Here is a 57671-nt window from a genome sequence, read left to right as displayed (position 1 = left end):
TTACTCGATGCAGTTGTCTTTTACCAACAATACAACTGGAAGAGAGCAGGAAATTCTGACAGATCTTCTGGAGAGGGATGATGTGGCAGGCGTCATAATGGAGCCTGTTAAGAGCGCCCTTCCTAATCCCAATATGGAACTATACAGGAAACTTCAGGATAAGGGCATGAAGATTCTTTTCCTAAACAGCTTTTATCCGGAACTGCCATTTCCACATGTTTCTATAAATGATGAAGAATGTGCTTACAGAGCAGTAAAGGCCCTTGTTGAGGCAGGCCACAAGAGTATTGGTTGTGTTCTTAAGCTTGACGATGGACAGGGAAGAGAGAGATACCGCGGATATCTGAGGGCTATGAACGAATGCGGTTTGTCTTTTACCTATGATCATGTGAACTGGATTGACACCATAGATATCAAGGACGGTAAAAGAGCTCTATCAAGAGTAAAAGAAAGACTATCCGGCTGCACCGCAGTCTTTTGCTACAACGATCTGGTGGCGGGGATGTTAATGCAGATGCTGATAGATAGCGGCATGAAGCTTCCGAGGGATATGTCGGTAATTGGTATGGATGATTCTGATATGGCCAAGATAGGCATTGGAGGCATCACCATTTCTTCGATTCCACATCCCAAGGCAAGACTTGGGGAGAAGGCAGCCCAGAATATGATAAGGCTTATACACAGCACTGGTAATTTTACCAATGCAACGTATGAGTTTGCGGAAAATGTGATCCTTAGAGGATCTGTGACAGCAGTCAAGTAAGCAATCGACTTTACATAATAAATATAACTACATAGAAAAAGGAGAAAAGGTATGGGAGACGTAAAAAGCTTAATTGCAGAGGGAAAAACACTTCTTGGTATTGAATTTGGTTCAACAAGAATAAAGGCAGTGCTTACAGATTATGAGTACAATCCAATCGCTTCAGGTTCACATTCCTGGGAGAACAGGCTGGATAATGGAATCTGGACATATACACTTGATGATATCTGGACAGGACTTCAGGACTGCTACAAGAAACTGGCTGATGATGTTGAAAAGCAGTATGGTGAGAAACTTGTTAAGATTGGTGCCATGGGCTTTTCAGCTATGATGCACGGCTATATGGCATTTGACAAGGATGGGGAGCTTCTTGTTCCATTCAGAACCTGGAGAAATACAATCACAGAGAAGGCTTCAGACGAGCTTACAGAGCTCTTTGGATATCACATTCCACAGAGATGGTCAATTGCACACCTCTATCAGGCAATCTTAAACGGTGAGGAGCACATTTCAAAGATTGATTTCTTTACAACACTTGCAGGCTACATTCACTGGCAGCTTACAGGAGAGAAGGTCCTTGGTGTAGGCGATGCTTCAGGTATGTTCCCAATTGATTCAAAGACTTGTGACTACAACCAGAAGATGCTTGACCAGTTCGATGAGCTTATTGCAGGCAAGAACCTTGGATGGAAGATAAGAGATGTTCTTCCTAAGTCTCTTCCAGCAGGCGCAGCTGCAGGCACACTTTCTGCAGAGGGTGCAAAAAAGCTTGATCCTACAGGAACACTTCAGGCTGGAATCCCAGTATGTCCTCCAGAGGGCGATGCTGGAACTGGTATGGTTGCAACAAATTCTGTTGGCGTTAGAACAGGTAATATTTCAGCTGGAACATCAGTATTTTCAATGGTTGTTCTGGAGCACAGCCTTTCAAAGGCTTATCCTGAGCTTGACCTTGTAACAACTCCAAGCGGAGAAGAGGTTGCTATGGTGCACTGCAACAACTGTACTTCAGACCTTAATGCCTGGGTTGGACTTTTCAGAGAGTTTGCCGGTACTATTGGTCAGGATATTGATGACGATACACTTTATGGAACACTTTATAGAAAGGCTATGGAAGGCGACGCAGACTGCGGCGGACTTCTTGCATATAATTACTTCTCTGGCGAGAGCATCACAGGCTTTAACGAAGGAAGACCTCTTTTTGTAAGAAGACCTGATGATAAGTTTAATCTTGCAAACTTCATGAGAACACACCTTTACACCGCGCTTGGTGCTCTCAAGGCAGGTAACGACATTCTTATGAAGGAAGAAAATGTTAAGGCTGACTTCTTCTTTGGCCAGGGCGGATTCTTCAAGATCAGAGGCGTTGGTGACAGAGTAATGGCAGCAGCCCTCAATACTCCTATCAAGCTCATGGAAACAGCAGGAGAAGGCGGCCCATGGGGACAGGCTATCCTTGCAGGCTTCATGCTCCAGAAGGCAGAGGGCGAGACTCTTGAGAAGTTCCTGAATGAAAAGGTATTTAAGTCTGGCAAGGTTGAAACCTTTGAGCCTGTTGCAGAAGACGCCAAGGGATTTGATGAGTTCATGAAGGATTACAATGCAGGCCTTGCAGTTGAGAGAGCTGCTGTTGATAATCTCAAGTAATCATCAAGGTAGATCAAAAACCTAAAATAAAGTCAATGATGCGTATCTGTGCCATTGATAACAAGTGGCACAGATATGAGATAAGGAAGATGAAGATATGTTAGAAGAACTTAAGAAAAAAGTATATGAAGCGAATATTCTTTTACCCAAGTATGGTCTTGTAACCTTCACATGGGGAAATGTCAGTGCAATTGATAGAGAGAGCGGTCTTTTTGTAATAAAGCCAAGTGGCGTTGATTACGAGACAATGACTCCTGATGACATGGTTGTTATGGATCTTAATGGCAACAAGGTTGAAGGAAAGCTCAATCCATCCTCAGATACACCTACACATGTTGAAATCTACAAGGCATTTAAGGAGGTTGGCGGTGTTGTCCACACACATTCTTCTTATGCTACGAGCTGGGCACAGGCTGGCAGGAGCATTCCATGCTATGGCACAACCCATGCAGATTATTTCTATGGCGAGATTCCTTGCGTAAGATGTCTTACCAAGGAGGAGATAGAGGATGCCTACGAGGAGAACACTGGACACCTTATCGTTAATGAGTTTGAGCGTATGGGAAAAGATCCAGTGGCTGTACCAGCAGTTCTTTGCAAGAACCACGGAGTATTTAGCTGGGGTAAGGATGCACATGAGGCTGTTCACAATGCGGTTGTTACAGAAGAAGTTGCCAAGATGGCTTACAGATGCGAGGTTATAAACCCAAGAGTTATGCCTGCACCACAGGAACTTCAGGACAAACATTACTATAGAAAACATGGCGCTAATGCTTATTATGGACAGAAGTAAGATTCAAAATTGTCTTAGAATATTTAGCAATTAATAGAGAACTTTAGGCATTAATTAACATAGACCGTATTTTTTTATTATGGTACATTTTATATGCAGTTAATTAGAAATGCGTAATTATAACTTCGTGCAGCCTTTGGTTGCAGATAGAAAAAGTGGAGGAATTATGACAAACAAAGAATTGCAGAAGATTGCAAACGAAGTCCGTAAGGGCATTGTCACAGCGGTTCACGCAGCAGGTGCTGGTCACCCAGGCGGATCACTGTCAGCAGCAGATATTTTCACATATCTGTATTTTGAGGAGATGAATGTTGATCCACAGGATCCCAAGAATCCTGATCGTGATCGCTTCGTTCTTTCTAAGGGACATACAGCACCAGGCCTTTACTCTGTAATGGCACAGAAGGGATACTTCCCAGTAGAGGAGCTTACAACACTTCGTAAGCTTGGAAGCAGACTTCAGGGACATCCTAGTATGCAGTATCTTCCAGGCCTTGACATGAGTAGCGGATCTCTCGGACAGGGAATTTCAGTTGCATGTGGTATGGCTCTTTCTGCAAAGCTTAACAATAAAGACTACAGAACCTACACACTTCTTGGTGATGGTGAGATTGAGGAAGGACAGGTTTGGGAGGCAGCTATGTTCGCTGGATTCCGTAAGCTTGATAACCTCGTTGTTATTGTTGATAACAACGGCCTTCAGATTGACGGACCTGTTGATCAGGTTTGCTCACCATATCCTATCGACAAGAAGTTTGAGGCATTTAATTTCCATGTGATCAATGTTGATGCTCATGACTTTGACGCTCTCAGAGCTGCCTTCAAGGAAGCAAGAGAGACCAAGGGTCAGCCTACTGCAATCATTGCTCATAGCTTGAAGGGTAAGGGCGTATCCTTCATGGAGGGCCAGGTTTCATGGCACGGTGTAGCACCTAATGATGAAGAGTATGCAAAGGCTATGGACGATCTTAACAAGATCGGCGCAGCTTTAGAGGCTTGAGGAGGTAAACATGAGCGAAGTTAAGAAGATTGCTACTAGAGATAGCTACGGAAAAGAACTTATAGAGCTTGCAAAGGTTAATGACAAGGTTGTTGTCCTTGATGCTGACCTTGCAGCAGCAACAAGAACTGGCTGGTTCAAAAAGGAATTCCCAGACCGTCACATCGATTGCGGTATCGCAGAGTGTAACATGATGGGCATCGCAGCTGGTCTTGCAACAACAGGCATGATCCCATTCGTAAGCACATTTGCTATGTTTGCTACAGGACGTGCATTTGAGCAGGTACGTAACTCAATCGGTTATCCACACCTCAACGTTAAGATTGGTGGAACACATGCAGGAATCACAGTAGGTGAGGACGGAGCTTCTCATCAGTGTAATGAAGACCTTGCACTTATGCGTACAATTCCTGGAATGGTTGTTATGTGTCCTGCAGATGACATCGAGGCAAGAGCCTGCGTAAGAGCAGCAGCTGAGCACGAAGGCCCTGTATACATCCGTTTTGGACGTGCAGCTTGCCCAGTAGTTAACGACAGACCTGATTATAAGTTTGAACTTGGAAAAGGTACTGTACTTAGAGAGGGTACAGATGTTAGTATTATAGCAACTGGTATCGGAGTAGGTTCTGCTCTTGAGGCTGCTGAGAAGCTTGCAGCTGACGGTATCAGCGCAGAAGTTGTTAACATCTGCACTATCAAGCCTATCGACAGAGAGCTTGTTGTAGCAACAGCCAAGAAGACTGGCAAGGTTGTTACAGTAGAAGAGCATTCTGTAATTGGCGGTCTCGGAAGCGCTGTATGTGATGTTCTCGCAGAGGAATGTCCTACAGTAGTCAAGAAGATCGGTATGCAGGACAGATTTGGTGAATCCGGATCTGCAGCAGCACTTGTTAAGAAGTATGGCCTTGATGGTGATGGTGTTTATGCATCAGTAAAGGAATTTTTGAAATAATGATGAATAATATTCTAAGTCCTTCAATTTTATCAGCTGACTTTAGTATTCTTGGACAGCAGATAAGAGAAGCAGATGAGGCTGGAGCCGAGTATATTCATATCGATGTAATGGATGGCATTTTTGTGCCATCCATTTCCTATGGTATGCCGGTAATCAAGAGTATCAGAAAAACAACAGATAAGGTTTTTGACGTGCACATCATGATTACAGATCCTATCAGATATATTGAGGATTTTGTAAAGTCGGGTGCAGATATCATAACCTTCCATCTGGAGGCAACAGACGATGCCATGGCTGTTATCAACAAGATCCATGACTGTGGCATCAAGGCTGGAATATCAATAAAGCCGGGTACACCTGTAAAAGAGCTTGTTCCATATCTTGATAAGGTGGATATGATCCTTGTTATGACAGTTGAGCCTGGATTTGGTGGCCAGTCTTTTATCCCTGAGAGTATTGGTAGAGTTAAAAAAGTCAGAGAGATGCTGGATGAGAGAGGTCTTTTGACAGATATTGAGGTTGATGGTGGTATCTATCCCGAGAATGCGGAAAACGTGATGGATGCTGGCGCCAACGTCATTGTATCTGGCTCAGGCGTCTTTAAAGGTGATGTTGCAGCAAACGTTAAAAAGTTTATAAACATATTCCAGAATCGTTGACTGGGATTTTTTAATGGAATATACTTGTCGTAAGAGATGGGGGCTCATGTGGGATACACATGAGCTTTTCTGTTTCTTTTTTACCAGATGATAATTGTTTGAGTGCCCAGGAAGGATGAACATGAGAAAAAGAATTCCCGTACTAGTTGCAGGTTTTGTTTTGATTGCCATGATGGCAGCATGTGGTAAGGAAAAAACGGAAGAGTTTTCAATTGAATATGGATCGGCAGCAGTAACAGATATATCACAACCTGATGTTGTTGCGATTGAAGCACCCGAGGAAGCTTTGTCTGGGGAAAAAGACATTGATAAGCTTACTGTCTGCTTTGTGCCATCACATGACCCGGGAGAAACCATTAAATCTACAGAACCGCTTAAGGGCCTACTTATCAACGAACTTTCCAAAGAAGGCTATAACTTGAAAAGTGTGGAAATTACAGTTGGTTCATCTTATGAGTCAGTTGGTGAAGCGCTGACTGCAGGCACTGTGGATGTGGGCTTTGTTCCTGCCGGGACTTATGTTATGTATGATGAAGGGTGCGACGTTATTCTCACGGCTACAAGAGATGGCCTTTCACTGGACAGCGAGGATCCAAGGGATTGGAATGAGAATAAGCCGACAGAGAGAACTACAAATCAGTGTACTTATTACAGGGGGCTGGTGATCGCAGGACCTTCAAGTGGTGGAAGAAAGATTGCTGAAAAAGTCAACGAAGGACAGGAGATAGCCTGGGAAGATCTGGATGCTCTTAAATGGAGCATAATGGATTCGTCTTCCCCTGCCGGTTTTGTTTATCCTTCACTTTGGATACAGCAGAATTTCAATATGCATATCACAGATGTGACCTATGCAGAAGTTTCAGATAATTATGATACAGCTTTTTCCAAGCTCGCCGCAGGCAAAATAGATATTCTTGTGACCTATGCAGATGCAAGGCTTGATCAGGAAGAAAAGTGGACTGATTCCTACGGAAGGACAGATAGCATATGGGATGAGACAGATGTTATCGGAGTGACTGCAGGAATCTATAACGATACTGTCTGCGTCAGCAAGACATCTCCCATAATGACAGATGATCTTAAAGAGGCCATAACAGAGGCACTTATCAATATCGGAAATACTGAAGAGGGAAAAGAAGCAGTATATATCTACAATCACAAGGGATATACCAGGGCAAGTACAGAAGACTACGACTCTGAGAGAGCTGCCCAGAAGATGATGATGTCTATGAATTAACAATTCTCTGTACATAACGGATGGATTATTATAATATATCAGAGGGGAAGATATCGGTAGGGATATCTTCCTTTATTCGTTTTTTAGTTAGGAGCAAAGAAATGCGTATTATTTTTACTTCAGATACCCACGGACATGTTTTTCCAGTTAATTATGCCAAGAACAGTCCGGAGAATTCAGGACTGTTCTGTCTTGCATCCCAGATAAAAAAAGATGCTGATACCCTGGTACTTGATGGCGGTGATTCACTTCAGGGAACACCACTGATGTCATATTACCTTGAGCACAGGGATGAATACGATTTTCATCCTATGGCTGAAGGCTTTAATGAAATGGGCCTTGACTACTACACTCTTGGCAATCATGATTTTAATTTTGGCTATGAAGCTATAGCTGATTACGTTTCTTATATGAAGGCTACTCTCATAAGTGCCAACGTAGAGGATCTTGGTGGAAAACTCGGTATAAAGAAAAATGTTATCCACACCATGCCAGATGGCACAAAAGTTGGTATCACGGCTGCAGTTACGGGTTATGTAAACGTGTGGGAACAGCCTGAACACCTCACTCTTTTGAAGGTTACAGATCCAGTAGAGGCTTTAAAAGAGCAGTATGAACAGCTCAAGGATAAGTGTGATCTTACAGTTGCTATTTACCACGGCGGATTTGAAGAGGACCTTAAGACAGGAGCTCTTTTGTCCCAGACTACAGAGAATCAGGCCTGCAAGATAGCAAGGGAGACAGGCTTTGATATCCTCCTTACAGGTCATCAGCATATTGCAGTTCCAAGCGTTGTAATAGAAGGCACTCATGGAGTTCAGCCACCTTCCAATGCCCTTAAATACTGCCTGTTAAATGTTGACAGGAAGGCTGATGGCTTTGATATCGCTTCAGAGCTTGTTACACTTGATGCGCCAGATGAGAGATGCCAGAAAATCCTTGATGCTCACAGTTTTATGGATGAACTCACAGGCAAGATTCAGGTCTGGCTTGATGAACCAATAGGATGTCTGGAAAAAAAAATTGAACCCGAGGGAAAGCTGGATGCTGCCCTCAATGGGAGTAAAGTCGCAGCAATCTTCAACCAGGTGCAGCTAGACTACACAGGTGCTGACTTTTCCTGTACTAGTCTTGCCAATGACCCACTGGGGCTCAAGAAAGAGATTACCGTAAGAGACGTTCTTGGAATCTATCAGTTTGCCAATACAGTTGAGGTAAAAGAGGTAACAAAGGCGGTCCTTAAGGCAGCACTTGAGAGAAGCGCAGAGTATTTTGATTATGATAAAGAGACAGGCGAAGTTACTGTATCAAAGAAGTTTCTCCAGCCCAAGATTGAGCATTATAACTACGATTACTACGCTGGGCTCGAATATGAATTTGACCTTACAAGACCTGTTGGAGACAGAGTTGTGAAGCTTAGAAAGCTTGATGGAACTGAGCTCTCAGATACTGAAACTTATACTCTTGCAACCAGTAACTACAGAGCAACAGGTACTGGCGGATACGAATGCATAGGTAATTGCAAGGTTGCCAGAAGCTACTCAGATGAAATGCCAGATTTATTGATAAACTTTATCCGCAAGAATACTCCAGTTCCAGAAATACATAATTCATTATTTAAGTGTATTCATTAATTGACTTTTACAGGCACAAAAGGCATACTAATATAGAGTAATTATCGATAAAAGAAGGACGAATATGTATAAGAGATTAGAAAGAAACGACCAGTGCTGGTGTGGAAGTGGCAAGAAGTACAAAAGTTGCCACGCTGCTTTTGATGACAAGCTAATTCATTATGAACATGAAGGTTTCATCATTCCTGACAGAAGTCTTTTCAAAACTGAGAAGGATATCGAGGGAATCAAGAAAAGTGCAGTTATCAATATGGCTGTTCTTGACGAAGTAGGCGATAAGATCCGTGCCGGTATGTCTACACAGGAAATAGACGACATTGTCAATGACGTGACCAAGAAGATGGGAGGCATCCCAGCGGACTTAGGTTATGAAGGATTCCCAAAGAGCGTTTGCACATCTATAAATGAGCAGGTTTGCCATGGAATTCCTTCCAAGGATATTATTCTGAAAGATGGAGATATCATCAATGTAGACTGTTCTACAATTCTTGATGGCTATTTTTCTGATTCATCACGAATGTTTATGATCGGTGATGTTTCTCCAGAGAAAAAGAGACTTGTTGAGGTTACCAAGGAGTGCATGGAAGCTGGTATCAAGGCAGTTATTCCTTGGACACCAATTGGCGATATGGGACATGCGGTTCATCAGCATGCTCTTAAAAATGGATATACTGTGGTCAAGGAAATCGGCGGCCATGGCTGTGGCAATGAGTTCCACGAGGAGCCTTATGTCAGCCATGTCAGCAGACCTGGAACAGGAATGCTCATGGTTCCTGGAATGGTATTTACAATTGAGCCTATGGTCAACATGGGTAGAGATGAGATCTTTATCGATGAAGAAAATGACTGGACAGTATATACAGCAGATATGAAGCCGTCAGCTCAGTGGGAAGTTGAACTTCTTGTTACTGAGAATGGACCAGAGCTTTTGTGCTGGTAATAGAATAGATATTATTAGATTTGAAAGGGTATATAGAAATGCAGAATAAGGGTAAATATTACATTACTACTGCGATTGCTTATACATCAGGTAAGCCACACATCGGAAACAGTTATGAGATCGTGCTTGCAGATGCAATCGCAAGATATAAGAGAAGAGATGGATTCGATGTTCACTTCCAGACAGGATCAGATGAACACGGACAGAAGATTGAGACCAGAGCTATTGAGGCAGGATGTGCTTCTCCCAAGGAGTTTGTAGACCAGGTTTCAGATACTATCAAGGGACTTTGGAACCTTATGGATACATCCTATGACAGATTCATCCGTACAACAGATGATGACCATGTCAAGCAGGTTCAGAAGATATTCAAGAGATTCTATAATCAGGGTGATATCTACAAGGGATCTTACAAGGGAATGTACTGTACAGAGTGTGAGGCTTTCTATACAGAGTCTCAGCTCAAGGATGGCAAGTGCCCTGAGTGCGGAGGCCCTGTTCACCCAGCAGAGGAAGAAGCATATTTCTTTAAGATGAGCAAATATGCAGACAAGCTTATTGATTATATCAACACACATCCAGAATTCATCCAGCCTGTATCCAGAAAGAATGAGATGATGAACAACTTCCTTCTTCCAGGACTTCAGGATCTGTGTGTATCAAGAACATCCTTTAAATGGGGTATTCCTGTAGACTTTGATGACAAGCACGTAGTATATGTATGGCTTGATGCGCTTACAAACTATATCACAGGTATTGGATATGATGCAGACGGCAACAGCACTGAGGATTATAAGAAGTGGTGGCCAGCTGATCTTCACCTTATCGGTAAGGACATCATCCGTTTCCATACTATTTACTGGCCAATCTTCTTGATGGCACTTGGAGAGCCACTTCCTAAGCAGATCTTTGGACATCCATGGCTTCTTCAGGGCGGCGAGAAGATGAGTAAGTCAAAGGGCAACGTTATCTATGCTGATGATCTCGTAAGCCTCTTTGGCGTAGATCCTGTAAGATATTTCGTTCTTCATGAGATGCCATTTGAAAATGATGGTGTTATCACATGGGAGCTTTTAGTTGAGCGTTTTAACTCAGATCTTGCCAACACGCTTGGTAACCTTGTTAACAGAACTATTGCTATGAGTAACAAGTATCTTGGCGGCGTAGTAGCTGACAAGGGCGTAGCAGAGGATGTTGATGCAGACCTTAAGGCTGTTGTAACAGGCTGCTACGACAAGGTTGAGAAAAAGATGGATGAGCTTCGTGTCGCTGATGCTCTTACAGAAATCTTTACTCTCTTTAAGAGATGCAACAAGTATATAGATGAGACTGAGCCATGGGTACTTGGCAAGGATGATAGCAAGAAGGATAGACTTTCAACAGTTCTTTATAACCTTGTAGAGTCTATTTCTATCGGTGCAGCTCTTCTTGATCCATTTATGCCTGAGACAGCTCAGAAGATCAGAGAGCAGCTTAATGCTGGAGAAAGAGATTTCGATACACTTGGAAACTTCGGTGCTCTTGCAAATGATACAAAGGTTACAGAAGCACCAGAGATGCTCTTTGCTCGTAAAGATCTTAAGGATGTTCTTGAAAAGGCTGCTGAGATCACCAAGAAGCAGAAGGCTGAATTCGAAGAGTCACAGAGAAAAGCTGCAGAGAACCTTGCTAAGGCAGGCCTTGCTCCAGCACCAGCTCCAAAGGCAGAGAACACTTCAGATGAGGATCAGGCTCCTATCGATATCGAGCCTAAGGCTGAAATTGAGTATGATCAGTTTGGGGCTATGCAGTTCCAGGTTGGCGAGATCATTGCATGTGAGGCTGTTGAGAAGTCCAAAAAGCTTCTTTGCTCACAGGTTAAGATTGGAAGCCAGGTTAAACAGATTGTTTCAGGTATCAGGAAGTATTATTCTCCAGAAGAAATGGTTGGTAAGAAGGTAATGGTCCTTGTAAACCTTAAGCCTGCCAAGCTTGCTGGAGTATTATCAGAGGGAATGCTTCTTTGTGCTGAGGATGCAGAGGGTAATCTTGCACTTATGACTCCTGAGAAGCCAATGCCATCAGGCGCAGAGATCTGCTGATAATAAATGGATCAAAGTCCAGAAATCTCATGCTTGCATGAAAGATTTCTGGACCTTGAGACATAAACACACATGAGGAAAAAGCACGATAGTGCGGTTTCCGAATGTGTGCATGAATTGCGAGAACGAAGTGGAGCAATTCATGTTATTATATATATAGGTATTGCAACTAAAAACTTTATGGGGAGGAACTTCAAATGGTTCGCAAAGAGGAACTGACTTACAAATCAAGAGACAGACAATCGACCATTCATGCGATTAAGTGGATTCCTGAGGAAAAGCCTGTAGCACTGCTACAGATCATTCATGGAATGCAGGAGTACATTGATCGTTATGATGAGTTTGCTCGTTTCCTCGCTGAGAAGGGCATTCTTGTTATGGGTAATGATCACCTTGGCCATGGTGGTTCTGTTTCAGGCAACGGCACCTACGGCTTTTTCTGCAAGGAGGACCCAGCAACTGTACTGGTCCGTGATGCTCACAGACTTAAGAAAATGGTACAGGAAGAGTATCCTGGTGTTCCAGTATTTATTCTGGGACATAGCTTTGGATCATTCGTAGCAAGAGAGTATATAACTCGCTACGGCACAGGTATACAGGGTGCTATTATCCAGGGCACAGCATTTATGCCAACAGGAACAGTTAACTCATTATCTTCACTTGTTAACTTCATGCAGGTTATCATGGGAACCAAGTATCGTTCAACCATGATCAACAACATGGCGTTCAAGGGCTACCTCAAGAAGATTCCTAACCCTAGAACCAAGTTTGACTGGCTTTCACACAATGAGGAAAGCATAGACAAATATATTGCTAATCCTATGGACAACTTTGTTTTCACACTTAACGGATTTGGCACAATGGCTGAGCTCCTTAGAAGAGTACAGGATGTGGGCAAGATGGATGATATTCCTAAAAATCTCCCTATCCTGATCACAGCAGGAAAAGAAGATCCAGTAGGCAACTACGGTGAAGCTCCTGCCAAGCTCTTTGATATCTACAAGAAACAGCTTCAGATCCAGAATGTTGAGCTCAAGCTTTATGATGGAATGAGACATGAGCTTCAACAGGAGATTGGAAGAGAGCAGGTATTTGAGGACCAGTATCAGTGGCTCAAGAAAGTGATCGACAGTGTCGCAAATAGTTGATACATCAAAAATAATGGTAAGAAGTGCTTACCATTCTGATTGGGACGGGGCAATGAAGCTTGCATGGAACACCTTCACAAGATTCGATGCCCCGGATTATTCCCGAGAGGGAATTACCAATTTTCACAAATTTGTTAATGATGAAACATTACGAAAGATGTTTATAGCAGGGCACTACCAGTTGTTTGTGGCTATGGACGGCGATGAATGCGTAGGTATGCTTTCAATAAGAGAAAAAAGTCATATTTCCTTATTGTTCGTGCATGAAAACTACCACAAGCATGGCATAGGAAGTGCTCTGATAAAGTACGTTTCCAGATATGGAATCGAAGAAGAGGGGATAAACAGACTTACTGTAAATGCTTCGCCATATGCTGTAGGTTTTTATCATAAGAGGGGATTTAAAGATCTAGGACCGGAGACTGTTGCCGATGGCATCAGGTTTACTCCGATGGAACTAAAGTTACGCTAAAAAGGAATGGTTTTGTTGTATGGGAAAGTTATTTGATATTGATAGTCCACTTATGCATGCTTTGTCCAAGATTGCAGATATAATGTGGCTGAACATTTTGACGCTGATTTTTGCAATTCCGCTTATTGTTGAGCAGATCATGACAGTAGGTTCTTACCTGATCCTTCTTCTAGATGAAGATCCTTCATTGCAGGCTTTGTCACTTACACCTTTCAATGTTGTACTGTGGGCATGGATATTTGGAATAGTTTGTTCTATACCAGTAGGACCTGCTCTTACAGCAATGCACTATGTGCTTCTTAAGATTGTAAGAGATGAGGATAGTTACGTTACTAAGTCATTTTTCAAATCTTTTAAGGAGAACTTCAAGCAGGGAGCTATTTTACAGGTAATCCAGTGGATTGCTGGTGGAATCCTGCTTTTGGATTTTATTATCATGTATGCTCAGGGCAATTCACCTGTATACCTTTATGTGGTTATGGCAATTTCCCTAATTTTGTACATGATCTCACTGTATATATACCCTCTTTTATCAAAGTTCGTAAATACAGTACCTGGAACACTTAGAAATGCCGCACTCATGTCCATTATGGCATTTCCTAAGACTATACTTATGACAATTGCCAGTGCGATCCCGCTGGTGATCATATTCTTCTTTGTCCAGAAGGCAGTACCTCTTATGATCCTGTTTGGTGTTGCAGGACCTGGATTCTTACATGCACTTTTGTACAATGGAACATTTAAGCGTTTTGAGCCCAAGGTTGAAGAGATGTCTGAGGAAGAAGAACTTGCAGCAGCTATCAGAAAGATAGATGCGGATGAAACAGAGGCTTCAGAAGAAAAAGAAGAAGCAGAGGAAGCAAAGGAACAGTAATAGGGATCACAACAAAGAGGTATCCTATGAAAAAGGCGTATCTTCAGTGGCTTATTCCTATACTTGTGTTGTACCTTATGGTGGGTATTACCTGCCTTGTTTTTGGCGAATATTTTAAGAACGAGATCATAGAAACAGAATTATCTTACATGGCAGATCACTATAGAAAGAGTATAAGTGAGACTGACATAGTTATGAAAACAGTCGTAGATTACAATGATGCTACGGCTGTTTATTTTAATGATATAAATTACACAGAGGAAAAAGATAATATTATAAGATACCTCTCATATATTGCAAAAGATGAGGTGATAAGCATGGTTGTGGTATGTGATTCCAAGGGGAATGGCTACAACAACAGAGGAGAAAATATATCTTTTGCAGGAGAAAAGTTTTTTGAAGAGGTAGTAAACGTATATTCAAACGGTGGAAAAGGCATCTTGCCGGTATTAAAGTCCGGGGTATTCCGGGAAGGCAGTATTGCAGTAGTTAACCGTGTGGCGTTTGCGGACGGTGTTAAAGGATATCTTATTTCGTGTGTTGATCCTAATAAGATTACGAACGAGATGTTCAAGTATGAAGCCTACTATGACAGAGTTGCGCTTGTTTCTCTAAATGGTAGGATCTTAGCTGGAAAAGATACAGGAACAGATTTTTTTGAAAATGAGAAATATAGACTAAATATAGATACGATAAAACTTGGGATTTCGCAAAAGAAGGATCAGATATTAGTAATTGATGGGAAAAGATATATGATAATGGTTCCCTCAAAAATTACATCAGGGTCCATTATTGCGCTTGCAAGTTTTGATAAAATGGATGCCCACCCAACTATAAAGTATAAAATGGGACAATTTTATAAATTTGTTTTTATTCTTTTACTTAGTACATTTGTTTTTATACTTATGAACTATATTACCCATTACGTTTACGGGCGCATAAAAAAGCGAATGGAATCAAGAGAAAATGAAAAGAGTAAACGAGATAGATTAACTGGGCTCTATAATGAAAATGGAGTACTTGAAGAGATAAAAAGATATGTCATAAACCCGGCAAATAGTAATGGAGGAGTGCTCTATGCTATAAAAACAGAAAGCCTTGATCCTGCAAATTCGGGAAAAGTGACAAGAGAACTTGCAGAGCGTCTTCCAGGTAACTTCAGGGTTTCTGATATTATTGGACGGGGAGAAGATGGTATTTTTATCGTATTCCTCAAAGATATCACGGAGCCCAAGGATATCAGAAAGCAGACTGACGAATTACAGCTCTTTCTCTATGATTTTAAAACAGACCTTAGCAGCGATGACATAAAGATAAGAATAAGTGCTGGAAGGGCAATCTACCCCAAAGATGGTTCGAATGCTGCTCAAATACTATCTGCAGCTAGAACTGCAATGGAAAAATCAAGCAACGATGGCAAAGGTAGTATTTCTTTTTATGAATAATGCAATGGACAAATTGCACAGTGAATTTTTTGATTCTTCGTCAACATTTTGGAATTGTGGAAAACGTATTATTATCTTGGGCACATTGGCTAATGAATGGTAAAATATTTGTGAAATTAGTGAATAGATAATAAACTTTCTAAAAGATATACTCTTAAATAGCATAAACGTATTTGCAAATTAGGAGGAAAATTAAGGTATGGCAAGTTTATCACTTCAGCATGTTACTAAGGTTTATCCTAACGGTTTTGAGGCTGTTAAAGATTTCAACCTTGACATCGAGGATAAGGAATTTATCATTTTCGTAGGCCCATCAGGATGTGGTAAGTCTACAACACTTCGTATGATCGCAGGACTTGAGGATATTTCTTCTGGTACTCTTAAGATCGGTGACAGAGTAGTTAACGATGTAGAGCCTAAGGACAGAGATATTGCGATGGTATTCCAGAACTACGCTCTGTATCCTCATATGACTGTATATGATAACATGGCTTTCGGACTTAAGCTTAGAAAAGTTCCAAAGCAGGAAATCGACAAGATGGTTAGAGAAGCAGCTAAGATCCTTGATCTTGAGAAGCTCCTTGATCGTAAGCCTAAGGCTCTTTCAGGTGGGCAGAGACAGCGTGTTGCTATGGGACGTGCTATCGTTCGTAATCCTAAGGTATTCCTTATGGATGAGCCTCTTTCAAACCTTGATGCTAAGCTTCGTGTTCAGATGAGAACAGAGATTGCTAAGCTTCACCAGAGACTCGGCACAACAATCATCTACGTTACACATGACCAGACAGAGGCTATGACTCTTGGTACAAGAATCGTAGTTATGAAGGATGGTGTTGTTCAGCAGGTTGATACACCTCAGAACCTCTATGACAAGCCAGGTAACCTCTTCGTTGCAGGATTCATGGGATCACCTCAGATGAACTTCCTTGACGCTGACGTTGAGGTTAACGGAGACAAGGCTTGCCTCAAGATCGCTGGACAGTCAATCGAACTTCCACCTGCAAAGGCTAAGAAGGTTATCGAGGGTGGCTACGCTGGCAAGAAGGTTACATTTGGTATCCGTCCTGAGGACGTTGATGATTCAGAGATGGTTGTTAGCACATCTAAGGCTGTATTTGAGTCAACAATCAACGTATACGAGCTTCTTGGTGCAGAAGTTTATCTGTACTTCGATCTCGCTGAGTTCCCTATCACAGCTAGAGTTGATTCTCGTACAACAGCTAGACCTGGCGATAAGGTTAAGTTTGCATTCGATGTTGAGAAGATCCACATCTTCGACAAAGAGACAGAGAAGACAATCACAAACTAATAAAGAGTTTTATGTGGACCACACATTTTGTGTGGTCCATTTTTTTCTCATTTTTTGCCTTGAAGTAGGAAAATATTGGGGATTTGCGGTTTAAAGTGTTATGATAGATATGTGAGATAACAATTAAGAAGGAGCAAAATATGATTTCTGCACAGACTATAAGAACAAGTATAGAGGAACTCAGCGCTATTACTAAGGTTGAGCTATGTGTAATGGATTTAGGCGGAGAAGTGGTTGCATCCACAAGTGAGAGAGATTTTCTGGATGTTTCCATTGTTATAAGCTTTGCAAATTCTCCTGTTGATTCACAGGTAATTGGCGATGTTCATCTTTTTAAGATTTTGGATGAGGGAGAACCCGCATATGTTCTTCTTGCCAAGGGAGACAGTGAACATGCCTATATGGTAGGCAAAATAGGAGTAAGTCAGCTGCAGAATCTGGTAGTAGCTTACAAGGAGAGATTTGACAGGAATAACTTTTTCCAGAACCTTCTTCTTGATAATATGCTTCTTATTGATGTATATAACAGAGCAAGAAAACTTAAGATAGAGGTCAGTGTACCCCGCGTGATAATTCTGGTAGAGACCAAGAACACTCAGGATAATAGTGCCCAGGAGCTTTTATCCAGCATGTATGGTCAGCATTCTGGAGATTATGTTACTGCGGTGGATGAGAATAGTGTAATACTCATAAAGAATCTCAGCAGAGGACAGAATTACGAGGATGTCAACAAGATTGCCACTACCATTGTAGATATGATGAATACAGAAGCTATGCTGAATGTAAGAGTATCCTATGGAACGATAGTTGATGAGATCAAGGACCTTAGTAAATCTTTCAAGGAAGCCAAGATGGCTCTTGATGTAGGAAGAATCTTTTATGCAGAAAAAAGAGTCAACGCCTATAATACACTGGGCATAGGAAGACTAATTTATCAGCTTCCAGAGAGTCTTTGCAGAATCTTTATTGATGAGATATTTGGCGGGAAAGAAGTTCCTGACGACCTGGATGAAGAGACATTAAATACAATAAATAAGTTCTTTGAGAATAACCTGAATGTATCAGAGACTTCAAGACAGCTCTTTGTTCACAGAAATACACTTGTCTATAGAATTGAGAAACTTCAGAAGAGTTCTGGACTTGACGTTAGAAACTTTGATGATGCTTTGACCTTTAAGATTGCACTTATGGTCATCAATTACATGAAGTATCTGGAGAATCGCTAAAAGGAAACTTCTGCTGCACTAGATTCGAAAGAACCTCGTCTGGAAAAAACGACTCTGTAAAGGATACATGTACGTTTACTCCTGGCAGAAACAGGCAACCTTACAACACATGGAAGGTTCCACTTAGTGCTGCTTCGTTCCCGACCTGACACGGTTCGCAGATTTCCATTGCATAAGACCCGAGTCTACACAAGAGGACTGCTACATGCACCCTTTACAGAGCCGCTCTAATAATATACTTGTTTTTGATAATTATTTCAAGTCATTATTGATATTATTTATTTTTTGAAATTGGGCCCTGGATCAACTGATCCAGGGTATAACTGTCTATATAACTATTTACTGCGTCATCAAGTCCCTTCCAAAAAGACAGAGATGCACAGGAATCTACCAAAGGGCATTCAGACATGCCTTCTGCAGCACATTCTACAGGAGAGAAGTTCCCCTCCATAGTTCTAAGGATATCTCCCACAACATATTTAGATGGTTCCTGAGCCAGACGATAGCCGCCTCCTGCACCACGCATACTCTCCAGATAGCCGGCTTTGTTGAGGGTTGCAACTATCTGCTCCAAATATTTAATGGTGATATCAAGACGGATAGCAATGTCCTTGAGCGCAATATATTCATCACTATAACGGGTGGCCAGATCTGTCATAACTCTGAGCCCGTATCTTCCCTTTGTTGAGATCTTCATAATTAGCCTTTCGATAATACATAAATTTGTCTATAATAATGATATATAATAGCAAAAAAAGCCAAGAAATACTACCAAAAGAGTAGGAATTGTTTAAGGAAGCGTTTTAGGAAGACAATTTATGCAGATGATACCAAAATCTCTGGGGCGTATCAGTACAAAAGGTATGACACCGGAGGAAATAGAAGATGTTAAATATATGAAGGCTGCCATAGCCCAGGCTATGAAGGCCTATAGATTAGGAGAAGTCCCAATAGGTTGTGTTATTGTCTATCAGGGCAAAATAATAGGAAGAGGCTACAATAGACGGAACACGGATAAAACCCCTCTAGCCCACGCAGAGATCACGGCAATCAGAAAGGCAGGTAAAGTTATAAAGGACTGGCGTCTTGAGGACTGCAAATTGTATGTGACATTAGAACCTTGCCAGATGTGCGCTGGAGCTATAGTGCAGGCCAGAATCCCGGAAGTTATCATGGCAGCAGAAAATCCTAAGGCGGGATGCGCGGGTTCTGTAATGGATATTTTGAACAATCCGGATTTTAATCACCAGGTAACTGTTAAAAAGGGCATTCTAAAGGAAGAATGCTCCAGAATGTTAAAGGAATTTTTTGTTGAACTGAGAGCTAGGAATAAAGCTGAGAAGGAGCAGAAAGGAAACCTTTAATGAAACAAAGACTGATATCTGTTGCACTGATAATATGCATGTTGCTTGCTGTTTCCTCTTGTGGCAGTACTCCTTTTATTGATGATGGAGTAACTGTGAATACAAGGGAGGAACCAGTAACAATAACTTATCTGACATTAGGGGATAAACCAACTAATGGCGCGACAGAAGAAGTTATAGACAGAGTAAATAAAATTCTTTTAAAAAAGTGCAATGCCCGTCTGGATATTTATTATGTGGGTTGGAGTGATTATCTTAATACTTACAATAGAGTCCTGGATGACGGAAAAGTGGATATAGACCTTGTGGGTACAGGTACTGACTGGCTTGATGCCTGGCCCAACATAGTAAAAGGGAATTTTTATCCTATGACTAAAGAAATGCTCAGCACTTTTTGTCCCATGACATATTCTAATGTTTCTGACGATGAGTGGAGAAAATGCTCCTATCAGGGTTCTGTTTATATGATCCCCGAAAACGAATTTACCCAGTGGACTAATCACGGTTTTATCTATCGAGGCGATATCGCTGATGAAGCAGGGCTTGGAGAAATAGACAACTGGACTGAACTTACCAAGTATATGAAATATGTTAAAGAGAACAGGCCCGACATGGTTCCGTGGGATACGGACGGAACCAATCAGATAATGGGACTTGGATATCTTATGTCTGCATTTAGATATAATCCAATTTATGAAATAAGCATTTATGGAATCTGGGGAAGTGACAGGGACAATGCCGAAAAAATAATATCTCCTTACTATGAAGGAGATGATTATATACACTTTGCAAGGCTTATGAAAGAGTGGGATAAGATTGGAGTATGGCGCAAACCCTTAGAAGGGACCAGAAATACTGAAGAAGAATTATATTCAGGTTCAACCGCAATCGATCAGCACCACACTCAGAATTTTTATACAACAATAAAACCAGAAATGGAGATAAACCAGCCTATGTCTGACCTAAGGTTTTACTGGTTTGGCAAGGAAATGGGAAATGTCATGAGAGACAGTATACTTCATGGGGCTACGGCTGTTTATGCAAAGAGTAAGAATCCTGAAAAGGCGCTTATGGTTTATGACACCCTTAGAAATGATGAGGAATGTTACAGGCTCTTTCGCTATGGGATAGAGGGAAAGCAGTATTCGCTTACCCGTGGTGGAGAGATGGAGAAACCAAGCGGATATAATTCACAGAGAGATACTTTTCTTGTAAATTTCTGGTGGGGCAGAAGAGATGATTATGAGCTGATCGACGCTTCTTATTCCTGGAGGGATTACTATGAACTTGTGGATCAGTATGAGAAAGTAGCAGTTAATTACCCTTGGGATGGCTATAACTTTGCAGAAATCGCGTCAGACCCCAGGACAAAAGAGATAATTTCAATCTTTGACAGATACATTCCAGAGATAGCATACGCTCAGTATGATATTCCGGTACAGGATGAAGTAGCTCTTTTCCGACAGGAGCTAAAGGATGCGGGCTTTGAAGAGGTAACAAAAGAAATACAAAAGATAGTAGATTCATATTAATATTGTCACTACAAAATTGTAGCAAATTATGATATGATAGCGCCAATATAATTGTATACATGTATAAAGTTTAAGTGGTAGGAGGAATCAAGATGGTAACAACATTAGATAAGGGCTGCTTCTTGATAAATGGAACAACAATTGTTCCTGATGATAACAATGCCCAGGCAGAACTTTCCAGTAAGGGAATCACATCATCAAGGGAAGAGGCCAGGCAGAACACCATAGCCTATGGCATTTTGAAGGCTCATAATACATCAGGGAATATGGATAAGCTTTGTGTGAAGTTTGATAAGCTTACTTCCCACGATATTACTTATGTTGGAATTATTCAGACAGCAAGAGCTTCTGGACTTGAGAAATTTCCTATCCCATATGTTCTTACAAATTGCCACAATTCTCTTTGTGCAGTTGGAGGAACAATCAATGAAGATGATCACATGTTTGGACTTACAGCTGCTCAGAAGTACGGCGGAGTATATGTTCCACCTCATCAGGCGGTTATTCACCAGTATGCAAGGGAAATGCTTGTAACTTCAGGGGGCATGATACTGGGTTCTGATTCTCATACAAGGTATGGCGCTCTTGGTACTATGGCAATCGGAGAAGGAGGACCTGAGCTTGTTAAGCAGCTTTTAGGACAGACCTACGATGTTGATATGCCAGGTGTAGTAGCTATCTATCTGGAGGGCAGCCCCAAAAAGGGCGTTGGTCCTCAGGACGTAGCACTTGCAATTATAGGCAAGGTATTTGGCGATGGCTATGTCAAGAACAAGGTAATTGAGTTTGTGGGCCCCGGTGTCAAGAATCTAAGCGCTGATTTCAGGATTGGCGTTGATGTTATGACAACAGAGACAACTTGTCTATCTTCTATATGGCAGACAGACGATACAATCAAGGAATACTATGATATCCACGGAAGAAGTGGAGATTATAAAGAGTTAAGACCAGGAGATGTGGCTTACTACGATGGCCTTGTCAGAGTGGATCTTGATACACTTAATCCTATGATTGCTATGCCATTCCATCCTAGCAATGTTTACGAGATTGCTGAGGTCAACAGGAATGCAGCTGATATCCTTGCGGATGTTGAGAAGCGTGCCAAGGTAAGCTTTGGAGATAAGGTAGAGTTTTCGCTTCAGGATAAACTTCGTGATGGCAAATTCTATGTTGATCAGGGAATCATTGCTGGCTGCGCAGGTGGCGGATTTGAGAATATCTGTGCTGCAGCAGATATCCTTAAGGGACGATACATTGGCAATGATAGATTTACACTCAGTGTATATCCTGCTTCAACACCAATTTACATGGAAGTTGTTAAAAATGGTGCTGCAGCTACTATTCTTCAGTCGGGTGCAATCTTAAAGACTGCATTCTGCGGCCCATGCTTTGGTGCTGGTGATACGCCTGCCAATAACGCATTTAGTATCAGACACTCCACCAGAAACTTCCCTAACCGTGAAGGCTCTAAGGTTCAGAATGGACAGGTCGCTTCTGTAGCACTTATGGACGCAAGATCAATTGCTGCAACAGCTGCTAACAAGGGTGTTCTTACACCTGCAACAGAGTTTGACGGAGAATTTAATAAGTATACATATCACTTTGATAGCGATATTTACAAGAACCGAGTATTTGATTCAAAGGGCAAGGCTGACCCTTCTGTAGAACTCCAGCTTGGACCAAATATTAAGGACTGGCCACAGATGGTTGCTCTTACAGATAACCTACTCCTTAAGGTCGTTTCAGAGATTCACGATCCTGTAACTACTACAGATGAGCTCATTCCTTCTGGAGAAACCTCATCCTACAGATCAAACCCTCTTGGACTTGCAGAGTTTACTCTTTCAAGAAAGGATCCTGCATATGTAGGCCTTGCAAAAGAGGTATATCAGCAGGAACTTCTGCGTCGTAAGGATGCACCTCTTAATGAAATGAGCCCTGAGACTGCAGCAGCGATAAAGACAGTTTTGGATAAATTCCCTGAGGTAACAAGTGCCAATACTGGTATTGGTTCAACTATATTTGCTGTTAAACCTGGAGACGGATCAGCAAGAGAGCAGGCTGCATCTTGTCAGAAGGTTCTGGGCGGATGGGCTAATATTGCCAACGAATATGCTACAAAGCGTTATCGCTCAAATCTTATTAACTGGGGAATGCTTCCATTTATCATTGATGGGGAGAATCTTCCATTCAAGAATAAGGATTATATATTTGTTCCGGAAATCAGAAAGGCGGTAAAAGAAAAAGCTGAAAGCATCAAAGCTTTTGCTATCGCTGACGGAAAGATGACCGAGTTTGAACTTAAACTTGGAGGTCTTACTGATGATGAGAGACAAATAATCCTTGATGGTTGTCTTATTAACTTTAACCGCGTAAAATAATAATGATGCGGATAAAAGTTTAAGATAATTAGCATAAATGGGTAAGACATGTTTTCTTATATGAGTGGGACAAAGAGAATAATAGCAGCACTACTGGTGCTGATAATGGGAAGCGTCGCTGGTTGCGGCGCTTCTTCTGCTGAAAGCAGTGTGGATATAGCAGAACTTACAGGGGCATATCAGACGGAAGGGCAGAGTGTATCCAAGGTGGATTATGTGGCTCCGGTGCAGATTCCTAATATACTTGTTGATCAGACAGGCTTTGAACAGGAATCAGAGAAGGTAGCAATATTCAGAGGTAAGGATCTTCCCAGGACTTTTCAGATAAGAAATCTAGAGACAGGAGAGGTGGCCTTTATAGGTGATGTGGTAAAGGCTGTTCTTGATAAGGAAAGTGGCAAATATTACGGAATTGGAAGGTTTAACAGCTTTAAAGAGCCGGGAACATATGTGATTTATGCTGAACATCTTGGAGAGTCTTTTTCTTTTTCCATAGGAGAGGATATTTATAAGGATGTTTTGGACAGAGCCTGCCAAAAGTACTACACAAACAGATGTGGGATTGCTATTTCTCAGATAGTCTCAGGAGACAATGGACATAGTGCCTGCCATACAACAAAGGCCAGACTTCAGGATAATGCAGACACTCTGATCGATGTGACAGGTGGATGGCATATGGATGAGCATGCTGACCGGGATGCTCTTATTGGAGCCAGAGTAGTGGAGGAACTTCTCCTGGCCTATGAGATGAATCCTGAGGCCTTTTCAGATGAAGCAGGAATTCCTGAAAGTGGCAACAAAATTCCGGATATCATTGATGAGATCAGATATGAGGTAGACTGGCTTTTAAAAATGCAGGATGCCAAGACTGGAGGCGTGTACGGAGCAGCCATAACCAAGAGTCAGGGAAATGGTGATATTTTTGCTGCTCCTGTGGAAGTGACATCGGTGTCAATGGATGCAACCATAAGATTTGCAGCTACTATGGCAAGGTTTAGCTTTATCTATCAGCAATATGATCAGGATTACGCGACTACAGCACTTAGAGCTGCTGACAGGGCCTATGAGAGCTTTTTAATAAACCAGACAGTGGCTGATAATACAGCAGCCTTCAATGCGGCAGCTCAGCTCTATAGGGCAACAGGAAGTGATAAATACAGAAAGGCTCTTGATGTTTTTTTTGCCAAAGAAGATTTTATTGAGCAGTTTGATACTGACGAGAATGTCTTTGTAGGTGCTGTGACCTATCTTTCAACCAATCAGGAAGTGGACAAGGAGCAGTGCAATAAACTGATCAAGGCCCTTATGAAGAAATCGGAGCGGATTGCTGCAAATGCAACGGAGAATAGATTTTTGGTAGCGGATGAAGCAGAAAATGGGAACTTTGATAGTCTGCTTGAGGACATAAAGTGCCTTTCTATCACTAATCACATAATCCACAACCACGAATACACCACGATCATAGAAAACCATGTGCATTACCTTATGGGGATGAATCCATGGTGCATCAACCTTCTTACAGATGAAACAGAGAGAACATTTGAGGATAGTGCAGATTTTGGTGGAATCATGAATGATCCTCACAGCGATGCTCTGGTGGTGTTTATGCTAAGCGCTCTTGAGGGATAAAGTCAGGGCCATAAGAGGAATGTAATAGAAGCAATGTCAATTTTTCCAAACTGATAGTCATGTTATGGAATTTGCATGATATGTAGCCTAGTGATAATATGGATGGGTCATGAATACAATAATAAATGGACTAAATATAAATTATATAGATGAAGGTCAGGGGCCACTTCTAGTAATGCTCCATGGATGGGGTTCTAACATTGATCTTTTTGCAGGAGTAATATCTTTTGCCAAGGTCAAATATCATGTGGTAGCCATGGATATGCCTGGATTTGGTAAGAGCGATGAGCCTGCAGAGCCTATGAATGTTGATGCCTACGTGGATTTTGTTCTCTCTTTTGTAAAAGAGCTTTATCCAGAGGAAAAGGAAATCATATTCCTGGGGCACTCCATGGGAGGCAGGATCATAATAAAACTTGCTTCGGGAATACATGATGGCAGGATAAAGACTGATTTTTCAATTCCTAAGATCATCCTTACAGACTCAGCAGGTGTCCTGCCCGTTAGGACCAAGGCTCAGAACAGCCGCACCAAGAGATACAAGTTCTACAAGAACCTTATTACCAGAACAGGAATAGTGAAGCTTTTTCCAGGGGCGCTTGATAGGCTTCAGAAGAAATTTGGAAGCGCAGATTATGCCGCAGCTTCTCCTGTTATGAGAAAGTCACTTGTTATGAATGTCAATGAGGACTGCACTCCTTATATGCCTTCAGTTACACAGCCTACGCTTCTTATCTGGGGTGACCGGGATACAGCGACTCCTCTTTCTGATGGTAAGAAGATGGAAGAGCTTATGCCAGAGGCAGGACTTGCAGTTATAGAGGGAGCAGGACATTATACCTTCCTTGATAATCCATATCTGTACAACAGGATTTTGGGAAGCTTTTTAGGAATTTAATTTAGGAGAAGATTATGATTTTGCTATGTACATTGCCAGTTCTGGCTATTATGGTTCTAGCACTGAGATATTACAGTCATATGCTGCAGCTTTCCAGCTATCAGTTTCAGGGATATTTCAGAGTTCTTAGATCAGAGAAACTAAAAATGCTGCTACATGTGATGATTCTTGTATTGTCAGTATTTGCTATAGCTGGGTTGGACATGAGAAACAAAGTGCCACTGACCATGATCTGCGGAGTGCTTCTTCTTGCAGATATTGTGTGGCTTGTTGTCTTGTATATTCCAAGAAAAGCCAAGAAGAAGTTTGTTGTTACCAGCAGGGTTAAGAGATTATTTGTAACCTATGGTATCCTGAGCATACTTATTCTTGTGGTTCCACCAGTAATTTCAAAGCTTTCATATGGAGAGACAAGTGAGTTTAACAGCGCGGATCTAAGTGATGTTGCACCTATACTGGTATTTATCATGATGGCAGTGATCTATATGGCTATTCTTCCGCTTATTCCGGCACTTGCTAATCTTATCAACAAACCAATTGAACTTAGGATCAATAAGTACTACATCGACGATGCCAAGAGACTTCTTAGAGAGCATCCAAACCTTCGCATCATCGGAATTACAGGAAGCTTCGGCAAGACAAGCGTTAAGTACTATCTGACAACACTTTTGTCAGAGGGCTTTTCAGTTCTTATGACACCAGAGAGCTACAATACTCCTATGGGAATTGTCAGAACCATCAGGGAGCATTTGAAGCCAACTCACGAGATATTTGTATGTGAAATGGGTGCAAGACACCTTCATGATATAAAAGAAATCACGGATATTGTTCATCCTGATGATGGAATCCTTACTTCTATTGGATATCAGCATCTTGAGACCTTCCATTCTCTTGATAACATCATCAGCACCAAGTATGAGCTTCTTGATGCAGTTGATGAGAAGATGAAGACTACAGGAGAACCTGCCAAAAAGCATCTTAAGTTTGTAAATGGCGACAATGAGATCATAAGATCCAATATGAAATATCAGGATGCCATCACCTATGGCCTTTTAGAGGGCAATGACTACAGAGCTACAGATATTAAGGTTACTAGTGGCGGAACAACATTTGTGGTAACAGCTCCTGACGGAGAGAGCTGTGAGTTTAGTACTAAACTCGTAGGAAGACATAACGTAGAGAACATTGTAGGAGCTATTGCAGCGGCAAACAGCCTTGGTATTCCTATGAGCAAGCTGAGGATAGCAGTGAGAAGGCTTGCTAGTGTTCCTCACAGACTTGAGCTTAACAAGCACGGTAATGTATCAATCCTTGATGATGCTTATAATTCAAATCCTAATGGAGCTAAGGTTGCGCTTGAGACACTTTCTCTTTTTGAGAACACGGTTAAGATTCTGGTAACACCTGGAATGGTAGAGCTTGGAGCCAAGGAGGATGAGTACAACAAGGAGTTTGGCCGTCAGGCAGCAGCTGTCTGCGATTACATCATCACAGTAGGTGAGAAGAACAGTGCTTCTATAAAGGCAGGTGCCTTGGAAGCAGGCTTTGACCCGGAGAGACTTTTTGTCAAGAATACTCTTTCTGAAGCTACAGCTCTTATGTATGAGATTGATGCTGGAAGAGAAAAGGTAATTCTTCTTGAAAATGATCTTCCAGACAACTATAAATGATGATTCTTTGATTTTTTGTTCCAAGAGTGTATAATGTTTGCGGACTTGAGGAAAAATAGTTTTTATAAGTGAAAGAAGGCAAGTTATGAAATTACAGCTGGCAGTTTTATTTGGTGGAAAAAGTACAGAGCATGAGATTTCTATCATCTCAGCTATTCAGGCTATTGGCAGCATCAATAGAGACAAGTACGATGTTATCCCTGTTTACATTACCAAGAACAATGATTTCTATGTTGGTGAAGACGTGGATAAGATTGAAGAATACACACATATTCCAGAACTTTTAAAGAAGAGCACACAGGTTATATGGGTTAAGGACGGCGACAAGGTAACACTTCAGAGATTTAATAAGAAGCTGTTTGGAAGCAATGTGATTGCGCAGGTTGATATTGCATTCCCTATCGTTCATGGAACAAATGTTGAGGATGGTACTCTTCAGGGCTATCTTGCAACACTTGGACTTCCTGTAGTTGGCTGTGATGTTCTCTCATCAGCTGTTGGCATGAACAAATATGTCATGAAGACAGTTCTCAAGGACAACGGCATTCCTGTTCTTGACTGCAAGTGCTATACCTGGAAGGATTATGAGGATGTTAATTCTCTTGTGGAAAAGATTGAGAAGACATTCGAATACCCTGTTATCATAAAGCCACTTAACCTTGGTTCAAGTATCGGTATCAAGAAGGCAAAAGATAGAGATTCTCTTTTAGAGGCTCTTGATCTTGGTTTTGAATTCTCTAAAAAGATCCTTGTTGAGCCAGCTATTGACGACCTCAAGGAAATCAACTGCTCAGTAATTGGAGACTATGAGGAAGCCAAAGCTTCTGAGTGCGAGGAGCCTGTTAACTCAGATGATATCCTCAGCTTTGAAGATAAGTATATTGGCGGAGCAAAGGGTGGTGCCAAGGGTGCCAAGACTGGAGGCAGCAAGGGAATGGCATCTCTTAAGAGAAAGATTCCTGCAGAGATCAGCCCTGAGCGCAGAGAAGAGATCAGAAAGATGGCAGTAGATGCCTTCAAGTGTCTTGGATGTTCTGGTGTTTCCAGAATTGACTTTATGATCGATAAAAAGACAGACAAGGTATATCTCAATGAGATCAATACTATTCCAGGCTCACTTTCATTCTATCTTTGGGAGCCACTTGGACTTAAATATACACAGCTTTTAGATGAAGTTATAGAGCTTGCCCTTAAGGCAGACAGAGAGAGCCACAAGATTGTATATTCCTTTGATACTAACGTACTTGAAGGCGTTCACCTTGGCGGCGGCAGCAAGGGATCAAAGATGTAAAAAATACCCAGGTTGGTAGGAAATTCTTACCAGCCTGGGTTTTCTTTTGACTTTTGAAGGGCTAATTGCCTTTTATAGAATCTTACTATGGAATATTATTGAGCATTTTTAAGGTAGGTCTGTTCAACGATGTCATAAACGAATTTGTCGATGTTCTTTTGATCTTCCTTACTAAGCTCGCCTGGAATAATAGGTTTGCAATACTCGATAGTAACATGGGTGCGCTTGATAAATGGCATGTGTTTTTCAAGAATTTCATCGGAGTGGTTTATTACTACAGGGATGATAGGACAGCCAGTCTTCTGAGCAATCTTAAAGCTTCCCTTGTGGAATTCTCCTAGAGGGGCATCAGTTTTGTTTCTGGTTCCCTCAGGATAGATGAAGATAGAGATGCCGTTTTTTACTTTGTCGATAGCGGTAAGGATCATCTCCATACCCTTGCGGATATCCTTTCTATCAAGGAAAAGACAATCCATGTAGATCATCCAGATATTCAGAAGCGGCACCTTCAGGATTTCTTTCTTGGCTATAAAGCCTGTAGGAGCAGGAACCCTTGGATAAGCAAGAACTATATCGAAGATGCTGCGGTGGTTACCAACATAGAGAACGGCTGTATCCTTTGGAACATTTTCTTCGCCGATGACGGTTCTTTTGACACCGCTGATAAATAATACGACGTTGAAGGCCCAGCTGACTATAGCAAGTGATATGGTCTTCTTGGCCCAGGGATTAAACCTGCCGATTATCCAGAGAACACCCTGGATTGGAAGACTAACTATGAGAAACACTGCAACAAATAAAACTGCAAGGATTGAACGTATCATTATAAAGCCTCTTTTCTAAATTCTAAAAATTTCCTTTCCCATTTTCTCATGGATAGATGGAAAATGGAATAGCTTTTTGGGAAAGAGATTTACACAGTCTATAAAGAATGATAAAAATATAAAGAAATTAAAACAAACAGAATGGTTTGGGGAGCGAAAATGCTGATAATAAAGAACGGAACTTTAGTTGATCCGGCAAGCGGACGAAGTGGAATGTATGACATTCTGGTGGACGGAGATAAGATTGCAAGGATAGGAGCCTGCGGAAGTCTTGACGATATGGCCATGGAGGCTATGAGCATGAGCCTTATGGAAGGGGCAGATAATAAAGGAGTGGATCTTACTGAGATTGATGCCACGGGATGTGTGGTGGCTCCAGGTCTTGTGGATTGTCATGTTCACTTCAGAGATCCGGGATTTACCTATAAAGAGGATATAGAGTCTGGCGCTAGGGCAGCAGCTAGGGGCGGCTTTACCACTGTAGTCATGATGGGAAACACAAATCCACACATGGACAATCCAGATACTATCAGGGATGTTTTAAGGCGCGGCGTGGGAACCGGGATCAAGGTATATACCTGTGGTAACGTCACAAAAGGTATGGAATGCCAGGAACTTGTGGATATGGATGAGCTTATTAAGGCTGGAGCAGTTCTTTTTACTGATGATGGTAAGCCTATCACAGATGGTGCACTTATGGAGAAGGCCTGCAAAATGGCGGCAGAGAAAGGCGTAGTAATAAGCCTTCACGAAGAAAATCCAGAGTTCATCACTGACAATGGGATAAATGCAGGAGAAGTAGCGCAGAAACTGGGGCTTACAGGTTCTCCAAGAGAAGCTGAGATATCCATGGTAAAAAGAGATATAGAAATAGCAGAGAAGACCGGTGCCGAGATTGTAGTACAGCATATCAGCGCTGCGGAATCCGTGGACCTTATCAGAAATGCAAGGCAAAGAGGTGTCAGGGTTCATGCAGAGGCAACTCCTCATCATTTCACTTTGACAGAGAACGCTGTTCTTAAGTACCTCTCACTTGCCAAGATGAATCCGCCTCTTAGGCTTGAAAGCGATAGACTGGCCATAATAAGGGGGCTTAAGGACAATACAATAGATATGATAGCAACTGACCACGCTCCTCACTCAAGAGATGAGAAGCAAAAAGAGCTTAAGGCAGCCCCAAGCGGTATAACGGGCCTTGAGACTTCTTTGGCCCTTGGTATCAGGGAACTTGTTCAGACAGGTGAGCTTTCTCTTATGGAGCTGTTGGAGAGAATGACTGTAGGCCCGGCCAGGGTTTATGGCCTTGATGCTGGCGTGATCGAAGAGGGCAGGGATGCGGATCTTGTGATCTTTAATCCTGTGGAAGAGTGGGATTTTATCCAGAGTGCTTCTAAATCCACTAACACTCCATTTCTTGGAGAAAGGCTTCCGGGGCGTATACATGCTACAGTCTGCAGGGGCAAGGTGGTTTATAATATCTGAAAATCAAAAATCTGTAAAATGGGAGATTAAGAATGGCAAAGAAGGCAAAAATTGAGGCAAGAGTGCTGAGCCAGAGTATACTGGCAGAGGGAATCTACGACATGTGGCTTGAGACAGAACTTGCTATGGACGCACATCCAGGGCAGTTTGTAGGTGTATATCCCGCCAATAAGGCAACTCTTTTACCAAGACCAATCAGTATATGTGAGGTTGATAAAGAGAAATCCGCTCTTCGCCTTGTTTACAGGGTTGTGGGTTCAGGCACTGCGGAATTTGCACTGTACCAGCCTGGGGACATCATTATGATTCTTGGAATCTTAGGAAATGGTTTCCCTCTTGAAGCGGCAGAGGGTAAAAGAGCCGTAGTAATGGGCGGAGGTATTGGTGTTCCACCACTTCTTCAGACAGCGAAAGAACTGTCACAAAAGGGAACAGAAGTTACAGCGGTTATGGGCTATAGAAATGAAGAGACCTTCCTTTCTGATGATTTTAAGAAATATGCAAAAATGGTCATTGCAACTGAGGATGGAAGCGTAGGAACCAAAGGGAATGTCATTGATGCTATGAATGAAAATAGTGTGGAATGCGATGTAATCCTGGCTTGTGGTCCTATGCCTATGCTGAGGGCAATCAAGCAGTATGCGCAGGACAAGGGTATCAAGGCATATATTTCTCTTGAAGAGCGTATGGCCTGCGGTGTAGGAGCGTGCCTTGGATGTGTTTGCAAGACTAAAGAGGCGGATCACCACTCACACGTGCATAATGCCAGAATATGTACTGATGGACCAGTATTTGATGCAGAAGATGTAGAAATATGATGACGTCTGTGGTTATTCGTATATCATATGATTTAGTCAGTATATAGAGGATTTGATTGGAGAATATAACATGAACACACAGGTTGAGATAGCAGGAGTAGAATTCAAAAATCCAGTAATGGTGGGATCTGGGACCTTTGGATCCGGAGTAGAATATTCAGAATTTGTTGATCTTAATAAGCTGGGCGCAGTAGTAACCAAGGGAGTTGCAAATGTGCCATGGCCAGGAAACCCAGTACCAAGGGTGACAGAAGTTTATGGCGGTATGTTAAATGCCATTGGGCTTCAGAATCCGGGAATAGATGTTTTTGTGGAAAGAGATCTTTCTTTTTTGAAGGATTATGATACACGCGTTATTGTAAATGTTTGTGGAAAGAGTGTTGAGGATTACCTTGAAGTTGTAGAAAGACTAGGGGATGAGAAGAGAGTTGATATGCTGGAAATCAACGTTTCCTGCCCTAATGTCAAGGAAGGCGCTATTGCCTTTGGCCAAAACAAGGATGCGCTTTTTGACATTACTTCCAGAATTAAAAAGGTTGCAAAGCAGCCAGTAATAATGAAGCTAAGCCCTAATGTTACAAGTATTTCAGAGATGGCCAAGGCTGCAGAGGCAGCAGGAGCGGATGCAATCTCGCTTATAAACACTATCACAGGCATGAAGATAGATATCCATAGGAGAAAATTTGCCCTTGCAAATAAGACCGGAGGAATGTCAGGCCCTGCAATCAAGCCGGTTGCTGTCAGAATGGTCTACGAAGCATCTCATGCGGTCAACATTCCTGTTATTGGAATGGGCGGAATAGCTAGTGGAGATGATGCTATCGAGTTTATCATGGCAGGTGCTACAGCTGTTGCAGTTGGAGCTATGAATTTCCATGATCCTTACACTACAATGAGAGTTGTAGAGGGCATTGAAAGCTACATGAGAAGATATAATGTAGAAGATATCAATGATCTTAGAGGATGTGTTGAGTAAAAATTGGATGCAGGCTGCATATTTACAAATAAATGCAAAGAAAAAGGGAGCGCGGTAAAGCACTCCCTTTTTGATTACTAGCAACCTTTATTCAGTTACTGTCTTCCCTGTCAGCTCATCGAATCCCTTCATTACTGCACTGTAGGTTTGCTCAGAAATATCCGGGAGCTTTCCGCCCCAGGTCTTTTCTGCCTGCGCATAACCCTTTTCGAAGGCCGCTCTCATGCTCTCGAGCTTGTCAGGATCGTCTCCGGCCAAGGCTTTGGCAAAGTCCAGAATACGTTCTGAGGTCTGCTTGACACCCCAGTAACCGTTTTCGGAAATGTCTTCCTGTGCCTGAGCTTTTGTGGCTGCATCTACGGTAAAATCACCCTTTGCAAGGAAACTCCAAATGGAGTCATCGGGATTGTCAGAATTGGCAATTCCATAGTTTTTGGCCTGCTTGCCCATCATTTTATGGACAATGTCCAAAAGCTGTTGCTGACGAATGGCATCATCTGCCTTCATCTGCTGGATGATTTTGGCCCGTTCCGCTTCTTTGGAGGAAACAGTGCTAGTCTTGGAACTATCATCTGATTTCTCGTATACGGCGGCAGCCTCCTGTTTGACCTTTACTTCTTCGTCTTTCTTTTTTTCTTCAACGAAATTTGGATTGACTGATGAAGCATAGGTCGTTGCGATGTTGTTAGTAACCTCGGTAACTCCGTTTACGCCCATATAGAACTCCTTTTCCGCGAGGCTTAAACTACTTCGCTTGAAACGAAACAATAGTTTACCTATCTAGCCTATCGGCTATTTTTCAAAAAACTTTAGAGTTAAAACAAAATTTTTTCAATTTTTTTGTATTTTTTTTCTTGAGTTTGATAATTGCTAGTGAGAAGATGTAAGGGAAATGATGCGGTAAGATTTTATGCGCATTTTCAAATTATTAAAACTGAAAACGGGGATTATTCATGAAATTAGAAAAGAATGCATTTGCAAAGATCAACCTGGGACTGGATGTAACAGGGAAAAGAGATGACGGATACCATATAGTCCGCATGATAATGCAGAATGTAAATATATATGACACACTGACTTTTGAAGATAATGATACTGGAGAAATAATTCTAACAGCCAATTCTCCCAAGATTCCTACTGATGAGTCAAATCTTATCTGCAAAGTCGCAAGACAGCTCCAGAAAGAGTTTGGTATTACCAGGGGAGCCAAAATCGACCTGGTAAAAAGAATTCCAGTTGCTGCGGGAATGGCTGGAGGCAGCACTGATGGAGCAGCAGCTTATGTGGCTTTAAATGAACTATGGAATCTTGGACTAGATAAAAAGAAAATGTGTGAACTGGCAGTCAGCCTTGGGGCGGACATTCCATACTGTATTATGGGAGGCACAGCTCTGGCAGAGGGAATAGGTGAGGAGCTTACTACAATTCCTGATATGCCTGATTGTCAGCTGGTTGTGGTAAAGCCTGATATAGATGTATCCACAGGCTGGGTTTACAAGGAACTTGATAGTAAAGAAATAGAGAATCATCCTGATATAGATGGTATTAGAAAGGCAATTGAACAAGGCAATCTCAAAGAGATGTGTTCACTTATGGGTAATGTCCTTGAACCAGTAACAGCCTCTAAATATGACGTGATTGGCAAGCTGGAAGCTCTTTTGACAGAGAATGGAGCTGTTAAGGCCATCATGACAGGAAGCGGACCAACAGTATTCGGAGTTTTTGATGATGGTGGTAATGCCAAGAAGGCTTACAATGCTATCTGCAGAAGTAACCTGGCTTTGCAGATCTTTTTGACAGAGCCAATAAATCCAAATAAATAATGCATATTAACATCAAAGGGCAATGCGTAGCCCGAAACCTTGCGCATGAGGAGAGTATTATGAGAAGAAATGTAGATGTTAATGTTACTGGTATCCATTCAAGGCCGGGAGAGCCGACGGAAAAGATTTTTACTACATCAAGGGGCTATTACGAGAATATGGATGATGGAAGGCGTCTTGTGGAATATGACGAAGAGCAGGATGCTGGAAATGGCGTGGTCAAGGTACACAATAAGGTCTTTATTGCTTCCGATGGAAAGAGCATGGAGATCATAAGAGGTGGAGAGACCAAGAACCGTCTGCAGTTTGGCGAGCAGCTTGAATACGATACCGAGTATCTTACGCCCTATGGGGCAATGACCATGAAGGTGGTCACAAACAGCTTTGACTTTAATTCAAGCCACGAAGAGAAGGCAATGAAGGTCATCGCAGAATATGCTCTTGAAATGGAAGGGCAGGTTTTATCAGATTCTATGATAATAATAGAAATAAAAAATGCTGAGGCAGGTTAAACTGCCTCAGCATTAACTTTATAAGAAATATTATTTGACCATCTTGGCGCCGGCCTTTTCCTGAGCCTTAGCAACCAGATTCTTGAAGAAGCCTTTCTTTTCTTCCTGAACAGGGCCTTTATTAGCTCTAAGTCCCTTAACTTCAGTAACGTAGATTCCGCTTACGGAAGCCTTAACTTCCTTCTTGACTGGAACCTTGTCGAAAATTTTCTCATCACAGATAAGACTCATAACTCTGTTACCAACTCTAACCTTGAGAATTGGGAGCTTGGATCTTCTAAGAAGCTTAGGTGTCTGATCAATAACAGCCTGTGGAAGGCCAGCTTCATTAAGTTTCATTCTCTTCTTGTCAATGATCAGCATGCTGACTGTCTGCTTCATGGCATCCAGCTGAACCTGCTGTTCTTCCTGCTTCTTCTGAGCTTTTTTTCCAAAAATAACAAGTGCAACAATCGCAGCAATTAAAATAACTGCAATGACAATAGCAACAATAAGTCCTGTACTCAAAGATAAATCCTCCAAACTAACTAATAATGCCAACTCCCGAAATCAAAAACTGTAAAATTTCTGTGGCTGTGAACAGAACATATTGTAGCATTCTTTGTCTTTTAAGGCAATAAAATACTTTAACATAAGATAAAGGTGTGGTAGTATAAGTAATATTGTTTTTTAGTATGGAAGCAGTATATACATTTAAGGGTTACGAAGGAGTAATATTATGAAGAAGAAAATAGCAGTGCTACTTGCGGGAGTAATGGTGTGCACTATGTTTACAGCCTGTGGCAAGGATGCAGGAAGTGATGCGGCTAACGAAGCGATAAGTGTTAATGAGGAAGCACTTGCTTCTGCTGCAGCTGACGTTTCAACAGAAGGTGAAGACACAGGTCTTACAATTGATTTTGACAACCTTGAGACATCTACACTTCAGGATATCAAGGCTTCAGATCTTGTTACACTGGGAGAGTACAACGGTATCACAGTTGAGGCTACTCTTGGTGAGGTTACAGAAGAGGATGTTGCAGGTTATATCGAGAACATGAAATCTTCAAATCCTCCTATGATCGATGTTACAGACAGAGCTGTTCAGGATGGAGATACAGTTAATATCGACTATGTTGGTAAGTATGCTGATACTAAGGAGGCTTTTGATGGAGGCACAGCCAATGGTGCAGATCTTGTGATTGGCTCTAACTCATACATCGAGGGCTTTGAGTCAGGACTTGTTGGAGCAGAGATTGGTGAGACACGTGATCTTAACCTTACATTCCCTGCTGATTACGGCGCTGAGTCACTTGCTGGTAAGGACGTTGTATTTACTGTAACAATCAACAGCATCAAGGTTGCCGCAGATGATATTTCTGATGAGTGGGCAGCAGGCCTTGGCATTGCCGATGTTACTACTATTTCTGAACTTGAGGCATATGCTAATAAGACTCTTACAACACAGGCTGAGGATACATACAAGTCAACAATTGAGAACTCAGCTGTTCAGCAGGTTTATGATTCTTGTGCATTTGGTGATATTCCACAGACACTTATAAACAGATATCTTAAGCTTCAGAAGCAGATGCTTGATTATCAGGCAACAATGTATTCATACTACTATGGTCAGCAGCTTTCAGCTTCAGATCTTATTTCTGTTTACATGAATAACGAGGGCTTTGTAGGAACTGCTGATGATTACCTTCAGAGTATTTCTACAGATATGGCCAAGCAGTACCTTATGTTCCAGGCAATTGCTGATGAGCAGGGTATTACTATATCAGATGAAGATATTGATACTTATCTTAAAGATGCTTATGAGAATGCTTCTACTACATCTTTCAGTTCATATGAAGAGTACAAGGCTTCTCTTGATCTTGAGACTTATAGAGAAGGACTTATGGCTGACAAGGCTGTAGAGTTTATCGTTAATAATGCTAATGTAGTTGCTGCACCAGTTGAGGCTACTACAGAGACATCTGCCGAGGCATCATCCGAGGCTTCTGTAGATGCTGCAGCAGAGAGTTCATCAACAGTTGCTGAATGATCAGGCAATTTTGATAAATAAGCTATTTTAATAGCAATTAGAAAACTAAGGAGAGAAAAGATGAGAACAAAAATTAAAGAGCTGTTCAGAAATACTTCTGAATTTGCTTCCAAAGAAGTGACCATCTGCGCTTGGGTACGTACTAACCGCGCACAGGCACAGTTTGGATTCCTTAACGTAAATGACGGTTCATTTTTTGAAAATCTTCAGGTCGTTTACGATCAGGAACTTAATAATTTTGAGGACATCTCCAAGATAAGAGTTGGTTCCAGTGTTAAGGTAAGTGGTAAACTGGTGCTTACTCCAGATAATAAACAGCCTTTTGAAGTAAAGGCAACAGCAGTTGAACTTCTCGGTGACTGCCCAGAGAACTACCCAATCCAGCCAAAGCGTCATACCAGAGAGTACCTTCGTACTGTGGCTCATCTTCGTCCACGTACAAACCTCTTTAGCGCTGTTTTCCGTATCAGAAGTGTTGCTGCAATGGCAGTTCATACTTACTTCCAGGATAGAGGATATCTCTATGTGCATACTCCTCTTATCACAGGCGCTGACTGTGAGGGATCAGATCAGATGTTTAAGATCACTACCTTCAACATGAATGATCTTCCAAAGACTGAGGATGGCAAGGTGGATTTCAGCAAGGACCTCTTTGGCAAGCAGTCTTTCATCACTGGATCAGGACAGCTTCAGGGCGAGACATTCGCTATGGCTTTTGGTGATATCTACACATTTGGTCCTACATTTAGAACAGAGAACTCTAATACACAGACACATGCTAATGAGTTCTGGATGATCGAGCCTGAGATGGCCTTCTGTGATCTTCAGGGACTTATGGATATCGAAGAGGAAATGCTCAAGTTCGTAGTTAAGTATGTATGCGATAAGTGTCCAGAAGAGATTGATTTCTGTGACAAGTTCGTATCCAAGGGACTCAAGGACAAGCTTAACGCTATCGTAAACGCTGAGTTTACACGTATCAGCCATCATGATGTTATCGACATTCTCAAGAAGGCTGATGTTAAGTGGGAGTTCGAGCCAGACTACGGCGAGGATATTGCTAAAGAGCATGAGAAATACATTGTTGATTACTTCAATGGTCCAGTATTTGTAACAGACTGGCCCAAGGATATCAAGGCATATTACATGAAAGTCAACCCTGACAACAAGACAGTTGCAGCAGTAGACCTTCTTGTTCCACAGGCTGGAGAGCTTATGGGTGGTAGCCAGAGAGAAGAGAACCTCGACAAGCTTATTGAGAGAATGGATGAGATGGGCGTAGATAAAGAGGGTATCGACTGGTATCTTGACACTAGAAGATACGGCGGCTGCATCCACAGTGGCTTCGGTATGGGCTTTGAGCGTCTTATCATGTACTTAACTGGAGTTGAGAACATCCGTGACGTAATTCCTTATCCTAGAACACCTAGAAACTGTGAATTCTAATTTATTAGGGCACCCCGCGTGGGTGCCCTTTTGATTGTATTCCGCTAAGGATGCGCATACTGTTCTATATGGCTTTGTTGTTGAAACTGATTTTGGGATGTCATAATATATAATTAGGATTTTTTTTAACAAAAATGCCGGAATAGAGAGGACAAGGGGGATAGGTATGAAAAAAAGGAAACATATTCTTTTTAGAACAATAGCTATAGCTCTTGTTATGTCTTTTTTCATGGCAGAGCCAGCAGCGGTCTATGCCAAGACTAGTGAGGAACTAGAATCTGAGCAGAAAAAGCTTGAGGAAGAAGAAAAGAAGCTTGAGAAGCAAAAAAAGGATCTGGAAAAGCAAAAGACCGATAGCCAGAATAAGTTAAATAACGCAACCAGCCAGATAGGAACCATCTCAGAAGCCCAGGGTGAAACTCAGGAAGCTATTGATGAGACAAGTGGTGAGCTTGTAGGACTTATGGCTGATATTGAGCTTATCAAGGAAGATATATCCGCCAAGGAAAAACTCATTGAGCAGACACAAAAAGAGTATGACGCAGCCAAGGCCCAGGAAGAAACTCTCTATGCAGCAATGGTTCAGCGTGTTAAATATATGTATGAAAAAGGTGATTTTTCATATGTTCAGATTCTTTTGACGGCAACTAGCTATTCAGATGCTCTTAATAAGGTGTCTTACGTAGAGCAGCTGTATGAATATGACAGGACTAAACTTGCGGAATACGTAGCTGCCAAGAAAGCAGCAGAGGCCTATGGTATACAGCTTGAGGCTGAGAAGTCTGAGCTTGAAACTTCCAAGTATGAGCTGGAGGAAGAGCAGAAGTATATGGAAGAACTTCTGGCTCAGTACAAGGCTAAATATGCTGACTATGAGGTCAAGCTTGCCAAGGCCAAGCAGGATGCGGCAGTATATACAGCTCAGGTTAAGAGCCAGCAGTCCAGCATTGCGAGCCTTCAGAAGCAGATTGAAGCCAAGCAAAAAGAGGTAGACGCTGCCAAAAAGGCTACCAATGATGCCAAGGCTGCTGAGCAGACTGCAAGCGCACAGACGGATGGTGGAAACGGAGATGGCTCAGGATCTGGTTCCGGATCTGTAAGTTCAGGTGGAAACTCTGGCGGATCCAAGAGCTATGCATCTCCAGGCAGCCTCTCCGGAGCTAATATAGCAAGTTACGCATGTCAGTTTGTAGGTAATCCTTATGTACCTGGTGGAACAAGCCTTACAAATGGAGCAGATTGTTCTGGGTTTGTACAGTCAGTGTATAAGGCCTTTGGAGTATCGGTACCTCGTACATCCTGGGCACAGGGTAATTATGGAAGAGAAGTTTCTTATTCAGATGCACAGCCAGGTGACGTTATCTATTACGGCGGACATGTTGGAATATATATAGGCGGTGGGCAGATTGTACATGCTAGCACGCAGAAGACTGGAATCAAGTATTCACCTGCAACCTATAGATCGATCATTACGGTTAGGAGATTTATTTAAAGGTGTTGCTACTTGCATGAATACTATTTGAGTTGTGACGATAATGTCATGAAAAATGTGAAATAAAGTTCAGAATTTTTTTGATGAAATTATGGTAATATGCAAGCTAAAGTATAAATGATATATTAGTACAATGATATGATTCAGGAGTTGATAGCTTTTTGACACCTGATATTATATTTGAAACAAACTGATAAGTACATGAAAGGTAGAAATTAAATGGCGGCAGAGGAAAAGGTTATAGTCATTGACTTTGGCGGGCAGTACAACCAGCTTGTAGCCCGAAGAGTCAGAGAATGTAACGTGTACTGTGAGATTTATTCATACCGTACACCAATTGATCAGATCAAGGCGATGAATCCCAAGGGAATCATCCTTACAGGAGGCCCAAATTCCTGCTATGAAGAGGGAGCACCTACTTATACCAGGGAACTTTTTGAACTTGGAATACCGGTGCTTGGACTATGCTACGGCGCTCAGCTTATGATGCATGTTCTGGGAGGCAAGGTTGAGAAAGCTCCGGTTCGTGAGTATGGCAAGACAGAGACTTTCATTGATGGTTCCAAGGAAGCTCTTTTTGCAGGAGTTGAAGACAAGACTATAGTCTGGATGAGCCATTTTGATTATATCAGCAAGGTTGCTCCAGGATTTGAAATAATAGCACATACAGCTGATTGTCCTGTTGCTGCTGCGGCCTGCGAAGACAAGAAGCTCTATGCTATCCAGTTCCATCCCGAGGTTCTTCATACTGTTAAGGGTAAAGAGATACTTCATAACTTCGTACGTGGAATCTGCCAGACAGCTGGCACATGGCGCATGGATTCCTTTGTTGAGAACACAGTTAGGGAAATCCGAGAGAAGGTTGGCGATGGCAAGGTTTTACTTGCTCTTTCCGGCGGTGTTGACTCATCTGTATTGGCAGCTCTTTTAGCCAAGGCTATTGGTAAGCAGCTTACATGCGTGTTTGTAGATCATGGTCTTCTTCGTAAGAATGAGGGAGATGAGGTTGAGGGCGTATTTGGCCCTAATGGCAATTTTGATATCAATTTTATCCGTGTTAATGCGGCAGATAGATACTACGCTAAGCTCAAGGGTGTAGAAGAGCCTGAGCGCAAGCGTAAGATAATCGGTGAAGAGTTCATCAGAGTATTCGAGGAAGAAGCCAAGAAGATTGGAACAGTAGACTTCCTTGCTCAGGGAACTATTTATCCAGACGTGGTAGAATCAGGACTTGGCGGCGAGTCAGTTGTGATCAAATCACACCACAATGTAGGCGGACTCCCGGATTATGTTGATTTCAAGGAAATCATTGAGCCACTTCGCTCACTGTTCAAGGACGAGGTTCGTAAGGCTGGACTTGAACTTGGCCTTCCTGAATATCTTGTATTCCGCCAGCCATTCCCAGGTCCAGGCCTTGGAATTCGTATCATAGGCGAGGTTACAGCTGAGAAGGTTCGCATCGTTCAGGATGCAGACTATATCTATCGTGAGGAACTTGCGAATGCGCATAAAGAGGGCATTTGTCCTAAGCTTCCTGACCAGTATTTTGCAGCTCTTTCCAACATGCGCTCTGTCGGTGTAATGGGTGATGAGCGTACCTATGACTACGCAGTAGTCCTCCGCGCTGTAGAGACCATAGACTTCATGACTGCTGAGGCTTCTGAGATTCCATTTGAGGTTTTGCAGAAGGTAATGAGCAGGATCATCAACGAGGTCAAGGGCGTTAACCGCGTAATGTACGACCTTACAAGTAAGCCACCAGGAACTGTGGAGCTGGAATAATTAACGAAGTCCAAAGAATGCCGTATTTAAGCGGCTTTCAGGGATTTGGAAAAGCGATTTGATAACAAAATGATAACACTTGATAACTGAGCATTATTTATGAGTAATGCAAAAGGTTAGCAGGTGAGGTTTCAGCAAAGACTTAAAAAGGTCTTGTTAAGCTAATGAATAGCTTAGCAAGGCCTTTTCTTTTTGCCTTTATGTTAGCCGGTAGAAACCGCTCAGATAGGATTTGCTCAGATTATTCCTGGGGTGGAACAGTTTCAAAGTGTGAATGAGTTGTCTGACCGGGGGTTGGATAGTGATATCTCCAGGCATCGTATTCATCTTGGGTAATCTGACCGGATCTGAGTGCTTCGGACTTATCCATCCAATCCATCAGCATGTCATAAAACTGCATGCTGCCAGGGTTATTCCTTAAATCAAGATAAAGCTGAGGCTGTCCGTCTTCTGCCTTTTCAATCTTGAGACCGTAGCGATCTTCAATAGCGAAGAGGGTATGAATAAGCCCTGTGAAAGAGTCGATATCGGGAACCTTCAGGGCATCGGGTTTTACGTCAAAAAGCTCAGCCATAGCCTGAACAAGATTATCCTTTGGAACACGGTTTTCGCTCTCATATTGAGCCATACGGACATCGGCAGATTTTTCATCAAAGCCGATCTGTGCACCTACATATTTTTGTGTCATTCCGCGTTTACTACGGAAGAAATGGATTCGTTCTCCTATTGCCATAGTGAGGGCTCCTTTCGTTTGATGGGATTATCTTAACATATTTGTTTAGGACAATCAAGAACAATTAAACAAAAATGTTTAATAACTTACTTGACATTAACAAATATGTTTAGTATTATAAGCGTGAACTTAAACAAATATGTTAAGTGGCAACTGAATGATCGTCTGAGACACAGATATGACTCCGGAAAAGTATGCGAGGACCGAAAGCGAGCGTATGGAGGGAGCGAAAACGGCGCAGTCCAAAACAGTCTATAAGGCTAACGAACCCAGAGGTTACCCGTCAGGAAAGTGTCAAAGGAAAACGGCAAACGAAGTATCAACAAAAACGAAAACAAAGAAAGGAAAGAAATGTATGGAAAAAATGTTTTTGAGAGTAACAGATGTTATGGAAATTCTCGGCGTTTCTGATAGTTACGCCTATAAGCTGATAAGAAAGCTTAACAAGGAAATGCAGGAAATGGGATTTCAGACCATTCAGGGAAGGATCGATACCAAATTCTTCTATGAACACTTCTATCAGACCAAGGATTATGAGAGGAGGGATGCTTAATGCCGGTTTATAAGAACGACAAGAACGGTACCTGGTATGCGATGATCCGTTATAAGGACTGGACTGGGACGAATAGGCAGAAATGCCAGAGAGGGTTTTCTACTCGTAAAGAAGCTATTGAGTGGGAAGCTCAGTTTAAGCTTCAGCAGGCATCGGATATCGATATGACTTTGGAAGCCTTTTACGAACTTTACGAAAAGGACGTAAGACCAAGACTAAAGGAAAACACATGGATGACAAAGCAGGTCATATATGAAAAAAAGATCCTTCCTTATCTTGGAAAACGTAAGCTTTCTGAAATAACCGCAAAGGACGTGATCGACTGGCAGAACGAAATGATGCGTTTGACGAAAGCTAACGGAGAAACTTTTTCACCATGTTATCTGAAAACGATACATGCGGAACTAAGCGCACTTTTCAACCATGCGGCTAAGTATTATCACCTGAGCGTTAATCCGGCGAGAAATGCGGGCTGTATGGGGCAGGAAGATATAAAGGAAATGTCATTTTGGACTAAAGAAGAATATCTTGCTTTTGCCGAGGCAATCATGGACAGGCCGATTTCCTATTACGCTTTTGAAATCTTGTACTGGTGCGGAATACGTGAAGGAGAACTGCTTGCACTTACTCCGGCTGATTTTGATTTCGAAAAGTCAACGCTTAGGATCAATAAGTCTTATCAGAGAATGCACGGAGAGGATGTTGTAACGACGCCTAAGACCAAAAAGAGCAATAGGGTTATAAAACTTCCAAAGTTCCTGTGTGAGGAAATGAAGGACTGTCTGAAGATGTTTTACGATATCAAGCCCGGTGACAGGATATTTCAGTCATTATCCAAACATGTTCTCTCTACAGAAATGGAAAGGGGTTGCAAAGCCGCAGGAGTAAAGGTTATCCGAATTCATGATTTGCGGCACAGCCATGTATCATTTCTGATTAATAAGGGATTTACAGCACTGGAGATTGGAAATCGTGTAGGGCATGAAACAGAAAGGATCACGTACCGATATGCACATCTGTTTCCCACAAAACAGGATGAGATGGCAGATTTCCTTGATAATGAAAGATTTAGCAATGACACAGAAAAGGAGGCATAAGGATGTCAGCAAAGAATTTGGATCAGAGGGGCCGCTTTAGAAACAAGATAGTGGCGTTTAGGGTTTCACCTGAGGAAGATGCACTGATTGAAGCGGAAGTTCGCCTCTCAGGTCACACGAAGCAGGATTACATTATCAGTCGCTTGATGAACAAAACAATAACCGTCCAGGGAAATCCTAAAGTGTATAAAGCACTTAAGGACGAACTGAAAAAGGTTCTGAATGAGCTTTCTAGGATTGAGGCCGGTTCATCAGTGGATCCTGACCTGATTGTACTTATCAGACAAATAGCAACCATCATGGAAGGAATGCAGCATGAAGACGACTGGAGGTAAACGAAAAAGTCCTCTGCTGGAACAGAGGACTTTTCCTAAAAAGCTGAAGCTTTCTTATACAAATTTACTTAATTCAAAGTATAACAAGGCTTCCGCTTACATTCAATACAAAAATATGAAAACGGAGGAAAAATGTAAATGGAAGAAAACAAGACAGAATTAAAACTGATTCAGATGTCGGAAATCGAGACGGAGGAAATATCTTGGCTCTGGTTCCCGTTCATCCCATATGGAAAGCTTACTATCATCCAGGGAGATCCCGGCGATGGTAAGACAACGATGGTATTGAATCTTGCCGCGAAACTTTCACGAGGTGAGTCGCTTGATGATGGAATGAATTGCAGTGAACCGGTCAATATCATTTATCAGACTGCTGAAGATGGACTTGCTGATACAGTGAAGCCCAGGCTTGAAGAAGCGGGTGCGGATTGCAGCAGGATCTCAGTGATCGATGAAAGCGATAAATCCCTTTCTATGGCGGATGAAAGGATCGAGGAGGCACTTATAGCCACAAAAGCAAAACTTCTGATTCTTGATCCTATCCAGGCTTATCTTGGCGGAGGGATGGACATGAACCGTGCAAATGAAGCAAGAGATATGACGAAACGGCTTGGAGCATTAGCAGAAAAATATAAATGTGCCATCGTTCTCATCGGTCATATGAACAAAGCTTCCGGTAACAAAGCAGCATATAGAGGGATGGGATCGATAGACTTCTATGCTGTCGCAAGAAGCGTCCTGCTGGTCGGCAGGATTGAGGGAGAACCGAACTTAAGGGCTATGGTTCAGATAAAAAATAACCTTGCTGCTTTCGGTCACTCCAAAGCTTTTGAACTTTCAGAAGACGGATTCAACTGGATTGGGGATTATGAGATAACCGCAGATGAAGTCCTCGGAGGCATTGCTCCTAAAGTGAATAAACAGGACCGTGCCACGGACCTGTTGAAAGAACTTATGAAGGATAGACGGATTATTCCAAGCAACGAAATCTTTGAGATGGCAAGGGAAGAAGACATTTCGAAGAGGACGCTTGAAAATGCAAAACAGTCTCTCGGTATCAAAGCAAAAAAAATCAACGATACCTGGTATTGGGTCCTTAAGGAAGACACGGAATAAGGAAGAACGCAACAATGCAATGTGTCAAGAATTGCGGACTTGAAGAATGCAAGGTTGCAAAAAACTAAACACCTTGCGTTGTTGCGGACTTGGTTGAAAGGAGCGATTTATGAAATATGTACAGATAACGCAGGAGCTGTTTTTTAAACTTTTGAGCTATCACCTTTTGGATAAATTTGAAGAAAAGGAAGAAATCGAAAAAGGCCTTGAAGCAAAACTTAACACTATGGTGAATCATGAGATTTATTCAAAATCGAAAACAGCACCTACAGAAGAAGAAAGGGAAAAGTCGAGACAGGAATATCTTGACCGGGTGGGAATACATCCGGATTTCAGGTGGTAACTTTTCCTTTGTTAACAGAATACGATCCGGTGCAAACGGGTCGTTATATGAACCTTGACAACAGAATTTCCCGCCGAAGGCGGCTTACCGATTATGTGGCGCGCAGCACCACGGACATAATCGATAACCCCTTATGGATAATGACACTACGCATCATTATCCGGGGGCTCTCCGAGGGCTCTGCGAGGCGTTCTTGTTGTCTCACATGTAATTCACACTCGATCATGAAAGGAGAAATATGATCTCGTATTCATTACATTTATCCAACAAGAAGCATGCTCTTACCACCACGAAAAAAGTGGCGGCTGCGAGCAAGCATAATCTCCGCCAGTACGAAAGCCCGGAATATTGCCGGGACAATATCTTCGTACTTGTCGGCGGAGATAACATTCTTGATGATCTGAAGGAAGCATATCATCAAGAATTTGACGCTTGCCTTGAAGAATACAACAAGGGCAAGCGTGCCGATCGACAAATTGATGATTATTTGAAATACGTTTCCGAAAGCGGAAAGAACGATGTGGCAGCGGAGCTTGTCATCCAGCTCGGAGATGCAGAGTTCTGGCATGACAGGTCATTGGAGATGAAGAAGCAGATGCTTCCAATCTTCGAAGATCAGTTGAAACATCTTCAGGAACTTGTACCGGACTTCCGGATTGTATCAGCGGTTGTTCACCTGGATGAACATTCCCCCCATGCTCATGTGATCGGTCTTCCGATTGGACGGGGATACAAGCGCGGTATGCAAAAGCAAGCAGCGAAGACAAGAGTCTTCACGCAAGAGACACTTACAGAGCTTCAGGACAAGATGCATAAGTACGCCGAGCAGGAAATGAACGAACATCCGGAAATCTTCGAAGGAGAGAACCTTAAGGAAATCGAAAAGGGGCGGAACAGCGATTGGTCCAAAGAGTTCTTTGTAAGAAAGAAGGCCGAAGCTCTAGAATCATTGAATGAACAATATGCAGAAACGACAAACGCCGTTGAAGCGAATGAAACAGTTTTGGAGGAACTGAATAAGCAGACCGAGGAAACAATTCAGACGATGGTTGAAACGGAAGCTCAGAAGGAATTTATGAGGTACGCATTTCTCAAAGAACCGAAAACACCAATCGGAAAACTTGTCGCCGGAGCATGGCGGAAGTTTAAAGAGTGGTGGGATATGCACAAGCGTAAGGAAGTTGAAGAAAAGACCCGGGAAAGTGTTCTTGGCAGACTTGCGGAGTTAAAGAAAGAAACCTCAGAACAGCCAAGAAAACCGTTGGTGCCAAAAAAGCAAAGAGGACCGGAACTGGATTAGGCTTCTCCCTTGAGCGACAATGACGGGGGCGTGACACGCTCCCGTTATATGTCGATTAAGCAGGAATCATGTAAAATTATATGGACAAATGTGGAATAAAATATATGGACATTTTGCTGTGTCCATGATACAATCACAGAGTATATGAGAGGAGGCTTTAGATGGTTATTGGATCTGAAAGTGAAACCGTTGAGTTTAAGCTTACTACCGGAGAAAAGAATGAGGCTGTAGAAGCTATGGCTGCCATTTTGAATAAACATTGCCGAGGCACAGTGTATTTTGGTGTAGATGATTCCGGATTTGTTAGAGGACAACAGATTAGTGATTCTACCAAAAAGGATATATCAAGAATAATTAGCGACGCCATTGAACCGAGAATTGCGCCGACTATAGAGGTGCTCACTATAGAACAGCGAACGATAATTAAGGTGTCTTTTTCCGGACATAATAGACCCTATGCAGTTAATGGCAAGTATCTAATTCGAACAGGGACAGAGAATAGGCGTATGTCTCCTGATGAATTAAAACGGCTGATAAAGAATGATGATTACTCTTCCAAATGGGAAGAAGAGTTGACGGATTATACTACTGATGACCTGGATGATGATGCCTTGAAGGATTTTTATCAGTCTGCAAAAGACTGTGGCCGCTTGTCCATGAAGGAGTATGACAAAGAGAAACTGCTCACTACCATTGATATCGTACGCGGAGGACAAATAAACAATGGTGGGTATGCCCTATTTGGGAAAAATGCAAAGATTGGGTTAAAGCTGGCATCATATGCTACAGACAATAAAGTTACCTTCACAGATTTGAAACTCCTTGAAGGTAATATCTATAATCTTGTAAATGCTGCTTTAGATTACATTTTGAACCGCATCAACTGGAGGAGCGAAATTGGAGCAAGAAAGAGAAAAGAGATTCCGGAAATTCCAGAAGAGGCAATTCGTGAAATTATAGTAAACGCATTTGCACATGCAGATTATGAAACTGTTCCGGAGATTGAAATCGGTATTCATCCAGGAAAAATTGAGATATATAACCCCGGATCTTTTCCGGACGATTTAACGCCGCTTGATTTTATATCTAGGAATTTGCCTTCATATAAGCGAAATAAGTTAATATTAGATATTCTGTTTAGAAGTAAAGACGTTGAAAAGTCAGGTACAGGCTTCCAGCGTGTAAACGATTTTTGCAAGCAACAGAACGTGACTTGGAACTATAGGAAAGAAGCATACGGTTTCTTCTTCGAATTTATCAGGACAAATGTCCAGATAAATGTCCAGATAAATACTGAACTTACAGAAGCGGAGCAGGTCATTTTTAATCTGATTCAGAATAATGATGGTATCTCAAAAGCAGAGATGGCTATAAGAATCGGAAAGTCGGAAAAGACTGTACAGAGGCTTATATCTTCACTCATAAAGAAGCAGGTGATTGAGAGAGAAGGATCTAATAAATCAGGCAGTTGGAAAATAAAGATATAGGAGAGAAAGATAATTATTTATGGATTGGGAATTGTGTTCACAGCATTTGACTAGCGGTTACATTCCGGTAGCATTTGCTTTGGCAATATATTTGGTGATAGTACGCATATTTAAAAAGAAACATAGAGTAGGTCATATTCTAATATCATACGTTTTTTCATTTTATCTTGTGGGAATACTTACTATGACTGGAATTTGGTACAGAGGAGCGTTTTCGCCGAGAATAGTTTATATTCCTTTCGTGGATATGATAAGGGGACCTATAGATACCATTTTAAATGTTTTCTTATTTGTTCCACTGGGATTGTTTTTGCCATTGCTTTATGATGAATTCGACAAGGCTGGAAAAGTGCTTTTAGCTGGATTCTTAATTTCGGTATCCGTTGAAATAATTCAAATGTTCGGGTGTGGCGCAACGGATATTAACGATCTGATTACGAACACAATTGGTGCGTGTGTTGGATATGGAGTATTTAAAGTCCTGGAAAAGTTTATTCCCGATAAATGGATTGGCATATTTAGAATAACGGGAAAGAATGGATACATTGAGTTGATAATTTTTTGGATTGGAACGGCGATAATGATGCTCACTGTTCAACCATTACTTTTTCATAGGTTATTTAGATGATTGCATAGAAAGCATATGTAAAGCCAGCGAAAGAGTTATTCTATTCGTGGGTATATGCTAATGGATTAAGATAGAGACTACTTTTTAGATAAAACTTAGCTAAGGAATGAATTATAATGACAGATTTTTCTACTATCACAGCTTGTGGTGAGTGCTGTGTTGGATGTTCAAAAAAAATAGATGGATTATGCCCTGGGTGTATAGAGGCAGATGGGCGTGTCCCTGAATGGGCTCAGTCAGGCATGTGTAAGGTACATGCATGCTGTAAGGAGCATAATGCTCGGTTCTGTGGCCTGTGTAGCGAGTTCCCGTGCGACAAGCTTCCTCAGATGATCTCTTGGAATCCGGAGATTATCAAGCACCTCTCTGCTCTGAGGGATGAGTATATTTGTAGCAGTTTATCCGGCAAATATACGGTCAGAAAGTTATCTGAGGCGGATATACCTAAGGCCCTTTCTCTTTGTGAAAAGAATACACTCTATTATCAGTATTGTCCGCCGTTTGTGTCAGAGCAGAGCATCCGTGACGATATGAATGCTCTTCCGCCCGGCAAGACTATGACCGATAAGTATTATGTTGGGTATTATGATGAGGATCGACTTATAGCTGTTATGGATCTGATCATAGGATTTCCGGACAAAACCACAGCATTTATTGGCTTTTTTATGACAGAAGTGGATGCGCAGGGGAAAGGGTTAGGAAGTGCTCTTATTACAGAACTGACCAATGCTATGTCCGGTATTGGTATAAAAGAAGTTCGACTTGGTTGGGTTAAGGGTAATCCTCAAGCGGAGCATTTCTGGAAAAAGAATGGCTTTGCTGAAACAGGGGCAACCAATGAGACAGATAAATATACAGTTGTAGTAGCTCGAAGGGGATTGCAGTAATGAGCAATCATACAATGAATTTAACACCTTCTACATTCAAAATGATTCGAGAAGGAAAGGAGAAATACTTATGGCGAAGATAATAGCGATCTGTGGGAAAATATGTTGTGGAAAAACCTATTACGCCAATCAAATAAAAGAAAAAGAGAAAGCGGTTGTTTTATCATGTGATGAATTGACAAAAGATTTGTTTGATAATGATTTGGGTGAGAAACATGACGAAATGGCGTTAAGAATTTGGAGTTATTTTAAGAAAAAATCGGTGGAATTAGTGAACGTAGGTTGTACTGTTATCTTAGATTGGGGATTTTGGAGATTAGAAAACAGAAGAAGCTTGACCGATTTTTGCCACTCTCAGAATGTTCATTGTGAATGGCATTACATTGAGGTTGATGACCAAACATGGAATAAAAACATTGAAGAACGAAACTGCAGGGTATTAAACGGTGAAGGTGGTTCAGATTATTATCTGGATGAAGGGCTTATGGGAAAATTATTGTCTATGTGGGAAGAACCCACTAAAGATGAAATAGATGTTTGGTATACATTAAAAAGAAAATAGAATTGCTATTAGGCGACTTGATAACACTTCCGTGATAACAATTTGATAACATTAGCTGATACAGTCCATGTGATATGGACAGCTGAAACCAAATGAAGTCAAATCGTGACAGATAACCCTAACAAAAATGTTTAAGATACAGGTTTAGTTAGGGAGATGGAATAATCCACAGAGTTCGCAAACACCAGTGTTTATGCGGGTTTGAGGCAGGCCAGAATCTTTCGTGACAATAAAATGACAATATAAAGTCGAAAATCTGCACTGCAGATGGATGATATAAAACTTGTTCTCAGTTTACTGAGTGAACGTTTTTGTCAGGAAGATAACGGTTTAATACGGTAAAAAAATTTAGCCGTAGTGAATGTATTTATTACATTTGCTACGGCTATTTTTGTTGCTTGTTTGGATTATTTGGTTTTGGGTTTGCGTTTGCGCTTTTGCTTTACAAGTTCTTGGGCTTTCTGCTCCTCAAGAGAAGGCTTGCTATCGCCTTTCTTCTTGGGAGGGATAGGCATGACGTTAACGTGGTTTTCATCATATACCGGAGCAGGCTGGAATCCGGCAGCTCGCCTGGCAGCTTCCATTTCTTTCTGCTGTTCCAGTGGAAGCTTGTAACCGTGGAACTCTTCGTCGGTACCGATGGTGTCAGAATGAGCAATCTGCCAGGCATAATAATCATCCGGCGTGATCTTTCCATCTAACATGGAGTCACGGATGCCACACCAGTTGTATAAAAGGTCTGACAGAAGGTACTTATCTATGATCTGTTTGCTTGAAGATGATGCAGCTGTTTTATCAAAGATAAGATGCAGTTCGCCGTCAACCATTTTGGGAACAAGACAGTAGAGCCGTTCCAGAGCAAACAGAAACTGCTCAACGGTTGAAATATCGTGCGGATTGGGATCACGAAGTACAGCACGATCAATATCAAGTGCATCGGCGATGCTCATTAAGGTATCCTCGTCGGGGTATCTGTTGCCAAGCTCGTAATTGCGGATTGCACTCTCGCTGATACCGCACATTTTACCGAGCTGCTTTTGGGTTAAATGTTTTAAGGTGCGGAAAGAACGGATCTTTTCGCCTATTTGGAAGCCAACATTGGTATTATCGGTAGCCATAATAACAACCTCCTCAGTTCATTTCTGAAATGATTATATCACAATCAGTTCAAAAGTGAAATGTTTTTTGCAAAAATTCTATTGACAGTTCAATAATGAACGGTTAGAATACAAAACATAAACAGTTCAGAAATGAACTGATAAATAAAACAAAGCAAAGGAGAACAAAGAAATGGAAATGAAAACAATCGTGAAATCAGAAAACACATCCGTATTAAGATGCGGGGACATCATGGAGATCCTTGGGATATCCGATGGCAAGGCTTACGGCATCATCAGACAGCTCAACAAGGAGCTGGAAGCCAAGGGTTATCACACGGTGTCCGGACGTGTCAGCAGACAGTACTTTGAAGAGTGCTTCTACGGAATAACAAGAGGAAGGGAGGCGGTGTAATTGGCAGTTCTAAAGAACGAGAAGACCGGGAAGTGGGAAGTCCGGACATATTATAAGGACTTCACCGGTACCAACAGACAGAAAACAAAGCGCGGTTTTGATACGAAGCATGAAGCCCAGGATTGGGAGCGGGCCTTCAAACTTCAGAAGGATCAGAACATGGATATGTTCTTTGAAGATTTCGTTGAAATCTATACCAATGATAAGAAACCACGCGTCAAACTGAATACCTGGATGTCGAAGCAGCACATTATCGATACGAAGATCCTTCCTTACTTCGGGAAGAAGAAACTGTCGGAGATCCGCACTTCCGATATCCTCAGCTGGCAGAACGAGATTATGAAAAAGCATAAGGCAGATGGTTCGCAGTATTCACAGACCTATCTGAAAACCATCCATAACCAGCTCAGCGCGATCTTGAATCATGCGGTAAATATGTATGGGCTTCGGGTAAACGTAGCCCGCAGGGCCGGAAATATGGGTAAGGAGCAGTCGAAAGAAATGCTCTTCTGGACGCAGGAAGAGTATTTGAGATTTGTGGAGACCATAGCGGATAAGGAAGAGAGCTATATCGCTTTTGAGATCCTCTATTGGTGTGGTATCAGGCTTGGCGAACTGCTGGCACTGACACCTTCGGATTTCAATTTTGAAACCAATACCCTTACCATCAACAAGTCGTTTCAGCGTCTGGCGGGGAAAGATGTGATCACGGATCCAAAGACTCCTAAGAGCAATCGAAGGATCATCATGCCGGAGTTCTTGTCTACAGAGGTTGAGGATTATATCAAAAGGCTTTACGGGATATCTAAGCGTGACAGGATATTGCCATTATCCAAGAGTTTTCTTCATCACGAAATGGACCGCGGAGTGGCACTCAGCGGTGTAAAGCGGATAAGGATACATGACCTTCGACACAGCCATGTCAGCCTCCTGATCGACCTGGGATTTTCGGCACTGGCAATCGGAGATCGTGTGGGGCATGAGGCTATTGATATCACATATAAGTACGCTCATCTCTTTCCGACTGTACAGACGGATATGGCGAAACAGCTCAACATTGAGAGAACCGCGATCATGAACCATACATATGATTTGCCAACTGATAAGGAGGATGATGCAGATGTCAAAGAAGAATCTTGATAAGAAAAACCGGTTGAGAAGCAGGACAATAGCATTTCGGATGTCACCGGAGGAAGAAGCAGAACTGAGTCAAAGAGTGAAGCTGATGGGTTACAGAACGAAGCAGGATTACATGATAGAGGCTGTTCTTCATAACGAAGTAAGGGCTATCGGAAATCCGCTGATGCTGATCCAGTTCAGACAGGTGCTCTCACGAATAGAGGCGGAACTTCTTCGGATCCGGGATGCTTCTGATATGGATGAAGAACTACTTACACCTTTAAGAAGTATGCAAGAGATCTTGATCGCATTTGAAACCGGTAAGGCGTCCGATCAAAGCAACATTGTTTTGAAAAAGCAGGAGCTTGACCGTTTACTTCACCAATCCGTTTTATCGATACCACATCCCGGGCACGCACAGGATCTGGATATAAACAATAATCATGAATTACAGGAGGAAAAAGAAAATTGAACATTGATGCAAAAGAAAAAGCTGCTCTTAACTCAGCTGTTGGCGCAACTGATGAGCAGCACATTTCTAAAAACGTTAACCCGATTATAGCAGATGATTCCTGCGGAAACAATATGAAACCACCGGAAACTTCTGCAATGATGGGCGGTCTGGAAATTCTTTCCATGACGGAACTCTATGACAGTTCTTTTGAGCCGAGAGTTCCGGTGGTCGATGGTCTTCTGAATTCCGGCACATATATCTTTGCCGGAGCACCCAAAGTAGGAAAGTCGTTCTTTATGGCTCAGCTTGCTTATCATGTCGCGATGGGAATCCCCTTGTGGGATTATCCCGTAAGACAGGGATCGGTATTGTACCTGGCACTTGAAGATGATTATGCCAGGCTTCAGCAGAGGCTCGCGATGATGTTTGGAGAAGAAAGCACGGATAAACTTTATCTGGCAATCAAATCCAAAACGATCAAGGATGGACTTTCTGAACAGATGACCTGTTTTGTGAAAGAACATGCGGACGCAAGACTGATCATTATAGATACTCTCCAGCGTGTCCGCGAGGCTGACGGGGACAAGATGAGTTACGGCACCGACTATGAAAACATGACTCCGCTTAAGGAGTTCAGTGACAGAACCGGAGTCACGATCATCGTAGTTCACCATACCAGGAAGATGGCAGCGGATGATGTATGTGAGACAATCTCCGGCACTAACGGACTTTTGGGAGCCGTGGACGGCGCACTCATCCTTTACAAAAAGAAAAGGACTTCCCTTGAAGCAACACTTGATGTGATCGGAAGGGATCAGCAGGAACAGGAGCTCACGCTTGCCAGAAATCAGGACACCTGTGTATGGGAAAAGGTGAAATCAGAAACGGAATTATTTGTAGCAAAACCGGATCCGGTGCTTGAAAAGATCGCGGAGTTTATATCAGACAATAATCCCGAGTGGGAAGGAACCTCTTCGGAACTGATCGAAATGATCCCGGGACTTGAGGATATCATTCAAACCAATACGCTGGTCCGCAGACTGAATATCAACCGAGGGAAACTTTTCAGGGACTACGGTATTTACTATGAGCCCCTTCAGAGAAAGAGCGACCGAAAGCCCTTTGTTCTTCGCCTGGTTAACGAAGAAGCTTCGTAATCAATTTATGACGATTAGTGACGATAATGACGGTATTTTTGATAGCGTGCTGATATAGAAATAACCGTCATAATCGTCATTACCGTCATTGAATATGGAAGGAAATCCAATATGAAAAAGAATATACAGATACCATATGAGCTCTTTATAGAACTGATACATGTTCATCTTCTGGAAAACGAGGATCCGGAAATCTGGAAAAGAATTGCAGCGGGACTTAATACGAAGATTGATTCTTTGGTGATGCATGAGCTTTATGAAAAATATAAAACCGCTCCTTCGGAAGAGGAACGCGAAAAGGCCAGACAGGAATATCTCAACAGGCGCGGTATCCATAAAGATTTCAGATGGTAGGCCAAAAACAAGTCAGGGTAAGCCCTCGGCGTTTGAGAGCGAAATACACCCATTGCACAAATTACCATTTATGCAATAGGTTTCTTTCGCGGCTGCGCCGGGCTCATCCTGCTACCGCAGGAGGGAAAAGCATTGGCAAAACATACATTTGTTGAACACTATAAGCTACATGATGTTCAAGGAAAGATAGATTATATAAGTAATCCCGACAGGCAGGAGCATCTTTTTGCCACATATGATACAACTATCGATGAACGTTTCTGGGACTATCTTGCCGGAGAAAATCATCGTGCGTTTGAGGCATCCGGAGCCACAGGGGAATGCGTGGAAGCAAGGGAGTTCGTGATCATGCTCCCACCGTCCCTTAGGGAATATGATCCGCAGCTTCTTTTGAAACTATTTGCTGATAAGTTTAAAGCGGAGTACGGGCTGGACTGCTGTTCTGCTCTGCATTGGAACAAGGCAGAATCCAATTATCATATCCATCTTATATACAGTGAGCGTCGCCCTTTGGAGAATCCGGATATCAGGATTGCATCGCGGAACATGTTCTATGACGAGAACGGAAAGCACAGACGGACGAAAAAGGAAATCCTTGATGAAGAAGGAAATCTCAGACCGGGATGTCGAATCGTCCGCAAGGGGGAAGAATATAAGTGCCGGTTCTTTGGCCCAAAGGAAGATTTCGTCGGAACGAGTAAATTTCTCAGTGACGTAAAGCATATGTATACAGACGTGATCAACGCCTGTGTCAAAGATGAGTCGGAAAGGCTGACTGTATTTGACAGGAGCGGTCCGTACCTCGCTACGAAGAAGATCGGGAAGAATAACCCCAAGGCGGAGGTGATCAGAGCAGACAATGAAGCCAGGATGGAATGGAACCGGATTGTAGACGAGGCACGAGTTGCAGGAATTCCCGAAGAGGACATAGTAGCCATGAAGAAGGATTTCATTTCTTCGGAAGTGAAAAAGTCTATCAAGGATAACGGTAATAAGCCGGAACGCCTGGGTGAGATCATACGGAAGGCTATAGGTTCACTTGTTGAAAAAATCAGGAATTTCAAATTCCCCGAGAAGCCTGCTCCGGCATTTGGCTTTGCTGCATATAACGAGATGGTGAAGGTCAACAATGCACTTCGGAAGGTTAATGCGGAAATCGTCGCTATAGATAAAAAGATCAAGCATAAGCAGAATAAGATCAGCGAATCGCAAGGGATCAGGTATCGCAGTTTCAGGATTACACTGAATAAGGAAATAGCGGAGCTGTTGATCTTACGAAAAGAAAAGCAGGATGAGCTTGACCGGATCGTTAAAAAGGCCGGATATAGAGATGTTAATAAGTTCATGACAGCCTTTGAAAAATCCTGCAGGCTCCTTGAAAAGTATCAGGCGGAGTATCCGGATGAGAAGCAGCCGGTTGAGAAAGAAAGCGTTCTTTCTAAACTGAAATCTTACCAGGCAGAAGCAAAGACAACGGCTCGAAAAGATCCGGAAAAGCAAAAGAAAAAAGAGACGGAACGATAGGGTAAAGGGCGGGGGACACTCCACCCTTAAGCCCTTGATTGTGAACTTCCGCGATAATTAACTCTCGGCAGCCAAATTGAGAGGTGGAAAAATTGGAAAAACCCAGATTTTATGCGGATTTCGCTTGATTTTGAGTGGGGAACATGGTAAGATAATAGAGAAGTAATTACATCTCTATGGAGGCTGCCATGTATATGAATTTCCTTGTGAAGATACCGACTGGGGAAAACGGTATCACAATAAAAAACATCAAGGGAACTACCTACGTGTACTATGCGTATGAGAGAAAGTATGACCCTGACAAGAAGTATTCCGTCCCCAAGACCACATCCATCGGAAGACGTGATGATGAGCACCTTGACATGATGTATCCTAATG

54 protein-coding genes, 1 other RNA gene and 1 pseudogene (1 of these 56 running past the window's edge) are annotated in these 57671 nt (G+C 42.2%); 49 read left to right on the top strand and 7 right to left on the bottom strand.

Annotation, left to right across the window (positions count from 1 at the left end; genetic code table 11):
* From BLO53_RS14670 to BLO53_RS14595, 16 genes are all read left to right on the top strand, one after another.
* Nucleotides 1–763, top strand: partial view of a GntR family transcriptional regulator gene (locus BLO53_RS14670; RefSeq protein ID WP_092063109.1) — the 3' portion only. The gene continues 317 nt to the left of window position 1, outside the view; 763 of the gene's 1080 nt are visible here — the last part of the coding sequence; its start codon lies beyond the left edge, outside the window; its stop codon occupies nt 761–763.
* A 51-nt stretch (nt 764–814) separates the two neighbouring features.
* Complete coding sequence (locus BLO53_RS14665) at nt 815–2410, top strand: xylulokinase (protein WP_092063106.1); 1596 nt, start codon at nt 815–817, stop codon at nt 2408–2410.
* 97 nt (nt 2411–2507) lie between these two features.
* Nucleotides 2508–3203 carry an L-ribulose-5-phosphate 4-epimerase gene (locus BLO53_RS14660; RefSeq protein WP_026489703.1) on the top strand — a complete coding sequence of 232 codons (696 nt, stop codon included), beginning with the start codon at nt 2508–2510 and terminating at the stop codon, nt 3201–3203.
* A 166-nt stretch (nt 3204–3369) separates the two neighbouring features.
* Entirely contained in the window at nt 3370–4203 is an 834-nt protein-coding gene (locus BLO53_RS14655) for a transketolase (RefSeq protein ID WP_092063103.1), read from the top strand.
* Between the two features lie 10 nt (nt 4204–4213).
* Nucleotides 4214–5155 (top strand): transketolase family protein, encoded by a 942-nt coding sequence (locus BLO53_RS14650; RefSeq protein WP_092063100.1) that lies wholly within the window; start codon nt 4214–4216, stop codon nt 5153–5155.
* A gap of 2 nt (nt 5156–5157) precedes the next feature.
* Nucleotides 5158–5817 (top strand): ribulose-phosphate 3-epimerase, encoded by a 660-nt coding sequence (gene rpe / locus BLO53_RS14645; RefSeq protein WP_092063154.1) that lies wholly within the window; start codon nt 5158–5160, stop codon nt 5815–5817.
* Nucleotides 5818–5938: 121 nt separating this feature from the next.
* The gene (locus tag BLO53_RS14640) at nt 5939–7054 is read left to right on the top strand and encodes a phosphate/phosphite/phosphonate ABC transporter substrate-binding protein (protein WP_092063098.1); all 1116 of its coding nucleotides are present in this window, start codon (nt 5939–5941) and stop codon (nt 7052–7054) included.
* A 101-nt stretch (nt 7055–7155) separates the two neighbouring features.
* A complete protein-coding gene (locus BLO53_RS14635) occupies nt 7156–8688 on the top strand; it encodes a bifunctional metallophosphatase/5'-nucleotidase (protein WP_092063095.1) in 1533 nt (510 codons plus the stop codon).
* A 64-nt stretch (nt 8689–8752) separates the two neighbouring features.
* Entirely contained in the window at nt 8753–9628 is an 876-nt protein-coding gene (locus tag BLO53_RS14630) for a methionyl aminopeptidase (RefSeq protein ID WP_026489708.1), read from the top strand.
* 38 nt (nt 9629–9666) lie between these two features.
* Nucleotides 9667–11709 carry a methionine--tRNA ligase gene (gene metG / locus BLO53_RS14625; protein WP_092063092.1) on the top strand — a complete coding sequence of 681 codons (2043 nt, stop codon included), beginning with the start codon at nt 9667–9669 and terminating at the stop codon, nt 11707–11709.
* Between the two features lie 197 nt (nt 11710–11906).
* A complete protein-coding gene (locus tag BLO53_RS14620) occupies nt 11907–12857 on the top strand; it encodes an alpha/beta fold hydrolase (protein WP_026489710.1) in 951 nt (316 codons plus the stop codon).
* A 52-nt stretch (nt 12858–12909) separates the two neighbouring features.
* Complete coding sequence (locus BLO53_RS14615; protein ID WP_035789796.1) at nt 12910–13329, top strand: GNAT family N-acetyltransferase; 420 nt, start codon at nt 12910–12912, stop codon at nt 13327–13329.
* Between the two features lie 19 nt (nt 13330–13348).
* Nucleotides 13349–14203, top strand: coding sequence for a YesL family protein (locus tag BLO53_RS14610; protein ID WP_092063089.1), 855 nt, complete (start codon nt 13349–13351; stop codon nt 14201–14203).
* A gap of 26 nt (nt 14204–14229) precedes the next feature.
* Entirely contained in the window at nt 14230–15648 is a 1419-nt protein-coding gene (locus BLO53_RS14605; RefSeq protein WP_092063085.1) for a GGDEF domain-containing protein, read from the top strand.
* Nucleotides 15649–15847: 199 nt separating this feature from the next.
* A complete protein-coding gene (locus BLO53_RS14600; RefSeq protein WP_029231256.1) occupies nt 15848–16957 on the top strand; it encodes an ABC transporter ATP-binding protein in 1110 nt (369 codons plus the stop codon).
* Nucleotides 16958–17097: 140 nt separating this feature from the next.
* Nucleotides 17098–18183, top strand: coding sequence for a PucR family transcriptional regulator (locus BLO53_RS14595; RefSeq protein WP_026489714.1), 1086 nt, complete (start codon nt 17098–17100; stop codon nt 18181–18183).
* An 85-nt stretch (nt 18184–18268) separates the two neighbouring features.
* Here the strand turns inward: BLO53_RS14595 and ffs are convergent.
* An RNA gene (ffs, locus tag BLO53_RS14590) (signal recognition particle sRNA small type) lies at nt 18269–18368 on the bottom strand.
* Between the two features lie 89 nt (nt 18369–18457).
* A complete protein-coding gene (locus tag BLO53_RS14585; RefSeq protein WP_092063082.1) occupies nt 18458–18880 on the bottom strand; it encodes an RrF2 family transcriptional regulator in 423 nt (140 codons plus the stop codon).
* A gap of 127 nt (nt 18881–19007) precedes the next feature.
* Between BLO53_RS14585 and tadA the strand changes: the two genes are divergently transcribed.
* The 7 genes from tadA (at nt 19008) to BLO53_RS14550 (ending at nt 28948) form a co-directional block, all read left to right on the top strand.
* Complete coding sequence (gene tadA, locus BLO53_RS14580) at nt 19008–19547, top strand: tRNA adenosine(34) deaminase TadA (protein ID WP_334291288.1); 540 nt, start codon at nt 19008–19010, stop codon at nt 19545–19547.
* A complete protein-coding gene (locus BLO53_RS14575) occupies nt 19547–21079 on the top strand; it encodes a DUF3502 domain-containing protein (protein ID WP_092063080.1) in 1533 nt (510 codons plus the stop codon). The genes tadA and BLO53_RS14575 overlap by 1 nt, the downstream gene beginning before the upstream one ends.
* Before the next feature lie 92 nt (nt 21080–21171).
* Nucleotides 21172–23460, top strand: a complete 2289-nt coding sequence (locus BLO53_RS14570; protein WP_092063077.1) for a hydratase — start codon at nt 21172–21174, stop codon at nt 23458–23460.
* Between the two features lie 48 nt (nt 23461–23508).
* Nucleotides 23509–25089 carry a glycoside hydrolase family 9 protein gene (locus tag BLO53_RS14565; RefSeq protein WP_092063074.1) on the top strand — a complete coding sequence of 527 codons (1581 nt, stop codon included), beginning with the start codon at nt 23509–23511 and terminating at the stop codon, nt 25087–25089.
* A 109-nt stretch (nt 25090–25198) separates the two neighbouring features.
* Complete coding sequence (locus tag BLO53_RS14560; protein ID WP_092063071.1) at nt 25199–25987, top strand: alpha/beta fold hydrolase; 789 nt, start codon at nt 25199–25201, stop codon at nt 25985–25987.
* Between the two features lie 14 nt (nt 25988–26001).
* Nucleotides 26002–27657, top strand: a complete 1656-nt coding sequence (locus BLO53_RS14555; RefSeq protein ID WP_092063068.1) for a Mur ligase family protein — start codon at nt 26002–26004, stop codon at nt 27655–27657.
* An 85-nt stretch (nt 27658–27742) separates the two neighbouring features.
* The gene (locus tag BLO53_RS14550) at nt 27743–28948 is read left to right on the top strand and encodes a D-alanine--D-alanine ligase family protein (RefSeq protein WP_026489722.1); all 1206 of its coding nucleotides are present in this window, start codon (nt 27743–27745) and stop codon (nt 28946–28948) included.
* A gap of 95 nt (nt 28949–29043) precedes the next feature.
* Here the strand turns inward: BLO53_RS14550 and BLO53_RS14545 are convergent, their stop codons facing one another.
* Nucleotides 29044–29772, bottom strand: coding sequence for a lysophospholipid acyltransferase family protein (locus tag BLO53_RS14545; protein WP_092063065.1), 729 nt, complete (start codon nt 29770–29772; stop codon nt 29044–29046).
* A 159-nt stretch (nt 29773–29931) separates the two neighbouring features.
* Here BLO53_RS14545 and BLO53_RS14540 point away from each other — a divergent pair, with 159 nt between their 5' ends.
* The 3 genes from BLO53_RS14540 (at nt 29932) to BLO53_RS14530 (ending at nt 33048) form a co-directional block, all read left to right on the top strand.
* Nucleotides 29932–31254 (top strand): dihydroorotase, encoded by a 1323-nt coding sequence (locus BLO53_RS14540; RefSeq protein ID WP_092063062.1) that lies wholly within the window; start codon nt 29932–29934, stop codon nt 31252–31254.
* Nucleotides 31255–31286: 32 nt separating this feature from the next.
* Nucleotides 31287–32072 (top strand): dihydroorotate dehydrogenase electron transfer subunit, encoded by a 786-nt coding sequence (locus BLO53_RS14535; RefSeq protein ID WP_092063059.1) that lies wholly within the window; start codon nt 31287–31289, stop codon nt 32070–32072.
* A 70-nt stretch (nt 32073–32142) separates the two neighbouring features.
* The gene (locus BLO53_RS14530; protein ID WP_092063056.1) at nt 32143–33048 is read left to right on the top strand and encodes a dihydroorotate dehydrogenase; all 906 of its coding nucleotides are present in this window, start codon (nt 32143–32145) and stop codon (nt 33046–33048) included.
* Nucleotides 33049–33135: 87 nt separating this feature from the next.
* Here BLO53_RS14530 and BLO53_RS14525 read toward each other — a convergent pair whose 3' ends face one another.
* Nucleotides 33136–33765 (bottom strand): hypothetical protein, encoded by a 630-nt coding sequence (locus BLO53_RS14525; RefSeq protein ID WP_092063053.1) that lies wholly within the window; start codon nt 33763–33765, stop codon nt 33136–33138.
* A gap of 236 nt (nt 33766–34001) precedes the next feature.
* Here BLO53_RS14525 and ispE point away from each other — a divergent pair, with 236 nt between their 5' ends.
* Nucleotides 34002–34871 (top strand): 4-(cytidine 5'-diphospho)-2-C-methyl-D-erythritol kinase, encoded by an 870-nt coding sequence (gene ispE / locus BLO53_RS14520; protein WP_092063050.1) that lies wholly within the window; start codon nt 34002–34004, stop codon nt 34869–34871.
* A gap of 59 nt (nt 34872–34930) precedes the next feature.
* Nucleotides 34931–35383: a DUF1934 domain-containing protein gene (locus BLO53_RS14515; RefSeq protein ID WP_176757300.1), complete on the top strand. Its 453-nt coding sequence runs from the start codon at nt 34931–34933 to the stop codon at nt 35381–35383.
* Between the two features lie 30 nt (nt 35384–35413).
* Here BLO53_RS14515 and BLO53_RS14510 read toward each other — a convergent pair whose 3' ends face one another.
* Nucleotides 35414–35890: a hypothetical protein gene (locus BLO53_RS14510; RefSeq protein WP_092063043.1), complete on the bottom strand. Its 477-nt coding sequence runs from the start codon at nt 35888–35890 to the stop codon at nt 35414–35416.
* Between the two features lie 211 nt (nt 35891–36101).
* Here BLO53_RS14510 and tig point away from each other — a divergent pair, with 211 nt between their 5' ends.
* The 4 genes from tig to guaA all read left to right on the top strand — a co-directional run bounded on the left by tig (nt 36102) and on the right by guaA (nt 42132).
* On the top strand, nt 36102–37412 hold the full coding sequence (gene tig, locus BLO53_RS14505; RefSeq protein WP_092063040.1) for a trigger factor: 1311 nt from the start codon (nt 36102–36104) through the stop codon (nt 37410–37412).
* Between the two features lie 60 nt (nt 37413–37472).
* A complete protein-coding gene (asnS, locus tag BLO53_RS14500; protein WP_026489732.1) occupies nt 37473–38858 on the top strand; it encodes an asparagine--tRNA ligase in 1386 nt (461 codons plus the stop codon).
* Between the two features lie 166 nt (nt 38859–39024).
* Entirely contained in the window at nt 39025–40350 is a 1326-nt protein-coding gene (locus BLO53_RS14495) for a C40 family peptidase (RefSeq protein ID WP_092063037.1), read from the top strand.
* A 219-nt stretch (nt 40351–40569) separates the two neighbouring features.
* The gene (gene guaA, locus BLO53_RS14490) at nt 40570–42132 is read left to right on the top strand and encodes a glutamine-hydrolyzing GMP synthase (protein WP_092063034.1); all 1563 of its coding nucleotides are present in this window, start codon (nt 40570–40572) and stop codon (nt 42130–42132) included.
* Between the two features lie 241 nt (nt 42133–42373).
* Here guaA and BLO53_RS14485 read toward each other — a convergent pair whose 3' ends face one another.
* Nucleotides 42374–42865, bottom strand: a complete 492-nt coding sequence (locus BLO53_RS14485) for a helix-turn-helix domain-containing protein (protein WP_092063030.1) — start codon at nt 42863–42865, stop codon at nt 42374–42376.
* 355 nt (nt 42866–43220) lie between these two features.
* Between BLO53_RS14485 and BLO53_RS14480 the strand changes: the two genes are divergently transcribed.
* The 10 genes from BLO53_RS14480 to BLO53_RS14430 all read left to right on the top strand — a co-directional run bounded on the left by BLO53_RS14480 (nt 43221) and on the right by BLO53_RS14430 (nt 51173).
* Nucleotides 43221–43418 (top strand): helix-turn-helix transcriptional regulator, encoded by a 198-nt coding sequence (locus BLO53_RS14480; RefSeq protein ID WP_092063151.1) that lies wholly within the window; start codon nt 43221–43223, stop codon nt 43416–43418.
* Nucleotides 43418–44515: a site-specific integrase gene (locus BLO53_RS14475; RefSeq protein WP_092063027.1), complete on the top strand. Its 1098-nt coding sequence runs from the start codon at nt 43418–43420 to the stop codon at nt 44513–44515. Before BLO53_RS14480 ends, BLO53_RS14475 begins: the two co-directional genes overlap by 1 nt.
* A gap of 2 nt (nt 44516–44517) precedes the next feature.
* The gene (locus BLO53_RS14470; protein WP_026656441.1) at nt 44518–44850 is read left to right on the top strand and encodes a plasmid mobilization protein; all 333 of its coding nucleotides are present in this window, start codon (nt 44518–44520) and stop codon (nt 44848–44850) included.
* 138 nt (nt 44851–44988) lie between these two features.
* Complete coding sequence (locus tag BLO53_RS14460) at nt 44989–45966, top strand: AAA family ATPase (RefSeq protein WP_092063021.1); 978 nt, start codon at nt 44989–44991, stop codon at nt 45964–45966.
* 109 nt (nt 45967–46075) lie between these two features.
* A complete protein-coding gene (locus tag BLO53_RS14455; RefSeq protein WP_092063018.1) occupies nt 46076–46309 on the top strand; it encodes a complexin-2 in 234 nt (77 codons plus the stop codon).
* Nucleotides 46310–46547: 238 nt separating this feature from the next.
* The gene (locus BLO53_RS14450) at nt 46548–47609 is read left to right on the top strand and encodes a plasmid recombination protein (protein ID WP_092063015.1); all 1062 of its coding nucleotides are present in this window, start codon (nt 46548–46550) and stop codon (nt 47607–47609) included.
* Between the two features lie 161 nt (nt 47610–47770).
* Nucleotides 47771–49096, top strand: a complete 1326-nt coding sequence (locus BLO53_RS14445) for an RNA-binding domain-containing protein (protein ID WP_092063011.1) — start codon at nt 47771–47773, stop codon at nt 49094–49096.
* A 184-nt stretch (nt 49097–49280) separates the two neighbouring features.
* Nucleotides 49281–49724, top strand: coding sequence for a VanZ family protein (locus tag BLO53_RS14440; RefSeq protein WP_242875387.1), 444 nt, complete (start codon nt 49281–49283; stop codon nt 49722–49724).
* A 116-nt stretch (nt 49725–49840) separates the two neighbouring features.
* Nucleotides 49841–50611 (top strand): GNAT family N-acetyltransferase, encoded by a 771-nt coding sequence (locus BLO53_RS14435; protein WP_242875386.1) that lies wholly within the window; start codon nt 49841–49843, stop codon nt 50609–50611.
* A 70-nt stretch (nt 50612–50681) separates the two neighbouring features.
* Nucleotides 50682–51173: an AAA family ATPase gene (locus BLO53_RS14430; protein ID WP_026504359.1), complete on the top strand. Its 492-nt coding sequence runs from the start codon at nt 50682–50684 to the stop codon at nt 51171–51173.
* 407 nt (nt 51174–51580) lie between these two features.
* Here BLO53_RS14430 and BLO53_RS14425 read toward each other — a convergent pair whose 3' ends face one another.
* A complete protein-coding gene (locus BLO53_RS14425) occupies nt 51581–52291 on the bottom strand; it encodes a helix-turn-helix domain-containing protein (RefSeq protein WP_092063004.1) in 711 nt (236 codons plus the stop codon).
* Between the two features lie 178 nt (nt 52292–52469).
* On the opposite strand from BLO53_RS14425, the gene BLO53_RS14420 reads away from it, so the two are divergent.
* The 7 genes and pseudogenes from BLO53_RS14420 to BLO53_RS14390 all read left to right on the top strand — a co-directional run.
* Nucleotides 52470–52685: a hypothetical protein gene (locus BLO53_RS14420; RefSeq protein ID WP_092063145.1), complete on the top strand. Its 216-nt coding sequence runs from the start codon at nt 52470–52472 to the stop codon at nt 52683–52685.
* The gene (locus BLO53_RS14415) at nt 52686–53825 is read left to right on the top strand and encodes a site-specific integrase (RefSeq protein ID WP_092063001.1); all 1140 of its coding nucleotides are present in this window, start codon (nt 52686–52688) and stop codon (nt 53823–53825) included. It abuts the gene before it with no gap.
* Nucleotides 53806–54276 carry a plasmid mobilization protein gene (locus BLO53_RS14410; protein WP_242875385.1) on the top strand — a complete coding sequence of 157 codons (471 nt, stop codon included), beginning with the start codon at nt 53806–53808 and terminating at the stop codon, nt 54274–54276. Before BLO53_RS14415 ends, BLO53_RS14410 begins: the two co-directional genes overlap by 20 nt.
* On the top strand, nt 54273–55415 hold the full coding sequence (locus tag BLO53_RS14405; RefSeq protein ID WP_330388927.1) for an AAA family ATPase: 1143 nt from the start codon (nt 54273–54275) through the stop codon (nt 55413–55415). Before BLO53_RS14410 ends, BLO53_RS14405 begins: the two co-directional genes overlap by 4 nt.
* A gap of 111 nt (nt 55416–55526) precedes the next feature.
* Complete coding sequence (locus BLO53_RS14400) at nt 55527–55769, top strand: complexin-2 (RefSeq protein WP_092062998.1); 243 nt, start codon at nt 55527–55529, stop codon at nt 55767–55769.
* 132 nt (nt 55770–55901) lie between these two features.
* Nucleotides 55902–57293 carry a MobA/MobL family protein gene (locus BLO53_RS14395; RefSeq protein WP_092062995.1) on the top strand — a complete coding sequence of 464 codons (1392 nt, stop codon included), beginning with the start codon at nt 55902–55904 and terminating at the stop codon, nt 57291–57293.
* A gap of 188 nt (nt 57294–57481) precedes the next feature.
* Nucleotides 57482–57671, top strand: a pseudogene (locus tag BLO53_RS14390) (IS1634 family transposase); the annotation flags it as partial.

Source organism: Butyrivibrio sp. INlla14 (genome assembly GCF_900102515.1).
Classification (GTDB): Bacteria; Bacillota; Clostridia; order Lachnospirales; family Lachnospiraceae; genus Butyrivibrio.
Note: the sequence above shows the minus strand (reverse complement) of the source record. Positions and strands in the feature narration are given on the sequence as shown.

Bases quoted from the DNA above. Each gene is read 5' to 3' on its own strand.
- BLO53_RS14665 (WP_092063106.1), top strand. From the start codon at position 815: ATGGGAGACGTAAAAAGCTTAATTGCAGAGGGAAAAACACTTCTTGGT.
- BLO53_RS14660 (WP_026489703.1), top strand. From the start codon at position 2,508: ATGTTAGAAGAACTTAAGAAAAAAGTATATGAAGCGAATATTCTTTTA.
- BLO53_RS14655 (WP_092063103.1), top strand. From the start codon at position 3,370: ATGACAAACAAAGAATTGCAGAAGATTGCAAACGAAGTCCGTAAGGGC.
- BLO53_RS14650 (WP_092063100.1), top strand. From the start codon at position 4,214: ATGAGCGAAGTTAAGAAGATTGCTACTAGAGATAGCTACGGAAAAGAA.
- rpe (WP_092063154.1), top strand. From the start codon at position 5,158: ATGAATAATATTCTAAGTCCTTCAATTTTATCAGCTGACTTTAGTATT.
- BLO53_RS14640 (WP_092063098.1), top strand. From the start codon at position 5,939: ATGAGAAAAAGAATTCCCGTACTAGTTGCAGGTTTTGTTTTGATTGCC.
- BLO53_RS14635 (WP_092063095.1), top strand. From the start codon at position 7,156: ATGCGTATTATTTTTACTTCAGATACCCACGGACATGTTTTTCCAGTT.
- BLO53_RS14630 (WP_026489708.1), top strand. From the start codon at position 8,753: ATGTATAAGAGATTAGAAAGAAACGACCAGTGCTGGTGTGGAAGTGGC.
- metG (WP_092063092.1), top strand. From the start codon at position 9,667: ATGCAGAATAAGGGTAAATATTACATTACTACTGCGATTGCTTATACA.
- BLO53_RS14620 (WP_026489710.1), top strand. From the start codon at position 11,907: ATGGTTCGCAAAGAGGAACTGACTTACAAATCAAGAGACAGACAATCG.
- BLO53_RS14615 (WP_035789796.1), top strand. From the start codon at position 12,910: ATGAAGCTTGCATGGAACACCTTCACAAGATTCGATGCCCCGGATTAT.
- BLO53_RS14610 (WP_092063089.1), top strand. From the start codon at position 13,349: ATGGGAAAGTTATTTGATATTGATAGTCCACTTATGCATGCTTTGTCC.
- BLO53_RS14605 (WP_092063085.1), top strand. From the start codon at position 14,230: ATGAAAAAGGCGTATCTTCAGTGGCTTATTCCTATACTTGTGTTGTAC.
- BLO53_RS14600 (WP_029231256.1), top strand. From the start codon at position 15,848: ATGGCAAGTTTATCACTTCAGCATGTTACTAAGGTTTATCCTAACGGT.
- BLO53_RS14595 (WP_026489714.1), top strand. From the start codon at position 17,098: ATGATTTCTGCACAGACTATAAGAACAAGTATAGAGGAACTCAGCGCT.
- BLO53_RS14585 (WP_092063082.1), bottom strand. From the start codon at position 18,880: ATGAAGATCTCAACAAAGGGAAGATACGGGCTCAGAGTTATGACAGAT.
- tadA (WP_334291288.1), top strand. From the start codon at position 19,008: ATGATACCAAAATCTCTGGGGCGTATCAGTACAAAAGGTATGACACCG.
- BLO53_RS14575 (WP_092063080.1), top strand. From the start codon at position 19,547: ATGAAACAAAGACTGATATCTGTTGCACTGATAATATGCATGTTGCTT.
- BLO53_RS14570 (WP_092063077.1), top strand. From the start codon at position 21,172: ATGGTAACAACATTAGATAAGGGCTGCTTCTTGATAAATGGAACAACA.
- BLO53_RS14565 (WP_092063074.1), top strand. From the start codon at position 23,509: ATGTTTTCTTATATGAGTGGGACAAAGAGAATAATAGCAGCACTACTG.
- BLO53_RS14560 (WP_092063071.1), top strand. From the start codon at position 25,199: ATGAATACAATAATAAATGGACTAAATATAAATTATATAGATGAAGGT.
- BLO53_RS14555 (WP_092063068.1), top strand. From the start codon at position 26,002: ATGATTTTGCTATGTACATTGCCAGTTCTGGCTATTATGGTTCTAGCA.
- BLO53_RS14550 (WP_026489722.1), top strand. From the start codon at position 27,743: ATGAAATTACAGCTGGCAGTTTTATTTGGTGGAAAAAGTACAGAGCAT.
- BLO53_RS14545 (WP_092063065.1), bottom strand. From the start codon at position 29,772: ATGATACGTTCAATCCTTGCAGTTTTATTTGTTGCAGTGTTTCTCATA.
- BLO53_RS14540 (WP_092063062.1), top strand. From the start codon at position 29,932: ATGCTGATAATAAAGAACGGAACTTTAGTTGATCCGGCAAGCGGACGA.
- BLO53_RS14535 (WP_092063059.1), top strand. From the start codon at position 31,287: ATGGCAAAGAAGGCAAAAATTGAGGCAAGAGTGCTGAGCCAGAGTATA.
- BLO53_RS14530 (WP_092063056.1), top strand. From the start codon at position 32,143: ATGAACACACAGGTTGAGATAGCAGGAGTAGAATTCAAAAATCCAGTA.
- BLO53_RS14525 (WP_092063053.1), bottom strand. From the start codon at position 33,765: ATGGGCGTAAACGGAGTTACCGAGGTTACTAACAACATCGCAACGACC.
- ispE (WP_092063050.1), top strand. From the start codon at position 34,002: ATGAAATTAGAAAAGAATGCATTTGCAAAGATCAACCTGGGACTGGAT.
- BLO53_RS14515 (WP_176757300.1), top strand. From the start codon at position 34,931: ATGAGAAGAAATGTAGATGTTAATGTTACTGGTATCCATTCAAGGCCG.
- tig (WP_092063040.1), top strand. From the start codon at position 36,102: ATGAAGAAGAAAATAGCAGTGCTACTTGCGGGAGTAATGGTGTGCACT.
- asnS (WP_026489732.1), top strand. From the start codon at position 37,473: ATGAGAACAAAAATTAAAGAGCTGTTCAGAAATACTTCTGAATTTGCT.
- BLO53_RS14495 (WP_092063037.1), top strand. From the start codon at position 39,025: ATGAAAAAAAGGAAACATATTCTTTTTAGAACAATAGCTATAGCTCTT.
- guaA (WP_092063034.1), top strand. From the start codon at position 40,570: ATGGCGGCAGAGGAAAAGGTTATAGTCATTGACTTTGGCGGGCAGTAC.
- BLO53_RS14485 (WP_092063030.1), bottom strand. From the start codon at position 42,865: ATGGCAATAGGAGAACGAATCCATTTCTTCCGTAGTAAACGCGGAATG.
- BLO53_RS14480 (WP_092063151.1), top strand. From the start codon at position 43,221: ATGGAAAAAATGTTTTTGAGAGTAACAGATGTTATGGAAATTCTCGGC.
- BLO53_RS14475 (WP_092063027.1), top strand. From the start codon at position 43,418: ATGCCGGTTTATAAGAACGACAAGAACGGTACCTGGTATGCGATGATC.
- BLO53_RS14470 (WP_026656441.1), top strand. From the start codon at position 44,518: ATGTCAGCAAAGAATTTGGATCAGAGGGGCCGCTTTAGAAACAAGATA.
- BLO53_RS14460 (WP_092063021.1), top strand. From the start codon at position 44,989: ATGGAAGAAAACAAGACAGAATTAAAACTGATTCAGATGTCGGAAATC.
- BLO53_RS14455 (WP_092063018.1), top strand. From the start codon at position 46,076: ATGAAATATGTACAGATAACGCAGGAGCTGTTTTTTAAACTTTTGAGC.
- BLO53_RS14450 (WP_092063015.1), top strand. From the start codon at position 46,548: ATGATCTCGTATTCATTACATTTATCCAACAAGAAGCATGCTCTTACC.
- BLO53_RS14445 (WP_092063011.1), top strand. From the start codon at position 47,771: ATGGTTATTGGATCTGAAAGTGAAACCGTTGAGTTTAAGCTTACTACC.
- BLO53_RS14440 (WP_242875387.1), top strand. From the start codon at position 49,281: ATGACTGGAATTTGGTACAGAGGAGCGTTTTCGCCGAGAATAGTTTAT.
- BLO53_RS14435 (WP_242875386.1), top strand. From the start codon at position 49,841: ATGACAGATTTTTCTACTATCACAGCTTGTGGTGAGTGCTGTGTTGGA.
- BLO53_RS14430 (WP_026504359.1), top strand. From the start codon at position 50,682: ATGGCGAAGATAATAGCGATCTGTGGGAAAATATGTTGTGGAAAAACC.
- BLO53_RS14425 (WP_092063004.1), bottom strand. From the start codon at position 52,291: ATGGCTACCGATAATACCAATGTTGGCTTCCAAATAGGCGAAAAGATC.
- BLO53_RS14420 (WP_092063145.1), top strand. From the start codon at position 52,470: ATGAAAACAATCGTGAAATCAGAAAACACATCCGTATTAAGATGCGGG.
- BLO53_RS14410 (WP_242875385.1), top strand. From the start codon at position 53,806: ATGTCAAAGAAGAATCTTGATAAGAAAAACCGGTTGAGAAGCAGGACA.
- BLO53_RS14400 (WP_092062998.1), top strand. From the start codon at position 55,527: ATGAAAAAGAATATACAGATACCATATGAGCTCTTTATAGAACTGATA.